The organism is Amycolatopsis sp. NPDC104587 (assembly GCF_055583645.1).
In genome coordinates this window covers 114,378-168,417 of record NZ_JBVJNO010000014.1, presented here as the reverse complement: position 1 = coordinate 168,417, position 54,040 = coordinate 114,378, and the positions used below count along the sequence as shown (strand labels likewise).

The window sequence follows — 54,040 nt, the reverse complement described above, 5'->3', positions numbered from 1 at the left end:
AACGCGCGGCACCTGCCGTTCGGCTTCGCGATCGGCGACGTGCTGGGCGGGCGCTGGCCGGCCCGGCTGCTGGGCAGCCACCTGATGAGCGACGAGACGGTGGCGTTCGCCATGGCCCAGGACGAGGTCAAGCGCCGTCGCGCAGCCTACTGGGCCTGCGGGCTGGGGATCTTCGTCTTCTGGAACTGCGGTGTGCTGGCCGGCGCCTACGCCGGGTCGGCGATCAGCGACACCGACGTGTTCGGCCTGGACGCCGCGTTCCCGGCGGTGCTGCTCGCGCTCGTCCTGCCGTCCCTGCGCGACCGGGCGGCCCGGCTGCCGGTGCTGGTCGGGGTGGTCGTCGCGCTGGTCGCGACGCCGTTCCTGCCCGCCGGGCTGCCGGTGCTGCTGGCGCTGGCCGGGGTGCTGGTGGGAGTCACGGCGAAGGAACCCGAACTGGCGGAGGCCCGCTGATGGACGGCGTCGAACTGCTGATCGGCACGGCCGTGCTGGCCGTGGGGACGTTCGCCTTCCGGTTGGCCGGGCCGGTGCTGCGCAGCCGGCTGAAGCCGTCCCCGAAGGCGGAACGGCTGATGGCGCTGGCGGCGGTGGTGCTGCTGGCCGCGCTGGTCGCGGTCAGCGCGTTGACGGAAGGGCACGGGTTCGCGGGGTTCGCACGGCCGGCCGGGGTGCTGGTGGCCGGGGTGCTGGCCTGGCGGAAGGCCCCGTTCGCGCTGGTGGTGGTGGCCGCCGCGGCGACGGCGGCGCTGCTCCGGCTGGCCGGCGTGCCCTGAGCCAAGGCGTCAGACGCACCGAAGGCCGCCTTGGGTCGCTCGGGTGCGGCGGCCGGGCTGACCTGCCGGTCCGCTCGGCACGCCGAGCGTCTAGGCTGGTGGGAAGGGTCTTTCGGGAGGTCGGGTGTCGTCAGAGCCGGTCATCGGTGTGCTTGCCATGCAGGGTGCCGTGCGGGAGCACGTCGCCATGCTGGAAGAAGCGGGCGCGCGGGCGAAGCCGGTGCGGCGGGCCACTGAGTTGTCCGAAGTGGACGGTCTGGTGCTGCCCGGTGGCGAGTCCACCACGATGTCGCGGCTGCTCGAGACGTTCGAACTGCTCGAGCCGCTGCGCGCGCGGATCGCCGACGGGCTGCCCGCCTTCGGGTCGTGCGCCGGGATGATCCTGCTGGCGCGGCAGACCCTCGACGGGCGGCCCGACCAGCAGCAGCTCGGCGGGCTCGACGTCGTCGTCCGGCGCAACGCCTTCGGCAGGCAGGTCGACTCCTTCGAGGCCGACCTCGACTTCACCGGGGTCGACGGCGGCGGGGTGCGCGCGGTGTTCATCCGCGCGCCCTGGGTCGAGAAGGCCGGTGACGGCGTCGAGGTGCTGGCCACGGTCAGCGGCGTGCCCGGCGTGGCGGACGACACCGCTAGGATCGTCGCGGTCCGGCAGGGGGCGGTGCTGGCGACCGCGTTCCACCCGGAGCTGACACCCGACGTGCGGGTGCACCGGCTCTTCGTCGGCCTCGTACGGCAGGCTGCCTGAAACGCGGTGCCCGGGCCGGGTACGGAACAGATGGAGGAGAGATGAGCGGCCACTCCAAGTGGGCCACCACGAAGCACAAGAAGGCCAACCTCGACGCGAAGCGCGGCAAGCTCTTCGCGCGGTTGATCAAGAACATCGAGGTGGCCGCGCGGACCGGCACCGGTGGTGGCGACCCGGATGGCAACCCCACGCTCTACGACGCCATCCAGAAGGCGAAGAAGAACTCGGTCCCGCAGGACAACATCGAGCGCGCCCGCAAGCGCGGCGCCGGTGAAGAGGCGGGCGGCGCCGACTGGCAGAACATCACGTACGAGGGCTACGGCCCCAACGGCGTGGCGGTGCTGATCGAGTGCCTCACCGACAACAAGAACCGCGCCGCGATGGAGGTCCGCACCGCGCTCACGCGCAACAACGGCTCCCTCGCCGACCCGGGTTCGGTCGCGTACATGTTCACCCGCAAGGGTGTCGTGCTGATGCCGAAGGGTGACGCCTCGGAGGACGACGTCCTCATGGCGGTCCTCGACGCCGGCGCCGAAGAGGTCAACGACCTCGACGAGAGCTTCGAGATCGTCTCCGAAGGCGGCGACCTGGTGCCGGTGCGCAAGGCGCTGCAGGAGGCCGGGTTCGAGTACGAGTCGGCGGAGCTGACGTTCCTCCCGTCGGTCAGCGTCCCCCTGGACGCGGACGGCGCGAAGAAGGTCTTCAAGCTGATCGACGCCCTCGAAGACTGCGACGACGTCCAGAACGTCTACGCGAACTTCGATGTTTCGGACGAGGTGCTCGCCGAAGTCGGCTGAGCCCGGCGCGGTTCGCGCTGCGAAGGCCGCCACGACGACCGAAGTCCTCGTGGCGGCCTTCGTTGCGTGCGGGACGTGCTCGCCGAAGTCGGCTGAGTTTTCCTTTGCCCCGCACGGGATCGCGGCCCGGGTCGGAAACTTTCCGGCCCGGGCCCTGTGCTCTCCCGGGCTCGTCAGGCAGAATGTGCGGCGTGACCTCGACGACCCCCGCCGCCTCCGCCGACATCACCGCCGAACTGTCCGCGGACGAACTGCGCCTCATCGAATGGATCGAGACGCAGGCGAAGGAACGCGGCAACGCCGTCGTTTCGGTCGCCGGGGACGCCGAGGGCGCCGGCTACTGCTTCACCGCCTGTGCGTGGGCGCTGCACCACGTGCCCGAGGCCGTCGTCGTCGGGCTGCCGGAGCAGATGGGCCAGGTGCTGCTCGACGCCTACGTCGACCGCGCGGCCAACGGCGAGATCTTCGAGGTCGGCAAGCGCTACGACAACTTCTTCGAAGGCGTCCCGGTCGTCCTCGAGCGGGTCAACAAGGGGCACTACCCGGAGTACTTCGGCAGCGCGTTCCTCATCTACCCGGACGGCGACTTCCCGGCGCTGCAGCTGATCGTCGCCACGCCGGAGGGCAAGTTCCCGTGGCACCCGGACGCGCCCGAGGGCTTCGCCCGGTGGCAACTGGTCCTGACCGAGAGCGGCGACCCGGAAAGCTGGACCCCCGGCGTCGACGGTCCCTAGAACTTCCGCAGGTCCGCGGCCGCTTCCGGGTAGCGCTCGGCCAGCTCCGACGCGGCCGCGAACTCGACGCAGTCGTCCGTGTAGGGCGGCACGACGACCGTGCCCAGCAGGCTCCACGCGCCGCGCGTGACCGTCGCCTGCCAGGTCCCGGCGGGCACCACGACCTGGGGCCGCTCGCCGGCGGCGACGTCCGTGCCGAGCACCGGCCGGGAGACCGAGCCGTCCGGGTGCAGCAGCAGCATCGCGGCCGGCGCGCCCGCGTGGTGGACGTACACCTCGACGCGGTCCAGCCGGTGCGGCGCCGAGAACTCGGGCGCGACGAGCAGGTAGTAGATCGCGGACCCGGTCGGCGAGCGCCAGCTCTGCGCCCACCGCCCGCCCTCGACCGGCAGGGGCTCAAGACCCAGGTGGGTGACGAAATCCGACGGCTCCGGCATGTCACCCATCCTGCCGCAGACGCGGCCAGTAGCCTGCAAGCTCGAACTGGTGTTCGCGGCGAGAGGGAGAACGGGTGCGGGTGCTCGGGGTCGACCCCGGTCTGACCAGGTGCGGCCTGGGGGTGGTCGACGGCGGCAAGGGCCGGGCCGTCCGCTGCGTCGCCGTCGACGTCGTGCGGACGCCGGCCGACGCCGACCTGGCGCACCGGCTGCTCGGCATCTCCGACGAGGTCGAACGCTGGATGGACAAGTACAAGCCGACCGCCGTCGCGGTCGAGCGGGTCTTCGCCCAGCACAACGTCCGCACGGCCATGGGCACCGCGCAGGCCGGCGGTGTCGTCGCGCTCGCCGCCGCGCGCCGGGGACTGCCGGTCGTGTTCCACACGCCGAGCGAGGTCAAGGCCGCCGTCAGCGGGTCGGGCCGGGCCGACAAGGCGCAGGTCACGGCCATGGTGATGCGCCTGCTCAACCTCGAGGTCGCGCCGCACCCCGCCGACGCCGCGGACGCGCTCGCCCTCGCCATCTGCCACCTCTGGCGGGAGCCGATGCGGGCCCGGCTCGCCGAGGCCGAAGCCCGGGCGGCCGAGATGGCCCGCACCCACAAGGCCCGCCTCGCCGCGGCGGCGAAACAAGCCAAGAACCCTGGAGCAGCACGATGATCTCGTCGGTACGCGGAGAAGTCCTGTCGGTCGCCTTGGACCACGTCGTGGTCGAGGTCGGCGGAGTGGGCTTCGCCGTGCAGGCCACCCCGGCGACGCTGGCCACCCTGCGCCGCGGCGAGGAGGCGCGGCTGCACACCGCGCTCGTCGTGCGTGAGGACTCGCTGACGCTGTTCGGGTTCGCCGACGCCGACGCGCGGGAGCTGTTCGGGCTGCTGCAGACGGTGTCCGGGATCGGGCCGCGGCTCGCGCTGGCCACCCTCGCCGTGCTCGACCCCGACAAGCTGCGCGGCGCGCTCGTCGAAGGCAACATCACCGTGCTCACCTCGGTGCCCGGCATCGGCCGCAAGGGCGCCGAACGGCTCACCCTGGAGCTGCGCGACAAGGTCACCGCGCTCGGCTCCGGCGAAGCGCCGGCCCTCACCGCGCCCGGCGCGCTGCGGGCCGAGGTCGTCGAAGCACTGGCCGGGCTCGGGTTCCCGGCCAAGCAGGCCGAGACGGCCGTGGACAAGGTCCTCGCCGACGGCGACGGCCACACCACGGCCAGCGTGCTGCGCGCGTCGCTGGCCACCCTCGGCCGGAAGCGGTAGGCGCGGCCGTGGAGTATGAAGCCGTGGAGGAAGACGAAGCCCTCTCGGCGTGGGCGCAGACCGGCGAGGAGACCGTCGAAGGCACGCTGCGGCCCCGCAAGCTCGACGAGTTCGTCGGCCAGCCGCGGGTGCGCGAGCAGCTGGAGCTGGTGCTGGAGAGCGCGCGCCGCCGCGGCGTGCCGCCCGACCACGTCCTGCTGTCCGGCCCGCCCGGGCTGGGCAAGACGTCGATGGCGATGATCGTCGCGGCCGAGCTGGGCGCGGCCATCCGGATCACCTCCGGCCCGGCCCTCGAGCGCGCCGGCGACCTCGCCGCGATGCTGTCCAACCTCGCGCCCGGCGACGTCCTGTTCATCGACGAGATCCACCGAATCGCCCGGCCCGCCGAAGAGATGCTCTACCTGGCGATGGAGGACTTCCGGGTCGACGTGGTGGTCGGCAAGGGCCCGGGCGCCACCAGCATCCCGCTGGAGATCGCGCCGTTCACGCTGGTCGGGGCGACGACGCGGTCCGGCTCGCTGACCGGCCCGCTGCGCGACCGCTTCGGCTTCACCGGGCAGATGGAGTTCTACACCGACACCGAGTTGGAGCTGGTCGTCCGGCGCGCCGCGACGATCCTCGACATCCCGATCGACCGCGACGGCTGCCAGGAGATCGCCGGCCGTTCGCGCGGCACACCCCGGATCGCGAACCGGCTGCTGCGGCGCGTCCGCGACTACGCCGAGGTCCGCGCCGACGGCAAGGTGACCCTCGAGGTCGCCCGGGCCGCGCTGGCCGTCTACGACGTCGACGAGCTGGGCCTCGACCGGCTCGACCGGGCCGTGCTCACCGCGCTGACCAGGTCGTTCGGCGGCGGGCCGGTCGGCATCTCGACGCTGGCGGTGGCCGTGGGGGAGGAGGCGACCACGGTGGAAGAGGTCTGCGAGCCCTACCTGGTGCGCGCCGGTATGCTCGCCCGCACCCCGCGTGGCCGGGTGGCGACCGCGGCCGCCTGGGAGCACCTCGGGCTGGTGCCGCCCGCCGACCACCCGGGGCGCCCCGACCCGGGCGGGCTCTCGCCGTTCGAGCAGGACTGAGCGGCCGGAACCGGCGGGTGGGTGCTGGCGTCCGCGCTGGTACCTGGCACACTTGACAGGAGCACATACCCAAAAACCGGACATTTCGGCTGGGCCCGGTGTCCGTCGAACGGAGAATCATGCAACAGCTATTGCTGCCCCTGCTGCTCGTGCTCGTCCTCGCCGTGCCGCTGGTGATGAGCTCGCGGAAGCAGAAGAAGCAGCAGGCCGCGCAGCAGGACCTGCAGAGCAGCCTGGCGCCCGGTGACCGCGTGATGACCACCTCGGGTCTCTACGGCACCGTCGCCGACACGTCCGGCGACACCACGATCGACATCGAGATCGCCCCCGGCGTCGTCACCACCTGGCTGCGGCTCGCGGTCCGCGAGAAGGTGCAGCCGGTCGTCGAGACCGACGAGGACTCGGCCGACGAGGTGGAGGCGGCTCCCGCGGAGGAGTCGATCATCGAGTCGAGCGCCGGCATCAAGAGCGACGACGAGACGCCGACCACCGCGCAGGTGGCGCCGCCGCTGGAGCACGGCAAGAAGTAAGGCCCCCGCGGTACCCCTGGGCGGAGGCGGAAAGCTCCCGACGAAAGTCGGTGCGGCCGCAACGCCGGGCTCACGCAGCACCGAGTAGTGTCTCGGTGCTGCGTGCGTGTCCGCCGTCATACCCGTGCCCGGGAGTGAATCGCACACAGTCCGGCCCGGTAACCCTCCGGGCGGGCACCAGACCGTTGGGGCAACCCAGTCCGAGGAGACCGAAGCACCGTGGCATCATCGGCCGGGCATCTCCGCCCGGGACGCTATCTCGCCTTCTTCGCCCTGATCGTGATCGTGCTGTACGCGCTGGTGTTCCTCACCGGCAACCACAAGCCGACCCCGAAGCTGGGCATCGACCTGCAAGGCGGCACCCGGGTCACGCTCACCGCCCGCACCCCGGACGGTGGCCAGCCCACCCGGGAGTCCCTGAACCAGGCGCGCCAGATCATCGAGCGCCGGGTCAACGGGATCGGCGTCGGTGGCACCGAGGTCCTCCTCGACGGCAACAACGTCGTCATCACCGTCCCCGGCGAGCAGGGCGACCAGGCGAAGAACCTGGGCAAGACCGCGAAGCTGGGCTTCCGCAAGGTCGTCGCGAACGCGACGCAGCCGGTGGTGCCCCCGCAGCCGCAGCCGTCCACCCCGCCGTCCTCGGGCGCCCCGAGCACTCCGCCGTCTTCGGGCGCGCCGTCCTCCGGTGCGCCGACTGCCAGCTCCAGCGCGCCGCCGTCCAGCCCGGCCGCCGGTGGTGGCGGCGCTCCCGCCGCCGCGCCCGCGCAGCAGCAGAGCACCACGCCGGCTCCGCCGAGCAGCAGCACCACGCCGCCGCCCGCGTCGAGCCAGGCCCCGGCCCCCGCGGACGGCTCGGTCGACGCCGACACCGCCAAGGAGATCCAGGCCGCGAAGGCGGTCCGGCAGAACCCGAAGCTGATCGGCGCCGACGGCACCCCGGACCAGAACCTCGTGGCCCAGGCGATGGCGTCGCTCACCTGCGCGCCGAACGCCAAGGACCCGCTCGAGGGCAACGACGACCCCAAGCTGCCGCTGGTCGCCTGCGGTGACAAGGACACGTACAAGTACCTGCTGGAGCCGGAGTTCCTGCCGGGCACCGAGATCGCGGACTCGACGTCGGGCTACGACCAGCAGCGCGGCCAGTGGGTGGTGAACCTCAGCTTCAAGAGCGAGGGCACCAAGATCTGGGCCGACTTCACGACCAAGAACCAGGGCCAGCAGGCCGCGTTCGTGCTCGACACGCAGGTCGTGTCCGCGCCGAACATCCAGGTCGCGATCGTCGACGGCAACACCCAGATCACCGGCAAGTTCACCCAGACCGACGCGAAGAACCTGTCGGACATCCTGAAGTACGGCTCGCTGCCGCTGTCGTTCGCCTCCTCGGACGCGACCACGGTGTCGGCCACGCTCGGCTTCGCGTCGCTGCAGGCCGGGCTCATCGCCGGCGGCATCGGCCTGCTGGTCGTGTTCATCTACTGCCTGTTCTACTACCGGCTCCTCGGCGTGCTGACGATCCTGTCGCTGGCGTTGTCGTTCTCACTGGTGTTCGCGGTGCTGGTGCTGCTCGGCCGCTGGATCGGCTACACGCTGGACCTCGCGGGCATCGCCGGCCTGATCATCGCGATCGGCATCACGGCGGACTCGTTCGTCATCTACTTCGAACGAATAAAGGACGAGATCCGGGAGGGCCGGACGTTCCGGTCCGCGGTGCCGCGCGGGTGGACCCGCGCCCAGCGCACCATCCTGGCCTCGGACGCGGTGAGCTTCCTGGCCGCGGCGATCCTGTACATCATCGCCGTCGGCGACGTCCAGGGCTTCGCGTTCACACTCGGCATGTCCACCGTGCTCGACCTGGTGATCGTCTACCTGGTGACCCACCCGCTGGTGGCCATCGCGTCGACGTCGAAGTCGAAGTTCCTGTCCAACCCGAAGTACCTGGGGCTGGGCGCCGTGCAGCAAGTGGGTTCGCACCGCAAGTCGACGGGCGTCGGCCGCGCGAACGTGAAGGAGGCCTGACGTGGGCGTCGAGGAACTGGGCACGGACGCCGACGGCGACAAGAAGGTCGCGGCGAAGCCGGGCAGGCGGGAAAGCTTCTTCCACCGGCTCTACGTGGGCACGGGCGCGTTCGACGTCGTCGGCAAGCGCAAGCGCTGGTACCTGTTCTTCGGGACGCTGGTGCTGGTCTGCCTGCTGTCGATGATCTTCCGCGGCTTCAACATCGGCATCGAGTTCGAGGGCGGCACGCAGATCCAGATGCCGGCCAACGGCATCCACGGCGTCATCACCGAGGACCAGGCCAAGGAGTCGTTCCAGAAGGCGCTGGGCAAGCCGGCCGCGGAGACCCAGAAGGTCGGCACGGGCGCCGCGTCGACCATCCAGATCCGCACCGACACGCTGGACGCGGCCGATGTCGCCAAGGTCAAGCAGACGCTGTTCCAGGACCTGGGCCCGAAGGGCTCCAACGGCCAGCCGAGCGTCCAGGCGATCAGTGACAGCGCGGTCAGCGCGTCCTGGGGTGGCGAGATCTCGCAAAAGGCGCTGATCGCCCTCGCGGTGTTCCTCGTCGCGGTCGTCATCTTCCTGGCGATCTACTTCGACCTGCGGATGGCCTCGGCGGCGCTCGTCTCGCTGCTGCACGACATCTTCGTGACGGCCGGCGTGTACTCGCTGGTCGGGTTCGAGGTCACGCCGGCGACGGTGATCGGTCTGCTGACGATCCTCGGGTTCTCGCTGTACGACACGGTGGTGGTGTTCGACAAGGTCCGCGAGAACACGCGCGGCCTGCTCGGGCTGACCCGCCGCACGTTCGGCGAAGCCGCGAACCTGGCGCTGAACCAGACCCTGATGCGGTCGTTCAACACGGCGTTCATCGCGCTGCTGCCGATCCTCGGCCTGCTGATCGTCGGGTACATCCTGCTCGGCTCCGGCACGCTGCAGGACCTGGCGCTCGTGCAGCTCACGGGTACGGTCGTCGGCGTGCTGTCGTCGGTCGCGCTCGCGACGCCGCTGCTGGTCGACTTCAAGATGCGCGACCCGAAGTACCGGCAGCAGGCCGAGCGCGTCCACGCCCGCCGGGCCAACGCGGAGCGCAAGGCCGCGGGCGACGACTTCGACGCCTCGGACGACGACGCCCTGGCGAAGGAGCTGCGCAAGGAGAAGGCGTACGCGGCCGCGGCCAGCGTCCCCGCCCGGATCCAGAAGCAGCGCCCGTCCGGCAAGCCCGCGAACAAGCGCAAGCGCTGACGTGGACCTGGACGACGCCCTCGGCCTGATCGCCGAGGTGCCGGACTTCCCCGAGCCCGGCGTGCTGTTCCGCGACCTGAGCCCGCTCTTCGCGGACGCGGGCGCGTTCAAGGCCGTGGCCGACGCGCTGGCGGGCACCCTCGACCCGCAGGTCGAGGCGCTCGCCGGCGTGGAGGCCCGCGGGTTCCTCCTCGCCGCGGCCGTGGGGTACGCCCGCGGCCTCGGCGTGGTGCTGATCCGCAAGCCCGGCAAGCTCCCGCAGGTGGCGGGCCGGGTGGACTACGCGCTGGAGTACGGCACGGCCACGGTCGAGCTCCCGGTCGGCGTGGTCCGGCCGGGCCAGCGGATCGCGATCCTGGACGACGTGCTGGCCACGGGCGGCACGGTGGCGGCGACGGGCAAGCTCCTGGAGGACGCGGGAGCCGTGGTCGACAGCGTGTCGGTGGTGCTGGAGCTGGCGGCGCTGGGCGGCCGTGACGTGCTGGCGAACCGGAAGATCCACGCCCTGCAGGTCTGCTGAAACCCGTATCTCGCGTGATTGAGGCCGGATCTCGCGTGATTGGGTCCGTAACTCGCGAGTTCCGGCCCTGATCACGCGAGTGACGGGTCCGATCACGCGAGTTACGGGTTTCGTCACGGCGAACCTGCTGGTCGGAGCGGTGGCCTCCCCCTGAACGGGCGTACCCGACAGGGCCACGAGGCGCAGCGGCTACCCTGGTGGTTCGAAGGCCGCACGAGCAGCAGGAGGTGCGGGTGAGCCAGGAGCTCGACGCCGCGGTGCCCGCGCAGGAGGGCGCCCCGCAGAACGGGCAGGCGGCGGCACAGCCCGCGCCGCCGAAGCCGAACGGCGCGGCCCCGAACCCGTCCGCCACCCGGCGGGTGCGCGCCCGCCTCGCCCGGCGCATCACCGCTCAGCGCGCCGCCCCGGTCAAGCAGGTCCTCGAGCCCCTTGCCGTCATCCACCGCGAGCTGCACCCGAACGCCGACCTGGGCCTCCTGCAGCGCGCCTACGACGTCGCCGAGGAGCTGCACCGGAACCAGCGGCGCAAGTCCGGCGACCCCTACATCACCCACCCGCTCGCCGTCGCGACCATCCTCGCCGAGCTGGGCATGGACACCACGACACTCGTCGCGGCGCTGCTGCACGACACCGTCGAGGACACCGGCTACGCCGTCGAAAGCCTGAAGGCCGACTTCGGCGAGAAGGTCGCCGAGCTGGTCGACGGCGTCACCAAGCTGGACAAGGTCAAGCTCGGCACGTCCGCCGAGGCCGAGACCATCCGCAAGATGGTCATCGCGATGGCCAAGGACCCCCGCGTCCTGGTCATCAAGCTCGCCGACCGGCTGCACAACATGCGCACCATGCGTTTCCTGCCGCCGGAGAAGCAGGCCCGCAAGGCCCGCGAGACGCTCGAAGTCCTCGCCCCGCTCGCGCACCGGCTCGGCATGGCCACGGTGAAGTGGGAGCTGGAAGACCTCGCGTTCGCGATCCTGCAGCCGAAGAAGTACGACGAGATCGTGCGCCTGGTCGCCGACCGCGCGCCGTCGCGCGACATCTACCTGCGTTCGGTCATCACCGACCTGACCAGCAACCTCGTCTCGTCGCGGATCACCGCGAAGGTCGAGGGCCGGCCGAAGCACTACTACTCGATCCACCAGAAGATGATCGTCCGCGGCCGCGACCTGGACGACATCCACGACCTCGTCGGCGTCCGGATCCTCGTCGAGGACGTCCGCGACTGCTACGCCGCGATGGGTGTCGTCCACGCGCTGTGGCAGCCGGTGCCCGGCCGGTTCAAGGACTACATCGCGCAGCCGCGGTTCGGCGTCTACCAGTCGTTGCACACCACGGTGATCGGCCCGGACGGCAAGCCGCTCGAGGTGCAGATCCGCACCTACGAGATGCACCGCACCGCCGAGTACGGCATCGCCGCGCACTGGCGGTACAAGGAAACCAAGGGCACGCACAACGGCAACGCGATGGACGTCGACGAGATGGCGTGGATGCGCCAGCTCCTCGACTGGCAGCGGGAAGCGGCGGACCCGGGCGACTTCCTCGAGTCGCTGCGCTACGAGCTGGCCTCGCGCGAGATCTTCGTCTTCACGCCCAAGGGCGACGTGATCACGCTGCCGGTGGACTCCACGCCGGTCGACTTCGCCTACGCCGTGCACACCGAGGTCGGGCACCGCTGCATCGGCGCCCGGGTCAACGGCCGCTTGGTCGCACTCGAGCGGAAGCTGGAGAACGGCGAGTCCGTCGAGATCTTCACGTCGAAGGCGGAGAACGCCGGGCCGTCGCGGGACTGGCTGCAGTTCGCCGGCTCGCCGAAAGCGCGCGCGAAGATCCGGCAGTGGTTCGCCAAAGAACGCCGCGACGAGGCGATCGAAGGCGGCAAGGAAGCCATCACGAAGGAGATCCGCAAGGTCGGCCTGCCGATCCAGCGGCTGGTCTCCGCGGAGTCGATGGGCGCGGTCGCCACCGAGCTGCGCCACGCCGACATCTCGTCGCTGTACGCGGCGGTCGGGGAAGGCCACACCAGCGCGAAGCACGTCGTGCAGCGGCTGGTCGCCCTCATCGGCGGGGTCGACGCGGCGGAGGAGGAGCTCGCCGAGCGCGCGACGCCGTCCACGGTCACCCGCCGCCGCGGCTCCAACGACGTCGGCGTGGTCGTCAAGGGCGCGAGCGACGTCTGGGCCAAGCTCGCCCGCTGCTGCACCCCGGTGCCGGGCGACGAGATCCTCGGGTTCGTCACCCGCGGCGGCGGTGTTTCGGTGCACCGCACCGACTGCACCAACGCCGGCGACCTGCAGTCCCAGCCCGAGCGGCTGGTCGAGGTCGAGTGGGCGCCGTCGGCGTCTTCGGTGTTCCTGGTGGCCATCCAGGTCGAGGCGCTCGACCGGCACCGCCTCCTCTCGGACGTGACGAAGGTGCTGGCCGACGAGAAGGTCAACATCCTCTCGGCGTCGGTGACCACGTCCCGCGACCGGGTCGCGGTCAGCCGCTTCTCGTTCGAGATGGGCGACCCGAAGCACCTCGGCCACGTCCTCAAGGTGGTCCGCGGCGTGGAAGGCGTCTACGACGTCTACCGCGTGACCTCGGCTTCCTAGGGCGACCACGATCCGTCGACCGCGATCCCGGCGGCCGCGGCGATCCGGTCGCGCGATTCCAGCAGCCGGTCGCGCAAGGCCGGCAGGTCGACGCCGAGCAGCTTCCCGTCGCGCTTGACCGCCTTCCCGGCGACGAAGACGCTGTCCACGAGGCCCGGGTGGCCCGCGGCGACGATCGTGCCGCACGCGTCGCCCACCGGGAAGACCGAGAGGTCCTCGGCGTCGAGCAGGACGAGGTCGGCGTCCTTGCCGACGGTGATGCTGCCGGTCCGGGCCGCGCGGCCGAGAGCCCGCGCCCCGTCGATCGTGGCGAACGCGAGAAGGTCCCGGCTCGTGACGCGGCCCCGCTCGGCGGCCATCGCGGTGCGCAGGGCGCCGAACATGTCGCCACCGGCGGACGGGCAGTCGTCGATCGAGAGTGACGGGCGGAGCCCGGCGGCCAGTGCCCGGCCGGTGATCAGCGGCTCGAAGCCCATTTTCAGCTCGACGTCCGGGCTGATCGACACCGAGCCGCCCGCGTCGGCGAGCATCACCAGCTGGTCGTCGGAGAGGCCGTTGCCGTGCACGACGGTCGTGCGGTCGTCGAGCAGCCCGCGCTCGGCCATCGCGGCGATCGGCCGGTCGCCGTGCCCCCAGCCGCCGGTGCCGTGGACGTGCATGCTCACCGGGAGCCCGAGCTCCCGGGCCAGCGCGACGTCCACGGCTGTTTCGTCCATTGTGGACATGACCGGGCCGCGCAGGCCGAGCGCCATGTCTTCGCCGGGCAGCACTTCCCGCACTCGCCGGATCTCCGGCTCGATGTCCGGCCCCGCGGCGCCGTAGCAGAAGATCGAGTGGCCGGGCGCCTCGCGCAGGGCCGCGATCGCGGCGTCGGCGTTCTCCGGGCGGTCGGCGCAGTGGAACCAGTCGAGCATGGTCGTGACGCCGCTCGACAGCGCATCGAGGCGCCCGAGGAGGTTGCCCAGGTGGACGTCTTCGGGCCGGTAGTGGGGCTTGAGCGTGCCGTGCATCGCGACGCGGTACTGGTCGAACGTCCAGTCGGCGCCGAGGCCGCGGAACGCCGTCTGCCAGGTGTGCCGGTGCGTGTCCACAAAACCGGGCAGCACGATCTTGCCTGCGGCCTCGACGACCTCGGCCTCGGCCGCGTCGAGGCCCGAGCCGACCGCGGCGATCCGGCCGTCCTCGATGAGCACGTCACCGCGGGGGAGCGTCCCCACAGCGGGATCCACGCTGACCACCACGGCGCCCTGAACGAGTGTCTTCATCCGTGTCCTTCCCCAAGAGTTGATGCATCAACTCTAGCGTAGGCTGTCGCCATGGCGGAGATGAGCACCGAGGACTGGGCGTTCTGGAACACCTGGATGCGCGCGCACCGGCTGCTCGTCGAGGAGCTCGACCGCGGGCTGCAGCGCGACTGCGGCATCTCGAAGGCCGAGTTCAGCGTGCTGCGGACTCTGGTCGGGCCGATGCGCGTCGGGGAACTGGCCGACGCGCTCGACTGGGAGAAGAGCCGGGTCGCGCACCTGCTGACGCGGATGGAGAGCCGGGGCCTGGTGACCAGGACCGAGGCCGGCGCCACCGGCCGCCGGACAGGCGTCGAGCTGACCGCCGAGGGGCGTCGGACGGCGGAGGCGGCCACCCGGGCCCACGGCGCCAATGTCCGGAGGCTCGTCCTCGACGGGCTCACGCCTGAGCAGGCCGAGGCGATCCGGGCATGGAGCGAGCAGGTGGTCGAGCCCGGATAGACCAGGACGACCAGGGGAAATGTCCGGCACCCGGGCCGTTCGGTCCACTTCGGACGTCGCGACCAGCTGACCGCGAAGCTGCTGTCGTAGGCGTCCCGGCGGCATTGCCCGAAATGCCGTCACCTGTCCCGGTTGCGCATGCTACTTTCTGCAAATTGCAGGTCCCCGTTCCGGAAAACGCGAGGGAGCGAGCATGTCCCCTGGCTCGGCCGACGACACCACGCGCTACCTCTGCGCGGCGTCCTACCTCGACCCCGGTTACAGCAAACGGGCGATCACCGAGTTCCTCGTCGAGCCCACCCGGCCGGTGCCGCCGTCGCCGGGGCTCGACGCCGGCCGCGTGCTCACCGAAGCGGTGCGGGCGCGCGCCCGCCGGAAGAACTACGACGGCCTTCTGGTGGCGCTCATGGCCGTCGTCATCGGGCTGTCGTGGGACAACCCGCTGCTCTACGGCTGGATCGTGCTGTCGGTGGTGCTCGTGGTCGCGCAGCCGGGGAAGACGGCGTTCGCGTCGCAGCGGTCGGTGAACCCGAAAACGGTGGCCCTGCTCGGGGTCGTCGTGGTCGCCGGGATCCTGGTGTTCGTCTACTCGGACGAGATCTTCGGCGGCGGCCGGTACGTCTCGGACTACCCCTACGACGACTACTACGACGCCTCGGCGGGCAGCGACACCGCCCGGACCGTCATCGGCGTCGTGCTGGCCCTGGTGGTGCTGGTGGTCGTCACGATCGAGCGCTGGTCCCTGTGGAACCTGCTGACGACGCGCTTCAAGCGCAACGCCGCGCCGTCGGCGGGCGGCACCCTCACCGGTCTGTTCACCGAGGACTTCCGCGGGCAGCTCGAGCGGTACCAGCGCGGGGACGAGTTCGCCGGGACCCCCGGCGCGCCGCTGGTGGTCTACCGCGGGTACAACCCGTTCGTGGGCGCCGGGTTCCGCCGCGCCGCGTGGTCGATGGCGATTCCGCTGGAACGGCTGGAAGACGACGAAACCGACCCGGAAACGCGGCCGGAGCTCACCACCGAAACGTTGTACGGCGGGATCCGCGAGGCGATCGCGCACCTGCGCGAATCGGCTTCGCTGTCGCCGGACCGGCGGCTGGGCGCGCTGACGGTGACCGAGGCGGTGTTCACCCCGGCCGCCGAGCTCATCGACCACCTCGGGGAACCGGACGCCGCGGCCTGCCTGCCGGACGTCGGGCACCCGCCGCACACCCGGCTGACCGAAGCCGGTGTCGACCGGATCCGGCTGGAGCCCCGGGAATGGGCGCGCTACTACCTGTGCTTCCAGGTCGAGACCTGGGACCGGGACCTGGTGCTCACGACGTTCCTGCACGCCGCCGTGGACGACACGACGCTGTACGTCGAGTGGACGCCGTTCATGCTGCCGCCGATCCGCGCGGACTACCGCGTGGTCGACAAGATGCGGCCGGACTCGCTGCGCCCGCTCGGCCAGGGACTGCTGGCCTGGCTGGAGATGCCGGCCGGCCTGCCGGGCCGGATCGCGAACCTCGCGTCGTGGATCCGGCAGCCGAAGCGCGAACCCGGTGTCCTCGACCCGGACCGCTACGGCGCGTCGAGCACCCTGCGCGAGCTCGCGTCGGTGAACCTGTTCACCGACTACTTCCAGCTCGTCGACATCGAACGGTACGAGAAGATCATCGAAAGCCGGCTCCTGCCGGCCATCGGCAAGCTGCTGGGCGACGCCGGGTTCTCGACGGCGAAGTTCGACGAGCAGGCGGCGGTCGTGATCACCAACGACATCACCATCGGCGGCGACAACCGCGCCCCGATCACCCAGACCGGGCAGCGCGGCCCGCGCCCGCCCCGGGCGCCCGGCCGCCTGGCCAGGACGGAGGCCTGATGGGACACCGGATCACGAACAAGGTGAGCATCGGCGGGGACAACTCGGGCCGGATCACCCAGACCGGCATCGAGGGCGGCGCCGCCGAGGCCACCGTCTCGTCCCTGCTGGAGCTGGTCGAGCGGCTGAGCGCCGAGGTGCGCGGCAAGGACCTCGCGAAGCAGGAGGTGCTGGAGGACACGCTGACCGACCTCTCGGCCGACCTGCGCGCGGGCGACACCGCCGAGCCGGCCGTGGTGCGCAGCCGCTGGGACAAGGTCAAGGGCCTGCTGGGCGGGCTGGCGCAGTTCTCCGAGCTGGTCGCGAAGATCTCCGACCAGGTGCAGAAGATCTTCAGCTGAGCACCTTGCGCAGCAGGGTGGTGACCTCGTCCGGGCGTTCCATCGACGGCAGGTGACCGGTGTCGGGCAGCTCGACGAGCTCGGCGTTCGGCAGTGACTCCGCCAGGTGCTCCGACAGCTCCACCAGCCCGCGCGCGTCCGCCGTCCCGATCACGACCGTGGCGGGCGTCGTGATCTCGGCCAGCCGGTGGCGGGTGTCCGGGATCCGCTCCGTCCACTGTGGAGTGGTCCAGTCGTGCCGGTACACCTGCTCGCACATTTCCCTTACCAGGGCGAGCATCTCGGCGGGCAGCACGGACACGTCCCGCCCCGGGCCGGCCACCAGGTAGCGGATGTTCGCCTCCGCCATGGCCCGCACGTCCGCCGGGTCGACGTCACCCTCGCGCGCGGCGTACCGGGCCAGGCGGTCGGCCGGGACGGCCTCGGCCGTCAGCCGGGTGATGTCGGCCTGCATGTGGTCCGGCCAGGTGTGCCCGGTGAGGCCGGAGCCGAGCAGCACGAGCCGGGTGATCCGCTCCGGTGCGGCGAGCGCGGCGTCCAGCGAGCACGCCCCGCCCATCGACGCCCCGACCAGCGTCGCCTGCTCGATCCCCCGGGCATCGAGCAGCGCCAGCAGGTCTTCGTAGTGGGCGTGTTCGCCGACCCCGGCCGTCTCGCCGAAGCCGCGGCGGTCGTAGCGGATCACCCGGTGGGTGGCGGCGAGCGCGGTGAACTGGGCCTCCCACATCCGGCGGTCGCCGATCGCGGCGTGCAGCAGGACGACCGCGGGCCCCTCACCCGCTTCGTCGTAGCCGAACGCCGTCCCGTTCACATCGATCGTCGCCATGGTCCCAAGCTAGCCACACGACCGGGTCACACAGTACGGTTTTCGCTCAGGGCGAGAAGCTAAGGTGCCGGACATGACCGACGGATTCGACCTGACGCGCGACGGCGAAGTCGCCCGGCTCACGCTGAACCGGCCCGAGAAGATGAACGCGATCACCTACGGCATGTGGTCGGCGATCCCGGACGTCGCGGCCGAGGTGGAGGCCGACCCGGCACTCAAGGTGCTGGTGATCGCGGGCGCCGGCAAGCACTTCTCGGCCGGCGCGGACATCAGCGAGTTCGGCGAGCTGCGCACCACGGCGGACGGCGCGGCGCGCTACGACAAGGCGGTCGAGGGCGCGGTCGCCGCGTTGACCGCGATGCGGAAGCCGTCGGTCGCGATGATCCAGGGCAACTGCATCGGCGGCGGCTGCCAGGTCTCGGTCGCCTGCGACTTCCGGTTCGCCGCCGAGGACGCGCGCTTCGGCATCACCCCGGCGAAGCTCGGCATCGTCTACCACTTCGACTCGACGCGCCAGCTGGTCTCGCTGGTCGGGCCGGCGCACGCCAAGTACTTCCTGCTCTCCGGCGAGCTGATCACCGCCGCCCGGGCGCGCGAGATCGGCCTGCTCAACGACGTCTTCCGGGCTGCCTCGCTGGAATCCTCGACATCGGAGTTCGTCTCGACGTTGTGCTCGCGTTCGCAGGCGTCGATCCGCGGGATGAACCGGATCATCGAGAAGATCGTCGCCGGCCAGGAGACACCGGACGCCGAGGTCGAGGAGATCCGGTCCGAGGCCCTGCACGGCGAGGACTACGCGGAGGGCGTCGCGGCCTTCCTCGCGCGGCGCCCGCCGCGGTTCACCTACCGCTGACCGTCGCCGCGACCGTCCGTCCACATCGGACTCGGTCGGCGGCGTCGAGAGCCGCGGAAGCGGTGTCCCTCACCGTCCTCAGACATCCAGGTACTCGCGGAAGTGCTCGGCGACGACGTCGGTCACGCCGGCGGGGTCGAGCCGGCCGTCGATCTCGAGGACGCGGATGCCGAGCTCCCGCGCCGACCGGACGACCTGGGCGGCGAGCATCCGGTCGCGGGTCAGCCGGGTCCGCTGGGCCGGGATCTCGGGCTCCTCCGGCCGGTGCCGCAGCTGGTGCTGGCGGAACAGCTCGGTCGGCACGAGCACCACCATCCGGCGCGGCGAGTCCACGAGCGGCGCGACCAGCTCCGGCCGCAGCCCCCGGCCCTCGGCGACGATCGGCCGCGGCGACGTCAGCGCGCCCAGCTCGTCGAGCGCCCAGCCGAAGCGGCGCCGGAACTCGGTCACCATCGCGGTCAGCTGGTCGCCGGCCGGGACGTCGGACGGCGGTGCGTCCGCGGGCCGGGTCCGCTGGTCGTGGTGGTAGATCGTCAGCCCGTGCCGCTCGGCCAGCAGCCGGGCCACGGTGGACTTCCCGGTCCACGGGGCGCCGCCGATCCACAGCGTCTTCCGCAGAGTGCCGTACGGATCCGAGGTCATCAGACGACTATCGCGAAACCGGCCGCCCGATGGCCAGTGTTCCGGCCCCGGTTGATCCGTTCAGCGCAGGGTGACGCCGCACGCACGCCGCGCGGTCACGATCTGTCGCTCTCGTTGTCGACGACCAGCACGGTCGAGGCGTCCGCGAAACCCGGCTCCCGGTCGAGCCGGAACCGGAACTGCGAGCCCGGCCGGACCGCGGCGACCACCTGGGTCTCGGCCGTGTCGAGCACGATGATCGCGTGCTCGGCGGTGATCGGCTCCTCGCGCAGCACGAAGTCCGGGCGCGGCTGGGGGACCACGACCGGCATGGGGAGCGTGCCGCTGACCGAGCCGGACCCGTCGTCGTCTTCGTGGTGCTCGACCGGCTCGAACGGCGGCGGTGGGACGAGCCGCGGGCGGCGCCGCCACCAGAGCCCGGCGATCAGGCCGGTCAGCAGGCCGCCGGTGCCGCTGACGGCCGACGCCAGCCCGATCCCGAGGCCGTCGGACGTTTCCGCGGACGGCGGCGCCACCGGGGCGGCGACGGGCGGCATCGGCGGCAGGGGACCGAACTGCACGGCGGGGTCCTTGGCGTCCTCGGGCAGCTGGAGCACCTGGCCGGGTTCGATCGCCGTGGCGTCGGTGAACGGCGTGCCGTCGGGCCGCGGACGGCCCTGGTTGAGCCGGAAGATCTCGGGGAACCGCCGCCCGTCGCCGAGCGCGCGTTCGGCGATCTTGAACAGCGTGATGTCGTCGGGGTTGTCGGCGTGCGGGACGACGTAGTACTTGACCGACGGCGGTGGCGCGGCCGGCGTGGTCTGCGCGAGGGCGGGGCCGCCGGCGAACACGGCGACGAGCACCCCGGCACAGCCGGCCTGCGCGGCCCGCCCGAACGCGCGGCGCACCCCGGGAACCCGGTTTTCGACCATCGTCGGCACCCTCTCCCCGGTGACCCCGGCGGGTCCCGGTGTAACCCCTCTAACACGGGGCGGGCGCGGGCGCGGTTCAGGTCACGGCGGGCGGGACGGGTCAGATCCGGTCCCAGGCCACCGTTTCGTAGGCCTCCGCGAGCAGCTTCACGGCGCGGTCCGCGGGCGGCAGCACGAAGCCGTCCACCGAAGCGACCGCGCGGCCCGGGGTCTCGGAGTTCGTCAGGACCATCGCGTCGAACCCGGGCAGGTCGGCGGGCCGGACCTCACGGGTCTCCTGCGGGACGCCGAGGCGGCGCAGGGCTTCCTGCTGCACGAGCATCGTGATGCCGGGCAGGACTTCGGCGTCCGGCCAGACGACCGTGTCGCCGGCCAGGAACACCGCGTTCCACACCGAAGCCTCGCTGATCCGGCCTTCGGGGTCGACGAACAGCGCGTCGTCGTACCCGGCGAGCTGGGCCTGCCGCGAGTGGTGGATCAGGCCGAACGTGCCGAGGTGCTTCACCCGCGGCAGATCCCGCTGGTACCGCACGGTCCGCAGGCGCAGCGGCGCCGGCTCGACCGGGTGCGGCGGCAGGGTGCGGACCAGGACCTCCGGGGTCATCGGCTCGTCGAACGACCGCGTGAGCACCAGGACCCGGACCGAAAGCGCCGGCTCGTCCGCGATCGCCTGGCGGACGTAGGAGCGCACCCGCTCGACGTCGAGCTCCGCGCCGAACAGCAGGCGCGTGCTCGTGGTCAGCCGGTCGAGGTGGTGGGCGAGCCCGCGGACCCGCCCGTCCCGGACCTGCATCGCGGTGAAGTGACCGTAGGAGGTCATCGCCGCGACGGCAGCGTCCGGGCCGAGCGGGACCCCGTTCAGCTCGGAGCGGACCGCCACTACTGGACGGTGACGCCCGTGAACTTCACCTGCTTGGTCGGCGCCCCGGTCCCGTCCTGCGGGTTCGGGTTCGCGATGCCGGCCTTGGCCACCGCGTCGAGCACCTTGAGGCCCTCGTCGCTGATGCTGCCGAACACCGAGTAGTCCGCCGGGAGGCCTTCGGCGCTGCCGTAGACCATGAAGAACTGGCTGCCGCCGGAGTTCGGGGCCTGCGTCTTCGCCATCGCGAGGATGCCGCGGCCGTACTTGATCTCCGGGAAGGCCTCGTCCGGCATCGTGTAGCCGGGGCCGCCCTGCCCGTCCTGGGTCGGGTCGCCGGTGGCCGACGGGTCACCGCACTGCAGCATCTGCAGGCCTTCGGTGCCGAGCCGGTGGCACATGGTGTCGTTGTAGAAGTTCTGCTTCGCGAGGCTGACGAAGCTCTGCACCGCGCACGGCGCGAGCGCCCGGTCGAGCGTCAGCGGGATGTCGCCCGCCGTGCTCTTCAGCGTCACGTTCACCGTGCCGGTCGACGCGACGTTCTTGCCGTCGGGCAGGTTCACCTTCTTCGGCGCCTTGCCCGTCGTGTCGGCCTTGAAGTCGCACGTCGTCGGGTTCGGCAGCGCCGCGGACCGCTTCGGCAGCGCGGTGCGCTGCGTCGGGATCTGGACTTCGGTCGGCGGCGGGGCGGCCGAGGACGACGCGGCGGTGTCGGTGTTCTCGCCGCCGTTCGCGCTCACGATCCACACCACGACACCCGCGACGACGAGGACGGCCACACCGACCACACCAGCGCCGATCCTCCTGCGTCGCTTCTGCTGCTCCAATCGGCGCTCGAGCTGCCGCTCGAGTTTGCGCTTCGCAGCTTCGCGGCGCTGCTGGTTGGTCGCCACCCCGTACCCTCCAGGTTTCCGCTCGTGTCACACGTCTGAGGTAGCGGCAGTGTATGGGCACAGCCTGTGAGGACCATGTACAGGGCCCGCTAGTCTCAACCCGATCGTGATCGGCGCCATCCGGCGCGGAAGTCCGGGAGGCGTTCGGTGCTCGTCGTCGGGTTCGGCAGCGGCCCGCTGCAGGCCAACTGCTACCTGCTGGCGGAGGCCGCCGGCGGGCCTTGTGTGGTCGTGGATCCCGGGCCGGACGTCGCGGCTCCGCTGGCCGCCGCGCTCGCCGAGCACCGGCTGGTCCCGGCGGCGCTCGTGGCCACCCACGGGCACCCCGACCACGTGGCCTCGGCCGCCGCGCTGTCGGCCGACCACGGCGTCCCGCTGCACCTGCACCCCCTCGACGCCGAGCTCTACGACGGCGAGAGCGTCCCGCTCGAGACGGGCGGCTTCGCCGGGCTCGACGTCGACGTCCGGCACGTCCCCGGGCACACGCCCGGCTCGGTCGTGCTGAGCCTGGCGACGGCCGAAGGCGGCCGGCTCGCGCTGACCGGCGACACGCTGTTCGCGGGGTCGGTCGGCCGCGGCGCCGACCCGGAGGCGGTGCGGGACCTGCTGGCGAGCTTCCCGGACGACACGGTGGTGCTGCCGGGCCACGGCCCGGCGACGACGATCGGCCGGGAGCGCGCGGGCAACCCGTTCCTGGCCGGGACGGGGGCGTGAGCATGGCCGAAGAGACGTCCGAGCGGCTGGCGCTGTTCGAGGAGGACCCGCGCGGCCGCCGTCGCCGGGGGATCTCGGGGCTGATCGGCGCGGTGATCGTCGCCGCCGCGTTCGGCGGGATCGCGGGCCTGATCGGCGGCACGGTGACCGGGCTGGTCGTCGCGCTGGTGATCGCCCTGCCGCTGCTGTACGTGATGGCGGTCAGCATCCGGCGCCGCGTCTGGCTGGAGGGCTCGACGCTGCTCGTGCGCACCTGGGGGCTGCGCCGGGTCGACCTGGTCGCCGCGACCCGCCTCGACCTCGTCGTCGGCGACGTCCGGGGCTCGCGCACGGTCAGCCTGCTCGTCAACGCCGGGCAGCGGGGCAAGGTGGCGAAGGTGGACCTCGCGGTGTTCTCCGGGACCGGCGGGCGTGAGCTGGGCATCCTGCAGCTGCGGAAGCTGGCGAACGCGCTGATGAACAACACCGAGGCGAACGGCCTCGTGTTCGGGGAGCTGCTGGTCGCCGAGCTCAAGGCGGAGGCGCGCGGCACCGGCGTGGCCGACCGGCCGCTCTACCGGCTGGCGTCGGTGGCGCCGTCCGGCAAGTACGTGCAGCGCTTCACGATGGAGGCCGTCAGCCGGTTCGTGGCGACTCTCGACTGAGCTCGTCGTTCTCCTTGCGGAGCTGTTCGAGCTGGTAGGCGAGCTCGGGGAGCTCCTGGGCGATGTAGCCGGCGAGGCGTTCGACGTGCTGCACGGTGGCGCGGATGTCTTCGAGGGCGGCCGCGATCCGCGGCAGGGACTCGACGGCCTGGACGGTGGCGGTGACCAGCCGCAGCGTCCCGCGCACGAGCCGGCGCGGGCCGATCAGCACGAACATGGCGTCTCCCCGGGTCGGCTGCCGCCTTCCTACCGGGTTCTCGCTGGTCCGGCGCGGTCGGGGTGCGCTCGTGTTACGGGTGGGACGGAACGGCCTTCGTGGTGCTGCTGAGGTACGTCGCCGGCTCTCGTGAGGCGATCAGCGCGGACAGGACGGTCGTCACCGGGACGGCCGCCACGATGCCGACGCTGCCCGCGAGCGTCCGGATGATCTCCTGCGCGATCTCTTCGCTGCCGAGCAGCGCGCCCAGCCCGACCCCGGAGATCGACGAGTACAGCAGCACCGGCAGCGCGGCCCCGGCGTAGGCCATGACGAGCGTGTTGACCGCCGAGCCGACGTGGTCGCGGCCGATCCGCAGCCCCGACCGGTACAGCTCCTGCCAGCTCAGGTCCGGGTTGGCGCGCCGGAGCTCCCAGACGGCGCTGGTCTGGGTGACGGTGACGTCGTCGAGCACGCCCAGCGCGCCGATGACGACGCCGGCGAGGAGCAGGCCGCGCGCGTCGATGCCGTGGCCGAGCGAGCCGATCAGCGTCGACGTGCTGTCGTCGAGCCCGGTCAGCGACGCGGCGGCCGAGAAGCTCGCCGACAGCACCCCGATGAGCGCGAGGCTGACGAGCGTGCCGAGCACGGCCGCGGACGTTCTCGCCGACAGCCCGTGCGTCAGGTAAAGGGCGATGAACATGATCGCGCCCGCGCCGGCGATGGCCACGACCAGCGGGTTTTCCCCGGCGAGGATGGCCGGGAGGATGAAGAGGGCGATCACGACGAAGGACAGGCCCAGCGCGGCCAGCGCGGCCAGGCCCTGCCAGCGGCCGAGCACCAGCACGGCGACCGCGAAGAGCGCGGCCAGCACCAGCAGCGGGGTGCCGCGCTGGAAGTCGACCAGCTGGAAGCTCGCCGGGTCGGCCGCGTTCCCGCCGTTGTAGGCGAGCACCACGGCGTCCCCGGCGGTGAAGCGCGGGGTGCTGGGCTCGATCGGGACGGTCAGCTTCAGCTGCTTCCCGTTCGCCGGGCCGTCGGTCATCGTGAGGTCGACGGTCAGGCAGGGTTTGGCGTTCGGGTCCGTCTGGTCGCCGACCTGGACCTGGCCCTGGGCGAGGCAGGGACCGGTGGTGGTGGCGGTGATGTTCGCGGCGACCGGCGTGCCCTGCGGGACGACGCTCGTCGGGTCGGCCTTGCCCCAGGGGTAGAGCACGATCATGCCGACGACCGTGGCGAGGGCGAGCGGGGCGAGCAGCCAGATCAGCAGCAGCCGGACGCGGCGGGACGCCGGGGCGGCGGGGCCGTGTCCGTGACCGTGGCCGTGCCCGTGCCCGGTTTCCGTGGCGGGCGCGGGTTTCCGAGCGGTGGGCTCGGCCTGCTTCGCGGTGCGAGGCCGGGCTCCGGCGGCTCGCTGCGGCCCGGTGTCTCCACGCCGTGCGGCGCGCTGGGGGCCGGTGTCGCCGTGGCCGTCTTCGGGAAGCCGCCGGGCGCCGTTCTCGGCTCGCTTTGCGCCGGTGGGAACCCGCTGCGGCCCGGTGTCGGCCCGACGCGGGGTGCCGGCCGCGCGGCGGGTGCCTTCCGGCGGTGTCCGGCGGGCCGGTTTCCGGGGCGTACCCGGCGTTCCGGACGTCCCGCGGGCCGCGGAAGGGGACACCTCGTCGGTGACCCGGCGAATCGGGCCGGTTTCGTCGTCGTCGAGGTCGGGGCGGTCCACCCGCACATCCTGACAGCGGGACCGCGCGCCTCACGCAAGGGGCCGCCGACGGCCCGGTTCGTCCGGATGCGCCGTGTCGTCCGTACCCGAGTGGACGACACGGGGGTCAGCCGTAGGCCTGCCGGACGTGGACGCGGCGGTAGGCCGACGGCGGGGTGTCGAAGTGGTCGAGGAAAGCCTGCCGGAGGGTTTCGGTCGAGCCGAAGCCGCAGCGGCGGGCGATCGTCGCCAGCGGCAGGTCGGTGCCGGACAGCAGGCGGGCCGCGTGCTCGGTGCGGATCGTGCGGACGTACCGGCCGGGTGTCGTGCCCAGGTGGGCGTCGAACAGGCGGGTCAGCTGGCGGGCGCTGATCCCCGCGCGGGTGGCGAGCGCCGGCGTGCCGAGGTCGTGGTCGAGGTGCTCGGCGATGTACGCCGTGAGGTCGCGGACCTCGCGGTGCTCCGGCGGCGGGCCGGCCAGGAACAGGCTGACCTGGGCCTGGTTCCCCGGCCGCTGCAGGTAGGTCACGAGCGAACGGGCCACCTCGCGCGCCAGCGTCGGCCCGTGGTCGGCCTCCACCAGCGCCAGCGTCAGGTCGAGGCCGCTGGTCACGCCGGCCGCCGTGTAGACGTTGCCGTGCCGGACGTACAGCGGCACCGGGTCCACCGTCACCGCCGGGTAGTCCTCCGCCAGCTTCGCCGCCCAGCGCCAGTGGGTCGTCGCGCGGCGGCCGTTGAGCAGGCCCGCCGCGGCCAGCACCTCGGCGCCGGTGCAAACCGACGCCACCCGCCGGCTGGTCCGCGCGAGCCGCCGGACGTGGGCGAGCACGCGCTCGTCGGCCGCCGCCGACGTGCTGCCCCAGCCGCCCGCGACGACCAGCGTGTCCAGGTCGCCCGCCACCTGGTCGAGCCGCAGGTGCGGTTGCAGGACCAGCCCGGAGCCGCTGCGGATGCCCTGGCCGTCGAGGTTGGCGAGCCGGATCTCGTACGGCGGGCGCGCGCCGTGGCGGTTGGCGGCGTCGAGCACGTCCGCCGGGCAGGCGATGTCCAGCAGCTCGACGTCGGGGAAGCCGACGATCGTGACCCGTCTGGGTGAACCTGCCATGATCGCACGCTAGCAGCCGGACCGGCGCTCGGACGCGGTTCGCAGGTTTTCGGACATCCGCGTGCCACCAGGTCGCGCGAGCCGCCAAGGTCGGGGCATGACCGATGAGCAGAAGACCATCGCCTTCGTCGTGTACCCGGGGCTGACGCCGCTCGACCTGGTGGGCCCGCTGCAGGTGCTCAGCGCGCTGGCCCAGATCGACCCCGCTTACCGGACCGTCGTGGTGGGGGCCACGAAGGACGCCGTCGACACCGACACACCGCTGCGGATCGCCCCGAGCCACACGTTCGACGAGGTTCCGTCGCCGTTCGCGGTCCTGGTGCCCGGCGGCACCGTGCCGACCCTGCGCGCGATGGCCGACGAGGCTCTCCTCGCCTGGCTGCGCACCGCGGCCGCGGGCGCCGAGCTGGTGACGTCGGTCTGCACCGGCTCGCTGGTCCTCGGCGCGGCCGGGCTCCTCGACGGGAAGGAGGCGACCACGCACTGGATGTTCCGCGAGGTCCTCGCCGGGCTGGGTGCGACGCCGGTCGCGCGGCGCTGGGTCGAAGACGGCCGCGTGATCACCGCGGCGGGCGTCTCCGCGGGCATCGACCTGGCGCTGCACCTGGTGGAACGGCTGGCCGGCCGGGAGGTCGCGACCACCGTCCAGTTCGTCATCGAGTACGACCCGGAGCCGCCGCAGGGCGCCCTGGACTGGGCCAACCGGCCGTACGGCGATCTCAAGCCCCTGCGCGAGCACACGCTGCGCGCGGGCCTGGCCGACCACCCGGAGCTGCTGGCGAAGCTGATCGCCCACGCGTGAGCCCAACGGCGTCGGCCATCCGGGTGATCGGGGGACGGACCGCGCACCCGGCGGTTAGATTCAGCTCGCTCGATCAGGTGATCTCGCGGGTGGGGTGTAGCCGTGCGGTTCCAGGTCCTCGGTCCGATGACGGCCACCGCCGAACTGCCGTCGGCGGCCCAGCCGCGGCGGCTGCTCGCCGTCCTGCTCGCGCGCGCCGGTCAGTTCGTCGGCCGCGACACGCTGGTCGACGAGCTGTGGCCGGACGGCGCGCCGTCGAGCGCCGCGGCGATCGTGCAGGTCACCGTGTCGAAGCTGCGCAAGACGCTCTCGCCCGGTCTCGGCGCGGCCGAGGCCGGGCAGCGCCTGCGGTCCGGGCCGCGGGGCTACGCGCTGACGGTCGAGCCCGGTGAGCTGGACGCGGACGACTTCCTGACGCTGCTGGCCTCGGGCGCCGACGACCGGGCGCAGCGCCGCCGCGCGCTCGAACGGGCTCTGGCGTGCTGGCGCGGGGACGCGTTCGCCGACGTCGCCGGCGGCCCGCTGCTGGAGGCGCACAAGCTGTGGCTGGAGGACCGGCGCTCGGCCGCGCTGCTGCAGCTGGTCGAGCTGGAGCTCGCCGACGGCGACGGCCGGGCCGTGGTCGAGCGGCTCGACCCGGTCGTCGCCGCACGGCCCGCGGACGAACGCTTCGCCGCGCGGCTGGCGTCCGCCCTCGGCACCGTCGGCCGCCGCGACTCGGCGCTCGAGGTCCTTCGCCGGACGCGCCGGGCGCTGTGGGAAGAGGCCGGCGTGTGGCCGGGGGCCGACCTCGTCGCGGTGTACCGCCGGATCGCCGGCACCGAGTGGACCACGCCGGGCCCGCCCGCCCAGCTGCCGCCCGCGGTGCCCGACTTCACCGGCCGTGCGGCCGAGCTGGCCGACCTCGGACGGGCTCTGCGCGGCCCGGCGCCGGTCGTGCTGCACGGCGCTGCCGGAGCCGGGAAGTCCGCGCTGGCCGTCCAGGCCGCCTGGCGGGCCCGCCGCCGCTTCCCCGACGGGCAGCTGACCGCGTCGCTGAGCGCGTCGGCCGATCCGGCGGCGGTGCTGACCGGGTTCCTGCGCCTGCTCGGCGCCACCCCCGCGGAACTGGCCGACCGCGAAGGCCTGACGGGGCTCTGGCGCAGCTACACCGCCGACCGGCGGCTGCTGGTGCTGCTGGAGGACGCCGGTTCCGAGGCTCAGGTGCGGGCGTTGCTGCCGGCCGGACCCGGCTGCGCCACCCTCGTCACGGCGCGCCGGGAGCTGCCCGGCCTCTGCGGCGCCCACGCGGTTGCGGTGCCGGATCTGTCCACAAAGGACGCCTGGGCGCTGCTGGCGGCGATCGCGGGGGAGTCCCGGCTGCGCGCGGAACCCGAAGCGGCACAACGGCTTCTCGGCCACTGCGCCGGGCTCGCGCTCGCCGTCCGGATCGCCGGGGTGAAGCTGGCCGCGCGGCCGAACCAGAGCGTCGGCGAGCTCGCCGCGCGGCTCGCCGACGAACGCCGCCGGCTCGACGAGCTGACCACCGGTGATCTCGGCGTCCGCGCCGCGGTGACGTCGGCGGTGCGGGAACGCCCCGCGCACGACGTCGTCCTGCTGCGGCTGCTCGCGGTTTTCGACGGCACGATCCCGGACTGGTGGGCCGCGGCGCTCCTGGACCGCCGGCCGGCCGAGGCCCGCGACCGGCTCGACGCGCTGGCCGAGGCGCACCTGTTGGACCCGGTGGGGGCGCGGTGGGCGGTGCCGCCGTTCGTCCGGCTGGTCGTGACGGAAGGACCGGCGCCGGAGGGCGACCGGACGGCGTTGCTGCGCGCGTGCGAGGTCACGCTGGCACTCGCCGAGCACGCGCGGGGACGGCGGGCGCGGAAGCCGGCGGCACGGCCGGATCCGGGAGTGCTGCGCCGGATCGCGGCCGACCCAGTGGGCTGGGCCGCGGAAGAGACCGCTCTCATCGCCGCCGCCGTGCGGCTGGCCGGCGCCCACGGCCGGCACGAGCTCACCGAGCGGCTCGCCGACGCCTGCACCGCTCTGGCCGGCACCCCGTGGCTCGGCCACGACGCTCGCGCCGTGTCGGTGCTCGGCCTCGTCGCGGCCCGGCGCCGGCAGGACCCGCGGGCGGAGGCCGAAAAGCTGTACCACCTCGGCTCGGTGCACTGGCAGCACGGCCGCGGCCGCCAGGCGCGGAACTACTTCGTCATGGCCGAGACGCGCTTCCGGCAGCTCGACGACCCGCGCGGCACCGGCGTGGTGCTGGCCGCGCTCGCCGACGTCCACCTCGACGGCGGCGACCCGCGTGCCGCCGAGACCGAGCTGCGGGAGGCCCTCGGCCTGCTGCGGGACTGCGGCGACCGGCGCGGGCAGGCGGCCGCGGCGGCTCAGCTGGGTTCGCTGGCCGAGGACGTCGGTGACGTGCGCCGCGCGGTCGAGAGCTTCGAGGTGAGCATGCTGCTCGCCCGGGAATGCGACGACGGCCGCCGGCTCGACCAGGCCGCCAAGCGCTACGCCGACGTCCTGCGCCGGCACGGTGGCTGCGACCAGGCGGCCGACCTGCTCACCGGCGCGCTCGGCGGCGCCGTCCGCACGCAGGAGCGGCACTGGGAGGCGCACGTCCTGCGCAGCCTCGGCGACTTGCACACCGAGGCCGGGGAGGTGGCGGACGGGGAGCGCTGCCTGACGCGGTCGCTGGCGCTGTTCGAGCAGATCGGGCACCGGCACGCGGCCGCCTACACCCACCGCAGCCTCGCCGAGGCCCGCCGCCGCGCGGGCGACCCGGCCGGCGCCCGGTGGCACGTGCGGGTCGCGATGGGCGTGTTCCGGGAGCTGCGGGACCGCCGGGGAGCGGGGTACGCCCTGCTCAGCCTCGGCCGGGCCCAGGCCGACGACGGCGCCGGGGCCGAGGCCGCGCGGAACCTGCGGACCTCGGCCGAGCTGTTCCGCGGGCTCGGGTTCCCGCTGTGGGAGCTGCGGGCGCTGGGGGAGCTCACCGCCGTCACCGGTGAATCCCCGGCGCGGGAGCGAACCCGTGAAGTCTTGACGAAGATCAGGACCTGACCCGGCCCGCACCCCTGCTCCCGGCCGCGGTGTTTGGCGAAGTTATGGGACCGCGGATTTGGCTGCCGCTCGTCGATCGTCGCAGACATCAGGAGGCAAGCCATGCCGGGACAACGGATGCTGGCGCGGGTGGCCGTGGGGCTGACCGCTTCGGCCGCGACGGTGGTGTTCGCCACCATCGGGACCGCGTCCGCGAGTGTCGAGGTCACCAAGCTCTCGCAGGCGCAGGCCGCGTCGCAGCTGTCCGCCGCCGGGGTCACGCACTCCTCCAGCGGGGGCTGCACCACGCGGTCGAACTCGACCTGCACGTCCTACGAGCAGATCAACCAGACCACGGTCACCGGCGTGATCACGCTGAAGCGGGCGAGCGGCTGCGCGGTCAACATCACCGGCGGCACCGAGGTCGGGCACGCGTCGGGCACCTACAGCCACTACAACGGCTACAAGGTGGACATCGCGCACAACAGCTGCATCGACAGCTACATCAAGAACTCCTTCGCCTACATCGGCCTCCGCGGCGACGGCTACCCGCAGTGGAAGGCCGGGTCCGGCAACCTCTACTGCGACGAAGGAAACCATTGGGACATCACGTACTACACCTGCGGCTGCTGAGTTTTCCCGGCCGGGACCTGCCCGTCTCGAGGGCTGCGGGCAGGCCCCGGTTACGCACGGCGACGAACGGGTACCTCTGCGGGTGGAGGTGAGGGGATGACTTCACACACCACCCGGGCCCGCACCGCTGTGCTCGGCGCCGCGGCGGGGTTCGTGCTCCTGGCCGGTCTCTACCTCGTGCTCGCCCCGTGGGTCACCGGCTTCGGCGGTGCGGGCGTGCTCGCGCTGAGCAACACCTTGGTGGGCCTGGTCCTCGTCGCGCTCGCCATCACCCGGACCGCCACGCGGCGGTTGTCGCTGATCGGCTGGGTCGTCCCGGTCCTCGGCGTGTGGGCGGCGCTCTCGCCGTGGCTGCTGCGGCAGGTGGGGGAGACCCCGCCGTCGACGGCCGCCCTGACCGGCAACATCGTGGCCGGCGCGGTGGTCGCCGTCGCGGGTGTGGCGCTCGCTAGTTCTTGACCAGCAGCCAGCCGTCTTCGCCCGGCCGGTACGGCGCGTCCGCGCGCTTGGCGACGATGCCGGGCAGGCCGTGCTGGCGGCTCGCGCCGGAGACGGCTTCGCCGCCGCCCGCGAAGTAGCGCGGCACCTGCCAGTGGCGGTCGGTCACGACCAGGCCGTCCAGCAGCTCGCGGCGCTCGGTGTAGGGCAGCTCGAGCGTCCGCTTGCCGTCGAAGTGCAGGACGTCGGAGGCGAAGTAGAAGACCGGGCAGCTGGTCTTGAGCCGTTTCGCGGCGGCGCCGTCGGCGCGACGGCGTTGTTCGAGGCCGTCGGGGTGGGGCTTGCCGTCCTTGACCACCACGACTTCGCCGTCCAGCAGCACTTCCGTCGAGCCGAACTCCTCGCCGAGCTTGTGCAGGTCGGGGTAGCGGCTCGTGACGTCGGCGCCGGTGTCGTCGTGGAGGGTGACGCGGCCGCCGGAGACCTGCATCATCGTGCGCAGGCCGCCCCACGCGAACTCGTACGCCCAGGCGTCGTCGTCGGCGGGCAGGTCGCCCGGGGCCGCGGTCATCGGCTCGAGGAACTCCGGCGCGTCCTCGTGCCCCGGCTCGGCCGGGTCGAGGCGCCGCAGCGTCCAGTCCCGGTTGTCCTCCTCGTGGCGGTTGGCGAAGACGTACTTGCCGCGCGTGCGCTCGCCGTGGAAGACGACCTCGACCTTGTGGTCGTTCCAGTGCAGCGTTTCGTACGTCCCGGTGTCCCAGATGGTCATCGTGCCGCCGCCGTACTCGCCGGCGGGGATCTCGCCGGAGAACGTGAGGTACTCCATCGGATGGTCTTCGGTGTGCACGGCGAGCCGGTTCACGCCCGGGGTCAGCGGCAGGCCCTTCGGCACCGCCCACGACACGAGCACGCCGTCGCGCTCCAGCCGGAAGTCCCAGTGCAGCCGGGTGGCGTGGTGCTCCTGGATGACGAAGAGGTCGTCGTCCCCGGGGACGGGCGGGCCCTCCGGCCAGGGTTCGGGGGTGCGGTCCTTGCCACGCTTGCCGCGGTACTCGGTGAGTTTGTCCGCCATCGCCGGCCCGGCACCCCTTCCGCTCGGAGAAGCGTCCAGGGTACCGGGGCGACGAGGTCAGTCCGTCTCGGCCATCGCTTCGGCGAACTGAGCCGCGTACAGCCGGGCGTAGGCGCCGCCGCTGTGCAGCAGCGTTTCGTGGTCGCCCTGCTCGACGATCTGCCCGTGCTCCATCACCAGGATGACGTCGGCGTCGCGGATCGTCGACAGCCGGTGCGCGATGACGAAGCTGGTCCGCCCGCTGCGCAACGAGTTCATCGCCCGCTGGATGAGCACCTCGGTGCGGGTGTCGACCGAGCTGGTCGCCTCGTCGAGGATGAGGATGACCGGCTTGGCGAGGAACGCCCGCGCCACCGTGATCAGCTGCTTCTCACCCGCGCTGACCGTGCCGCCCTCGTCGTCGAGCACGGTCTCGTAGCCGTCCGGCAGCGTCCGCACAAAGCGGTCGACGTGGGTGGCCTTCGCCGCTTCGATGATCTCGTCCCGGCTCGGGTCGTCCGCGCCGTAGGCGATGTTCTCCGCGATCGTGCCGCCGAACAGCCACGCGTCCTGCAGCACCATGCCGGTCTGGTCGCGCAGCTCCTCGCGGTTCATCTTCGCGATGTCGACGCCGTCGAGCGTGATCCGCCCGCGGTCGAGCTCGTAGAACCGCATGAGCAGGTTGACCAGCGTCGTCTTCCCGGCCCCGGTCGGGCCGACGATCGCGACCGTCTGACCGGGTTCCACGGTCAGCGACAGGTCTTCGATCAGCGGCTTGTCCGCCAGGTACCGGAACGAGACGTCCTGGAACTCGACGCGCCCGCTGACCACCGCCGGCCGCTCCGGGTGCTCCGGCTCCGGTGCCTGCTCCTCGGCGTCGAGCAGCGCGAACACCCGCTCGGCCGAGGCGACCCCGGACTGCAGCAGGTTCGCCATGCTGGCGATCTGCGTCACCGGCTGGCTGAACTGGCGCGAGTACTGGATGAACGCCTGGACCTCGCCGAGCGTCAAGCTGCCCGAAGCGACGCGCAGCGCGCCGATCACGGCCACCAGCACGTAGCTCAGGTTGCCGATGAACATCATCGCCGGCTGGATCATCCCGGAGATGAACTGCGCCCGGAAGCTCGCCTCGTAGAGCGTTTCGTTCTGCTTGTCGAAGAGCGCGGCGGCCTCCTCGCGGCGGCCGAACACCTTGACCAGCGAGTGGCCGGTGTACATCTCCTCGACGTGCGCGTTGAGCTTGCCGGTGGTCGACCACTGCTTGATGAAGTTCGGCTGCGCCCGCTTGCCGATCTTCGCCGCCACGACCGCCGACAGCGGCACCGTGAGCAACGCGATCAGCGCCAGCAGCGGCGAGATCAGGAACATCATGATCAGCACGCCGATCACCGTCAGCAGCGACGAGACGATCTGCGACAGCGTCTGCTGCAGCGACATCGCCAGGTTGTCGATGTCGTTGGTGACCCGGGAAAGCACCTCGCCGCGCGGCTGGCGGTCGAAGTACTTCAGCGGCAGCCGCGCGAACTTGTCCTCGACGTCCTGACGCAGCCGGTACACCGCGTTCTGCACCAGCGTCGTGGTGAGCCGGGCCTGGATCAGCCCGAAGAACGACGCGATGACGAACAGGGCGAGCACGGTCAGCAGGATCTGGCCGACCTTGTCGAAGTCGATGCCGACGCCGGGCACGAGGTCGACCCGGCCGTAGATGTCGGCGAGCGTGCTGTCGCCCCGGGCCCGCAGCCCCGCGACGATCTGCTCCTTCGTGACCCCCGGCGGCACCTGCTTGCCGAGCACGCCGGCGAGGATCGCGTCGGTGGCCTGGCCGAGGATCTTCGGCCCGATCACCGTCAGCGCGACGCTCGCCGCGCCGAGCACCAGCACACCGATGAGCTGGAGCCGTTGCGGCGCCAGCATCTTCAGCAGGCGCTTGAGCGAGCCCTTGAAGTCGAGCGCCTTTTCCGGCGGCGCGCCGCCGGCCATCCAGCGCCCCGGCCCCGAGGTCGCGGCGCCGGTGTTCTTCTGCCGTTCCGCGGTGGGGCGTTCCCCGGCGTCGGTGACGGCGGTTTCATCCGTGGTGCTCACGCCGCCTCCTCGCTGGCGCTCAGCGGCGTCGCGAGCGACGCTGCTGTGTTGAATGGTGATCTCGCAAGCTCGATCACGCCGCCTCCTGTTCGGTCAGCTGGGACAGCACGATCTCGCGGTAGGTTTCGTTGCCGTCGAAGAGCTCGTGGTGGGTGCCGGTGCCGACGACGCGGCCCTCGTCGAGGACGATGATCCGGTCGGCACCCCGGATCGTGCTGACCCGCTGCGCGACGATGACCACCGTGGCGTCGGCGGTTTCCGGCACCAGCGCGCGGCGCAGGGCCGCGTCGGTCGCGTAGTCGAGCGCGGAGAACGAGTCGTCGAAGAGGTAGATCCCCGGCTTGTGCACCAGCATCCGGGCGATCGCGAGCCGCTGCCGCTGCCCGCCCGAGACGTTCGTGCCGCCCTGGGCGATCGGCGACTCCAGGCCCTCGGCCATCGCCTGGACGAAGTCCTTGCCCTGCGCCACTTCCAGCGCGTGCCACAGCTCTTCGTCGGTGGCGTCCGGGTTGCCGTACCGCAGGTTGCTCGCCACCGTGCCGGCGAACAGGTAAGGCTTCTGCGGCACCAGCCCGACCGCGCGCGCGAGCACGGCCGGGTCGAGGTCGCGGACGTCGACGCCGTCCACCTTGACCGTGCCCTGCGTGGCGTCCATCAGCCGCGGGATCAGGTTGAGCAGCGTGGTCTTCCCGGTGCCAGTCGACCCGATGACCGCGGTGGTCTCACCCGGCCGCCCGATCAGCGAGATGTCGCACAGCACCGGCTTTTCCGCGCCGGGGTAGCGGAACTCGACGCCGGAGAGCTCGAGGTGCCCGTGCACCGTGCCGGGCCGGATCGGCGTCACCGGCGGGCGGACGCTGGACTCGGTGTCCAGCACCTCGGTGATCCGCTCGGCGCTGACCTCCGCGCGCGGCACCATCATGAACATGAAGGTGGCCATCATGACCGACATCAGGATCTGCAGCAGGTAGGACAGGAACGCCGTCATGGCGCCGATCTGCATGCTGCCGGAGTCGATGCGCTGCCCGCCGAACCACAGCACCGCGACGCTGGAGGCGTTCATCACCAGCATCACGATCGGGAACATCAGCGCCATCAGCCGCCCGACCCGCAGCGACACGGTGAGCAGCGCGTCGTTGGCGACGTCGAAGCGCTCACGCTCATGCTTGTCGCGGACGAACGCGCGGATGACGCGGATGCCCATGATCTGCTCGCGCAGGATCTGGTTGATCTTGTCGATCCGCTCCTGCATCAGCCGGAAGGCCGGGCGCATCTTGGTGATGATCGTGCCGACGGCCACCGCCAGCACCGGCACGATCACCAGAAGCAGCGAGGAGAGCGGCACGTCGAGGTTCAGCGCCAGGATGATGCCGCCGACGCACATGATCGGCGCCGACACCATGAGCGTCAGCGTCATCAGCACCAGCATCTGGATCTGCTGGACGTCGTTGGTGGTGCGGGTGATCAGCGACGGCGTGCCGAACTGGCCGACCTCGCGCGCGGAGAAGTCCTGCACCCGGTGGAAGACGCCGGCGCGGATGTCGCGGCCGATCGCCATCGCCGTGCGCGCGCCGAAGTACACCGCGCCGATCGAGCCGGCGATCTGGGCGAGCGTGATGGCCAGCATCATCGCGCCGACGCGCAGGATGTAGTCCATGTCGCCCTTGATCAGCCCGTTGTCGACGATGTCGGCGTTCAGCGTCGGCAGGTAGAGCATGGCGACCGTCTGCACGAGCTGCAGGACGACGATCACCCACAACGTCGCTTTGTACGGGCGCAGGTGACTGCGCAGGAGCTTCACTAGCACAACGGTTCCCCCAGTGCGGTGGTGGTGTTCGGTCCGGGATTCGGTGCGGTGCCGCCGGTCAGGGTGGGCATCCCCGTGGCCAGCTCGTCGAGCAGCCGTTCCAGGGTGGGCAGGAACGGCTCGCCTTCGGTCATGAACCAGTTGACGAAGGCGACGCGGACGGCGCTTTCCACCGAGGAGGCCATCAGCCGGCACAGCAGGTGGTCCGCCCCGCCCGCCCGCTTCGCGATGGTCTCGGCGAGGACGCGTTCGACCGCCGCGTGGGCGTTCAGGAACTCGCCGCGCAGCATCAGCTGGCCCATCAGCTCCCGGATACGCGCAACATACGCGCGATCCGGCTCGCCCTCACGCGAATATTGCTCGATCACGGCCTGCTTGACGGACTCCCAGAGCGGCTCGCCCTCGGGCCGGGCGAGCAGGGCTTCGCGCATCCCCTCGTGGCGGTCGACGACCATCGAGCAGACCGCCTGCTCCTTGCTGGAGAAGTAGTTGTTGAATGTGCGGGGCGAGACGCCGACCTCGGTGGCGATGTCCTCGACCCGCACGTTCTCCATCCCGCGGTCCAGTGCGAGCCGCAACGCGGCCTGCGCCAGCGCGCGGCGGGCTTCGCGCTTCTTGCGCTCCCGCAGCGTGAGCTTCGGGGGTCCGTCCGGCGACATGCACGCAGTGTAGCGAAAAACTTGCGTGCCACGCAAAAAGTTGCGTGCCCCGCAAGTTTGGGACGAACCGGACACGGCCGGGATTCCGGCGTGCGAACCCCCGTCAGCTGCGATATCGGCCGCCGTGTGCGCTCCGTTGTGACCCGCAACTTGCAAAATTGGTCCGATTGGCCTAGTCCGCTGCGCTCACCAGCGGCGACGCTCCGAAATCACGCTCACAGCCCGCGTTCGCGCGGGAACCGGCTGTGGACATCTGTCGAAGCTTTCTGCTTCCATGTCCGGCATCGCCGCCCGGGGGTCGGCGCAGTGCACCGTTTCCGCACCTGAGCAAGGAAGAAGTGGGACCACATGGCCAGCCGGGCCCGGGAGCTCCTGGATCGATCACGCGTCCTGCTGGACCGCTCGCGGGTCGCCGCGGCGCAGTACCTCACCGCGCCGCCGAAGCACCCGGGGCACCCGCCCGTGGCGGGCCCGGCGATCACCGCGCTGCCGCCCGTCGAGGCGGTCGCGGCGCCGGCCGACGAGGCCGTGCTGGCCGAGATCTGCGCCAGCGTCGCCCTGCGTGACCTCAACCTGCTCGACCAGCTCCTGGCCCGGCTGGAGGAGCTCGAACAGGGCGAGGAGGACCACCACCGCCTCGCCGAGCTCTACCAGCTCGACCACCTCGCCACCCGGCTGCGCCGCAACGCCGAGAACCTGCGCGTGCTGGCCGGGCAGGACACCGCCGACGACGCCGCCCGCGCCACCTCGGTGCTCGACCTGATGCGCGAGGCGATGTCCTCGATCGACCACTACGCGCGGATCACCATCGGCCGGGTCGTCAACCTCGGCATCGTCGGCTTCGCCGCGGAAGACCTCGGCCGGGTGCTGGCGGAGCTGTTCGACAACGCCGCCAACCAGTCGTCGCCGAGCTCGCCGGTGAACGTCAGCGCGCACCTGACCGAACAGGGCAGCGTGCTCGTCCGGATCGAGGACGAGGGCATCGGCATCCCCGCCGACCGCGTCGAAGGCCTCAACGCGCGGCTGGCCGCCGGGGGCGACCTCGACGACGCCGCCGCGCGGCACATGGGCCTCGCCGTGGTCGCCCGGCTCGCCGGCCGCCACGGGGTCACCGTGCGGCTCGACCGGCGCAGCCCGCACGGCACGGTGGCGACCGTGCTGCTGCCCACCGGCATCGTCACCGAGCTCGCCGAACACGCGTGGTCGGGCACCCGCACCGTCACCGCCGAACCGGCCGAGCCCGGCGCGAACGGCGAGCCGGTCGCCGTCGGCACGCTGCCGCGCCGCCGTCCGGGCGCCTTCCCCCGGGAGGAGCCGGCCCCGGCGCCGCGCAAGCCCACCCCGCGACCCCGGCCGGTCGAGCAGGTCTCCGGCGGGATGACCGCCAACGGCCTGCCGCGCCGGGTGCCGGGCAGCATCCGCGGCGCCGCGCCCGAGCCGCCACCGCCCGCGGCGCCGGCCGCCTCGGGCCACGAGCAGCTGCTCGCCGACCTCGGCGCGTTCGCCGACGGCGAGCAGGCGGCGCTCGCCGAGAACAACCGCACCCGGCAGGACGAGACGCCCGGAGGAACCGCCTCGTGAGCGCCCCCCACCCCTCGGCCCCGGCGAACTTCGCCTGGCTGCTCGACGACTTCGTCCGCAAGGTCCACGGCGTCAGCCACGCGCTGATCATGAGCGTGGACGGCTTCCCGCTCACCGCGTCCGACTCGGTCGCCGAAGCCGAGGCCGAGCAGCTCGCGGCCATTGCCAGCGGCCTGCTGTCGCTGGCCGGCAACAGCGCCGCGCTGTTCGGCAAGGGCGCGTGCGAGCAGATCATCATCCGGCTCACCCACGGCTACTTCCTCTTCATGGGCATCGGGTCCGGCGCCGGGCTCGCGGTGCTCACCTCGGGTGAGGCGGACATGAAGGTGGTCGCCTACGAGATGACCCAGTTCATCACCAACGCCGGTCACGCGCTCACCCCCGAGGTGCGCGCCGAACTGCGCCAGGTGCTCACCGCGCGCCGGCCGAAGGTGTGATCAGCGTGCCCGACAAGGATGTGGTTCCCGTGTCCGAGAAGGACACCGCCTTGCCGCGGCGCAGCCGCCGGATCCGGGCGTACGCGCTCACCGGTGGCCGCACCAGCACCCGCCACCAGCTGCTGGTGGAGACGCTCGTGTCGGTCCCGCGGTACGACCCGGCGCTGAGCGACACGCTCATGCCCGAGTCGCGCTCGCTCTACGAACGCGCCCGGACCCGGTGCTCGATCGCCGAGCTGTCGGTCGGGCTGGACCTGCCGCTGGGTGTGGTGCGGGTGCTCATCGGCGACCTCGCCTCGCAGGGCGCGGTGTTCGTCCACCCCACCGCGCACGCCTACCACCACGACACCAACGTGCTCGAGAGGATCCTTGATGGGCTCAAGCGGCTCCCCGCCTGAGGGCGATCTGCTGACGATCTCCGCGAAGATCGTCGTCGCCGGGGGCTTCGGTGTCGGCAAGACCACGTTCGTCGGCGCGGTGTCGGAAGTGCCGCCGATGAGCAACGAGGCGTGGATGACCGAAGCCGGGGAAGGGGTCGACGACATCCCGCCCGGCGGCAAGTCGACGACGACCGTCGCGATGGACTTCGGCCGGATCACGCTGCGCCCGGACCTGCTGCTGTACCTGTTCGGCACGCCGGGGCAGGCGCGGTTCTGGTTCCTCTGGGACGACCTGAGCCGCGGCGCGCTCGGCGCCGTGGTGCTGGTCGACACCAGCCGGATCGACGAGTCGTTCGCGGCGATCAACTACTTCGAGAACGACTCCGAGCTGCCGTTCGTCGTCGCGGTCAACCAGTTCGAGGGCAAGCCGGTGCACGACCTCGACGAGGTGCGCGACGCGCTCGCCCTCGACCCGGCCGTCCCGCTGGTGACCTGCGACGCGCGCGACCGCGCGTCGACGATCGCCACCCTGACCGAGCTGGTCGGCCACACGCTGTCGCTCGCCGTGCTGTCGGGCCCGCGCGAGCTCGCCGGCAGCGCCCCGCACGCCTGAACAGAGGAGAACGAGCTTCATGCGCAGGGTTCTGATCGTCGGCGCCGGGCAGTCCGGGCTGCAGCTGGCCCTCGGGCTGCTGGCGAAGGACTTCGACGTCACCGTGATGTCCGCGCGGACGCCGGAGGAGATCCGGCACGGGCGCGTGATGTCGACGCAGTGCATGTTCCACGACGCGCTGCAGCACGAGCGGGACCTCGGGATCAACCTGTGGGAGTCCGAGACCGTCGACGTCGAGGGCCTCGGCGTCTCGGTGGCCGCGCCCGACGGCGGCCGCGCGCTCGACTGGTTCGCCGAGCTGGACGAGATCGCGCAGTCGGTCGACCAGCGCGTCAAGATGGCGGGCTGGCTGGAGCTGTTCGAAGACCGCGGCGGCAAGCTCGTCATCCACGGCGTGATGACCTCCGAGCTGGACGCGCTGGCCCGGCTGTACGACCTGGTGATCATCTCGGCCGGCAAGGGCGAGCTGGTCCAGCTGTTCGACCGCGTGCCCGAGCGGTCGCCGTACACGAAGCCGATGCGCGCGCTCTCGCTCGCCTACGCCCACGGCGTGCGCCCGCGGCCGGAGCACCCGGACAAGCAGGCGGTGCGGTTCAACATCGTGCCCGGGGTCGGCGAGCTGTTCATGATCCCCGCGCACACGCTCAGCGGGAACTGCGACATCCTCTTCTTCGAGGGGGTGCCCGGCGGCCCGCTCGACTGCTTCGACGACCGCCCGGCCCCGGCCGAGCACTTCACGCGCATCCTCGACCTGATGCGGCAGTTCGTGCCGTGGGAGTACGAGCGCTGCCGCGACGCCGAGCTGACCGACCCGAAGGCGACGCTCGCGGGCGGCTACACGCCGGTGGTGCGCCGGCCGGTCGGCACCCTGCCCGGCGGGGCGATCGTGCTGGGCATGGCCGACGTCGTCGTGGCGAACGACCCGATCACCGGCCAGGGCTCGAACAACGCGAGCCACTGCGCGGCGACCTACCTGGACGCGATCGTGGAGCGCGGTGACCGGCCGTTCGACGCGGAGTGGATGGACGCGACTTTCGAGCGCTACTGGGAGTACGCCCGGCACGTCACCGAATGGACGAACGCGTTGCTCCTGCCGCCGCCCCCGCACGTGCTCCAGATCCTCGGCGTCGCCGGTCAGAACCCCGCGGTCGCGAAGCGGTTCGCCAACGGTTTCACGGATCCCACGGACTTCCAACACTGGTTCCTGGATCCGGCACTTTGGGAGAAGTACCTGGCAGAGGTCTAGATCGCCGGTGCGGTGCACTGTCGCCGGGGGACGATTCGGGCTACGGTAACTACGTAGCGTGAAGGCGATCTCGGAGGTGCGGGGCATGCGGGCGATGTGGAAGGGCTCGGTGTCGTTCGGGCTGGTGTCCATCCCGATCCAGATGTACGCGGCCACCGAGAACAAGAACGTCTCGCTCCGGCAGGTGCACGAGGCCGACGGCGGGCGGATCCAGTACAAGCGGTTCTGCACGATCGACGGCCAGGAAGTGCCGTACGCCGAGATCGCCAAGGGCTACGAGCTGCCCGACGGCGAGATGGTGGTGATCACCGACGCCGAGATGGCCGAGCTGCCGCTGTCCTCGCAGCGCACGATCGACGTCCTGGAGTTCGTGCCGCTGGAGTCGATCGACCCGATCCAGTACGACCGCACGTACTACCTGGAGCCGCAGAAGAACGCGGTGAAGCCGTACATCGTGCTGCGCGACGCGCTGCACAAGGCCGGTCAGGTGGCCGTCGCGAAGGTCGCCGTCCGGCAGCGGGAGAGCATGGCGGTGCTGCGGGTGCACTCCGACGTGCTGGTGATGACCACGATGCTGTGGCCGGACGAGGTCCGCGAACCGGACTTCCCGTTCCTGCGGGACGACCCGCCGCAGATCCGGCCGCAGGAGCTGTCGATGGCGGGCTCGCTGATCGACTCGCTGGCCGAGCCGGTGTTCGAGTCGGACAAGTACCGCGACCACTACCGCGAGGCCCTCGAGGAGATGATCGAGGCGAAGGTCGCGGGGGAGGAGACGACCAAGCCAGCGGCGGTCACCGCCAAGGCCGACGTCGTCGACCTGATGGCCGCGCTGCAGGCCAGTGTGGACGCGGCGAAGAAGTCCCGCGAGCCGGCGAAGGCCGCGGCCAAGACGACCGCCAAGGCCACATCGGACACCGCCGGGGACGAGTCCGATGAGGACGAGAAGCCGGCGAAAAAGAAGCCGGCGGCTCGCAAGCGGGCGCCGAAGTCCGCCTGAACCACTGTCGCGATCCCGGTCGGGTGGTTGTGCCGACACGCCGTCCCGATGCCGGGCCCGTCCGCTTCCCGGTGGTACCAAGAGGTGCGAGCACACCGATCGCGGAAAGGCGGGCCGGTCATGGAGTGCGCCTCTTGTGACGCGGGGATCGACCACTGCCACGGGACGCTGGTGGTCCACCCGGAAGGCGGATTCACCGAATGCGCGGATCCGGCCTGCGGGGACCCCGACCGCGTCCGGCACGGGCTGATCGTCGACTGCCACACCGTCGGCGGCGGCTGCGCGTGCGCGGCCGCGCCGGAAGAACCCTTGCTGCGCCAGGTTTCCTGAGCCTCCCGCCAGGATCCGTGAAGGCCTTCCCGCCGGGCTTTGCCGTCCGCCGGGGAGGTCTTCACGGTGTCAGGAAGGCGTCAGGAACGTAACCCGATCGTGTATGCAGCTGTGTACACGGGCTTGGCGATGTGCTAACACTAACGAGGTCCTTCGGCTCTCCCTCCCCCTCGGAGCCGGAGGACCCTTTATTTTCCACAGCGGTTTTCACCTCCGCCCCGGAAACGCCGAAAGGCCCGGCCCGGTCAGCGGAAGCGCTGACCGGGCCGGGCCGGGGGTCACGGGATCAGTACCAGTGCGCGCGGCCGCCGATCTTGCGGCCGGTGCCGCCGAGAATGGCCAGCGCAACGCCGGCCACCGCGAGCACGATGCCGATGGTGTACAGCACCGGGATACCGACGATGAACCCGATGACCAGCAGAATCACACCGAGGACGATCACTTGACACTCTCCTTCGCACGAGACCCGGCCCGGCTCCGTGCCGTCCGGGCGGATGCGCTCTCGTTCGGAGGATGGCCAGTTTCGCGGGATGCCAAACTGCGGCAAATGGAGCAACTTCCGCTCAGTACCGGTAGTGGTCGAGCTTGTACGGGCCTTCGACGTCCACGCCGATGTACTCCGCCTGGGCCTTCGACAGCTTGGTGAGTTTCACACCGAGGGCGTCGAGGTGCAGGCGGGCGACCTTTTCGTCGAGGTGCTTGGGCAGCCGGTGGACGTCGGTGGCGTACTCGCCGGGCTTGGCGAACAGCTCGATCTGCGCGATCGCCTGGTTGGTGAAGGAGTTCGACATCACGAACGACGGGTGGCCGGTCGCGTTGCCGAGGTTCATCAAGCGGCCCTCGGAGAGCACGATGATCGCGTGGCCGTCCGGGAACGTCCACTCGTGCACCTGCGGCTTGATCTCGTTCTTCACGACGCCGGGCAGCTTCGCGAGCCCCGCCATGTCGATCTCGTTGTCGAAGTGCCCGACGTTCGCGACGATCGCGTTGTGCTTCATGCGGCGCATCTGGTCCGCGGAGATGATGCCGAAGTTCCCGGTCGTGGTGATGAAGATGTCGGACGTGGCGACGACGTCTTCGAGCTCGACGACGTCGAGGCCGTCCATCGCCGCCTGCAGCGCGCAGATCGGGTCGATCTCGGTGACCGCGACGCGGGCGCCCTGGCCGCGCAGCGCCTCGACCGCGCCCTTGCCGACGTCGCCGTACCCGCAGACGAGGACCCGCTTGCCGCCGATCATCACGTCGGTGGCCCGGTTGATCCCGTCCACCAGGGAGTGCCGGATGCCGTACTTGTTGTCGAACTTGGACTTCGTCACCGAGTCGTTGACGTTCATCGCCGGGAAGAGCAGCTCGCCGTCCTTGGCGAGCTTGTAGAGCCGCTTGACGCCGTTGGTCGTCTCCTCGGTGACCCCGCGGATCTCCTTGGCCATCCGGGTGAAGCGGTCACCGTCGGCGGCCAGGCTGGCACGCAGGGTCTCCAGGACGATCCGGTACTCCTCCGGGTCCTCTTCGGACGGTTGCGGCACCGCGCCGGCCGCCTCGAACTCGACTCCCTTGTGGACGAGCAGGGTGGCGTCGCCGCCGTCGTCGAGGATCATGTTCGGCGCCTGGCCGCCGGAGAACGCGAAGAGCTGGTCGGTGCACCACCAGTACTCTTCGAGCGTCTCGCCCTTCCACGCGAACACCGGCGTGCCGGCCGGGGCGTCGACGGTGCCCTCCGGGCCGACGACGACCGCGGCGGCGGCCTCGTCCTGGGTGGAGAAGATGTTGCACGACACCCAGCGCACCTCGGCGCCGAGCGCGACCAGGGTCTCGATGAGCACGGCGGTCTGGACGGTCATGTGCAGCGACCCGGCGACGCGGGCGCCCTTCAGCGGCTGCGTCGCGGCGTACTCGCGGCGGATCGCCATCAGGCCGGGCATCTCGTGCTCGGCCAGCCGCAGCTGCGTGCGGCCGGCGTCGGCCAGCGCGAGGTCGGCGACGGCGAAGTCGAGGCCGTTGCGGTTCTGCAGTTTCTCGCTCATTCTTCGGTCACTCCGGAATCGGCGTTTCGGGATGGAAAAAACGGAAAAGGGCAGCACTGATCGCGGCACGCTGGTGCCGGGACGGGTGCGGGGCTGGAGCTAGGCGTGGCCGCCGAGGGCTGTGGGCCTGAGTCCGCGCAACAAAAAAGAGCACCTCCCGTGAAGGAGGCGCCCTTGGGTCGTGGTCCGGGCCGAGCGTGGCGGAAAGGATTCCGTCGCAGCGCCTCTCGGCCCGCGACCAGGATGGCAAAACCGCCGGGAAGCTGTCAAGCGAGCACGCACGCCATGAGAACGTCGTCGACGTCCTCGCCGTCGACGTGGAATTCCGCGCGCAACACCCCTTCGACGGTGAACCCGCAGCGCTCGTAGAGCCGGCGTGCGGCGGTGTTGTGGCCGAGCACGCGCAGCGTCAGCTTCCGGGCGCCCCGCCGGCGGGCCTCGGCCACGGCGGCGTCGACGAGCCGGCGCGCGATGCCGAGCCGGCGCCGGTCCGGGTCGACGGCGAGCCCGCCGACCACCAGCACGTGCCGGTGGGCGGCGATGGGGAAGCCCGCGTCGAGCCGGACGTACCCGGCGACCGCGCCGTCGTGCTCGGCGACGAGGACGTTCTCCGGCCGGGTGCCGTCGCCGAAGAACGGCGTGCCGGGCGGCGGCGGGGGAGCGGGGGACACCGCCGTCGTCCAGGTGCGCTCGTCGAGCTTCGCGAGCACGGCCTCGTCGTCGGCGCGGGCGAGTCGCACGGTCGTCATGCGCTGAGCTCTTGCCATGCCTGCTCGACGACCCCGGCCGGCTCCCGTGGGTCGTGGTTGCCTTCGGTGGCCAGGCTCCGCACGGTGACGGTCAGGCCGGGGCCGGTGCGCTGGCAGCTCAGCACGAACGAGCGGTCCGGGTCCGGGGTGGAGCCGGGCGCGGCCGGGTCGTTGTGCACCAGGCACCCGACGTCGCCGATCCTCACCAGCTCGGTGCTCGGCTTGGCCACCCCGAGGGCCTGGACGTCCTCGAACGGGGCGAACAGCTCCGGCGAGGAGGCACGCACGGCGATCAGCTGGAACGACCGCAGCAGCCGGTCGTCCTGATACTGCTGCACCACGGCGCCCGCGCCGTCGTAGGCCGCCGACACGCGGTTGCCCGTCTCGCGGTCGGTCTTGCCGACGCGGTCGATCTGGGCCTGACCCCGGACCTTGTCGACCTTCGCGATCGCGTCCTGCGCGCGGGTCAGCCCGCCGAGGGTGGCGGGCGCGGTCAGCTCCCGGGCGTTCGGCTCGTCCCCGAAGAGGCTGAGCACCAGCCAGGGCACCCCGACCAGGAACGCGCCGGCGAGGACCCCGATCAGGCCGGTGGCGACCGGGCGGGCGAGCAGCGGGCGGCGCGGGGGAACCGCCGGTCCGAGCGGGGTTTCTTCGGTCACCCGGCAATAGTGGCGGACCCGGTCCGCCGGTGGGACGGGATTTTTCCGGTTGGCTCTCAGACGAGGTGCGCGCGCCGCCAGATGCCTTCGGAGCGGCCGCCGATCAGCCCCGTCTCGCGCAGGAACGGCACGATCTTCGCGGCCATCCAGCGCCGTGTCTCGTGGAAGTGCGGGTTCGCCAGCGCTGCCGCCCGGCCCTCGCGCGCGGGGATCCCGACGCTCCGGTAGACCCGCGGGTCGACCATGCTGTCGATGACGCCGTAGGCGACGAGCGCGGTCCGCAGCCGATGGCGTTGCAGGGCCGCCTTCGACAGGTTCGGCGTCTCCCGCAGCACTTCTTCCTTGGCGAACCGGACGTGCCGAGCCTCCTCGACGACGTGGATACGGTTGACCGACCGGATCAGTGGCTGGATCCCGTCGTCGTCCATCATCGAGCGCTGCAGCCGGTCGGTGGTCTCCTCGGCGACCAGCACGCTGGCGAACATCGACGGCCCGGCGGCGGTCGCGCCGAACACCTTCGCCGCGCGGTGCACGACCTGCGGGACGCCGTAGCGCGGGACGCCGAGCCGGTCGGCGGTGCGAGCGAACATCACCGAGTGCCGGGTCTCGTCGCCGATCTCGGTCATGGCGTACTGAGCGTGCTCGGTGCGCGCGTCGAGGTCGAAGACGTACCGGGCGAGCAGCTGCATCAGCACGATCTCGAACCACAGGCCGACGCTCATGATGCTGGCGATCTCGTGCTTGGACAGCTCGATCCGCTGCTCGGGCGTCAGCTTCGCCCAGAGGTCGGTGCCGTAGAGGGAGACGCGCTCGAGCGGCATGTACGCCTTGCCCTCGGCGAGCGGGGCGGCCCAGTCGATGTCGACGTACGGGTCGTAGGAGTTCTTCGCGGAGCTCTTCAGCAGGCGGGCCGCGGTGACGTCCCGGTCCTGGGCCTCGACGCCCATGGCGGCCTCCGAAAGTAGGGGGTACGCGGTGTACTAGCTACTTCGGCAGCGTACACCGCCCGGCGCGCCGTGAGTAGGCTTCCGCCGTGACCAAGGTCGACGGACGGGCGGCGCGCTGGGCCGGGCAGCAGGAACGGCGGCGCGTGGAGTTCGTCGACGCCGCGCTCGCGGCCATCGCCGAGCACGGCCCGGACGTCTCGACCGAGCAGATCGCCGAGCGCGCCGGCGTCGCCCGCACCCGCCTGTACCGGCATTTCGACGGCGCGGCCGACCTCCAGCGCGCGATCGCCGAACGGGCCGCGGAGCTGGTCACGGCGGAGCTCCGGCCGCTCTGGCACCCCGAAGGGTCGCCCAACGGGATGATCTCCACGGTGATCTCGACGCACCTGCGCTGGCTGACCGAGCACGCCCACCTGCACCGCTACCTGGCCCGCACGCTGCCCGGCGCGCCGGTGACCGCCACCGACGTCCGCGGCACGATCGCGCGGCACCTGAGCCGCCTGTTCACCGGCTACCTGGCGGCGTTCGGCCTGGACCCGGCGCCGGCGGACACGATCGCGTTCGGCCTGGTGGGCTACGTCGAGTCGGCGACGACCCGCTGGCTCGACCACCCGGGCGCGCTCAGCCTGGCCCAGCTGACCGACCAGCTGACCGGCACGATCTGGGCGATGCTCGACCACACGCTGCGGGCGGGCGGGGTGGAGCTGGACCCGGACCGGCCGCTGCCGCTCCCGGACGAGCTCTAGTCTTCGCGCGGGAACTCGGCCCGGACACCCAGCAGCCGCACCGCCCGGGTCAGCTCGAACATCCCGAGCACCTCGCGCGCGGCCCGGTCGATCTCGGTGGCGTCCGACGTCGGCTCGGGCAGGGTGATGCTGTGCGTGTGTGTCATGAACGGCGCGAACCGGACCTTCACCGCAACCCGCGCCGCCGGCCGGCCCTCCTCGAGGACGTCCTGCGTGACGCGCTTCGCCAGTACCGACACCTCCGCCGCCATCTCGGCCGGGTCCGTCAGGTCGCGCTGGAAGGTCGTCTCGCGGCTGCGTGAGCGGGCCACGTACGGTGTCGCGCTGACCTCGGCGTCGCTGATGCCGCCGCCGAGCAGGCGCAGCCACGGACCGGTCTTCGGGCCGAACCGCGCGGCCAGCGCCGCCGCCTCGGCGCCGGCCAGGTCGAGCACCGTCGTGATGCCCAGCTCGGCGAGCTTCTTCGCCGTCTTGCCGCCGATGCCCCACAGCGCGTCGGTCGGGCGCTCGGCCATCACGTCCCACCAGCTCTCCCGCGTCAGCCGAAAGATCCCGCCCGGCTTGCCGAACCCGGTGGCGAGCTTGGCCCGCAGCTTGTTGTCCCCGATGCCGACCGCGCAGGACAGCCCGGTCTCGGCGGCCACCGCCTCCTTGAGCGCGGCCGCGAGCGCCTCCGGGTCGTCGGTCTCGGCGCCGACGAACGCCTCGTCCCAGCCCAGCACCTCGAGGACGACCGGGAACTCCCGCAGCGCCGCCATCACGCGCTCCGACACCTCGAGGTAGGCGGGCGGGTCGCTCGGCAGGAAAACGGCGTCGGGACAGCGTTTCGCCGCGATCCGCAGCGGCATGCCCGACTGGATCCCGAACGCGCGCGCCTCGTACGACGCGGTCGCGACGACGGCGCGTTCGGTGGGGTCCCCGGCGCCGCCGACGACCACGGGCTTCCCGCGCAGCTCGGGGCGGCGGGCGATCTCGACCGCGGCGATGAACTGGTCGAGGTCGACGTGCAGGACCCACTTCACGGGCCCAGTCTCGCCTCAGACGCGGTGGCGCGCCACGTGGGTCCAGACGGCGCCGGTGAGGGCGAGGATCCCGCACAGCGTGACCCCGGGGTCGGGCAGGATCAGCCCGACGACGAGGAACGTCACGGCGATGACGTCGAGGGCGATCAGCAGGGCGGTGCGGAGGGCGCGCGGCTTCCGGCGCCGCCTGCCCTCACGCAGGGCGGTGGCCAGGTCGGGGTCGCTGAATTCGAGACTGCGCTCGATCTTCTCGAGCTCGGTGCGTTCGTGGTGACTGAGCATCGGGGTACTCCTTCGGCGCCGAACCCGCCGTATCGCCAGAGCGAATACCCAATCGTCGCGCGGACGAACCGCCGAATGCCTTCTCATTTTATGCTTTTCACTGCGCCGTACGGGTGATCTGCGCTCCGTAACCGGTACCGGACACGTTACGTTGCCCCCTGAACGTGGCCGGTCGAGGCCCGGACGACGGAGGGGACGTCCCGTGGGGGGCGGCCGTTGGGGACGGGTGGCCGGCTCCTGCTTCGCGCCCGGGGGACCGGTCAGGACCTTCGAGCAGCTGGAGGACTTGATGACCCTGCCCACCGAGCCGATCGGCAGCATTCCCCGCCCCGACTACCTCGTCGCGGGCCTCGGCGAGTTCGCCGCCGGGCGGATCGACGCCGCCGCGCTCGCGGACCTCGAAAGCCGCGCGCTGGCCGACACGATCACCCGGCTCGAGGAAACCGGCTCGCCGGTGCTGACCGACGGCGAGCAGGGCAAGCCGAGCTTCGCGACGTACCCGCTGGCCGGCTTGACCGCGCTGGCGCCCGACGGGGTCGTGATCCCGTTCGCCGACGGCCACACCCGGCAGCTGCCGCGGCTGACCGCGGGCCCGTTCCGCTACGCCACCCACGCGGACGAGTACCTGAGCCGTGCGAAAGCGCTCACCGGCAAGCCGGTCAAGCAGGCCGTGATCGCCGCTTCGGCGGTCTCGCTGATCTACCCGGCCGACGGCATCGACGGCTACACCCAGGAGCAGTTCGTCGCCGACCTCGTGAACGAGGCCGAGGCGGACATCCGGCGCAGCCTCGACGCCGGCGCGGACAGTGTGCAGATCGACTTCACCGAGGGCCGGCTCTCGCTGAAGCTGGACCCGTCGGGCGGGCTGCTGCGGCAGTTCGTCGACCTCAACAACGCGGTGCTCGACCGCTTCACGGCGGAGGAGCGCGCGAAGATCGGCGTCCACACCTGCCCGGGTGGCGACCAGGACTCCGTGCACAGCCTCGACGTCGACTACGCGGACCTGCTCCCGACGCTGTTCGACCTGAAGGCCGGGCGCTTCTTCGTCCAGCTGGCCAGCGAGGCCGAGCCGGAGCGCGCGCTGCGGGTCATCGCGGACAACCTGAAGGCCGACCAGCGGGTGTTCGTCGGCGTGATCGACCCGATCGACCCGCGGGTGGAGACCCCGGAGGAGGTCCGCGACCGCGTCCTCACGGCGGCGAAGTTCCTCCCGGCCGAGCGCCTGGGCACCTGCGACGACTGCGGGTTCTCCCCGTTCGCCGACGACACGTCGACCTCGCGCGACATCGCGTTCGCGAAGATCAAGGCACGCGTCGAGGGCACCCGCCTGGCGGCGGAAAAGCTGGGCTGACGGTGAGTGAGGGCCCGTTCCGGCGGGCCCTCACGCCGTTTCGGCGGCGACTTTGACCCCGAGCGCGACGAGAACGCTGCCGAGCACGGCGTCGAGCCCCCGCCGGACGCGCCCGTCGGCGAAGAACCGCTTGAGCGCCCCGACGACGAGGGCGAGGGTGGCGAACCAGAGCACGGTGCCGGCGGTGGCGATGACGGCGAGCTCGAGCGTCTGCAGGGTGGAGCCGTCGGCAGGTAGGAACTGGGGGAGCAGCGCGAGGAAGTAGACGGCGACCTTGGGGTTGAGCAGGTTGGTCAACAACCCCTGCCGGAAGGCGGCGACGGCGTTGAGCGAGGTGGTCGGTTTGTCGCTTCGCAGATCCCGGTACTCCCCGCGGCGCACGGCGAGCCAGGCTTTGACGCCGAGGTACACGAGGTAGGCGGCCCCGACCAGCTTCACGACGCTGAAGGCGACGGCCGAAGCGGTGAGCACGGCGGCAACACCGAGCGCGATGGCGACGACCCAGGCGAAGACCCCGAGCGCGATCCCGGCCCCGGCGGCGATCCCGGCCCGGCGGCCGCCGGTGAGGGAGGTCCGGGTCACGACGACGAAGTCGGGTCCGGGGGACATCGCGCCGAGGACTACGACCAGCAGGAACGAAGCGGCGGTGGCACCGGGGATCATGGCCGAAGGATACGACCCGCGCCGGATTTCGTGACCTCCCGCTCAACCCGGGAAGATCCACCGGCCACCCCGTGTTGGCCCCAATGACGTGCGACCCGACCCGAAAGTTCGACGCTCAACTTCCGGTAGGGTCGATCTTGTGGGCGAGACCAGGGGTGCGGGCATGGTGGCTGAGGTGCGGACGCGGGTGCGGATCCCGCTCCGGTTCGACGGCGGCCTCGCGGTCGACGCCGAGGCCGTCACCTTCCGGGGGCTGGCCGACGATGGTGAGCACCTCGCCTTCGTCCTGGGGACGCCTGGGGACGTGCCGCTCGTGCGGCCGCACTCCGAGTGCCTGACCGGGGACGTCTTCGGGTCCGCGCGCTGTGACTGCGGGCCGCAGCTGGCGGAGGCTGTCGAGAAGATCTCCGAGGTCGGGGGTTACCTGCTCTACCTGCGGCAGGAAGGCCGGGGGATCGGGCTCTACAACAAGCTCGACGCTTACGCGCTCCAGGACGGCGGGCTCGACACCTACGCCGCGAACGCCGCGCTCGGACTGCCCGAAGACGCTCGCGACTACACCGTCGCCGCGCAGATGCTCGACGCTCTCGGTGTGCGGGAAATCGACCTGCTGTCGAACAACCCCGACAAGGCCGCGCAGCTCAAGGCCGCCGGGATTCTGGTGCGTGGTCAGGTGGCGACCGGGGTTTTCGCCACCGAGAACAACGTGCGGTACCTCCGGGCGAAGGCCGAGCAGACCGGGCACACCCTGCCCGGGCTGGCCAGCTAAGCGAGTCGCTGAGCCGCCGCGGCCGCCGGGCCCGTGGTCAGTTTCTCCAGCAGTCCGATCAGGACCGTCTGCTCCGACGGCGTGAGTGACGCCGCCCAGGCTTGCTCTCGCTCGTTATGGGCCTGGTAAGCGTCGGTCACCGCCGTGTGGCCCGTTTCCGTCAGCGCCAGCTCGACCGCCCGGCGGTCGGTCGGCACCTGGGTGCGGGTCACCATTCCATCGCGCTCCAGGGTCTTGACCAGCGCCGACACCGCCGCGCGGCTCATGCCGGCCAGTCGCGCCGCGTGGCGGGACTCGAGCGGGCCCGCCAGCCAGAGCACGAACAGCACCCGGAACCCGCCCCAGCTCAGGCCGCGCGGGCGGTGCACCGTCGACTCCCAGTCGTAGACCAGCGCGCCGGTCAGCCGGTGCAGCGTCAGGCCGAGGCGCATCGCCACCGGGTCGGTCGTGGGCAGCTCGGCCTGCGTCTTCCCGATCGCGTAGTCGACGAACGAGAGGTAGTCGAGGTCGGCCGGTCGGTCGGTCATGGGCTCAGGTTAGGGGACGAGGGGTTCCGCGCGGCCGTCCGGCGGGCTAGCCTGACGGGCAGATAGTCAAACCTTTGACGATCAAGGAGTGCTCGTCATGACGAAGAAAGCCTTCGCCTCTTCGGCCGACCTCGCGGAGAAGGCGCAGACCCTCGAGGTGCTCGCCGACGGCGTCTACGCGCTGACCGCGGAAGGTGATCCGAACATCGGCGCGATCGAGGGTGAGGACTTCCTTGTCTGCTTCGAGGCGCTCGCGACGCCGGTCGCCGCGCGCGAGTGGCTGGCGAAACTGCGTGAGCACACCGACAAACCCGTGCGCTACCTGGTGTTGAGCCACTACCACGCGGTGCGGGTGCTCGGCGCTTCGGCGTTCGACGCCGAGGTGATCGTCGCCCACGAGAACACCCGCGCCCTGGTCGCCGAGCGCGGCAAGGAGGACTGGGCCAGCGAGTTCGGCCGGATGCCGCGGCTGGCGAAGGCCGCCGAGTCGGTGCCGGGCCTGACCTGGCCGACGCTCACCTTCTCCGACCGGCTCACCATCGACCTCGGTGGCGACCGCGGCGACCTGGTGCTGCAGTACTGCGGGCGCGGCCACACCGAAGGCGACCTCGTGGCCTGGCTGCCCCGGCAGAAGATCCTCTACGCCGGCGACCTCGTCGAGGCCGAAGCCGCGCTCTACACCGGCGACGCGTTCCACCGCGAGTGGTCGTCGTCCACTTTGGACACTGTCGCGGCGTTCGGCGCCGAGGTGCTCATCGGCGGCCGCGGGGGTGTGAGCCGCGGCAAGGAAGCCGTCGACGCCGCGATCACGCAGACCCGGCACTTCCTGACCACGATGATCCGCGAGGTCGGCGCGGCCCGCGACGCCGGCGGCACACTCAAGGACGCTTTCGAGCGCACCCACGCGGCGCTGGTGGACCAGTACGGGCAGTGGCCGATCTTCGAGCACTGCCTGCCCTTCGACGTCTCCCGGCTGTGGGACGAGCTGTCCGGAGTGGAGCGTCCGGTGATCTGGACCGCCGAGCGCGACCGCGAAGTCTGGGACCAGCTGCAAGGATGACGGTCGCCGTCCTCGGCAGCGGCCCGGTCGGCCAGACGGCCGCGCTGCTGCTCGCGCGCTGGGGCGTGCCGGTGGTGCTCGTCGACGAGCACGAGGTGCGCGACCCTGTGGGGTCCAAGGCCATCTGCCAGCAACGGGACACTTTGGACGTCTGGGCGTCGCTCGGCGCGGGCTGCCTCGCCGAGGAGGGCCTCACCTGGACGACCGCGCGGACCTTCCACCGCGACCGGGAGCTGTTCTCGCTGAAGCTGCCGGACGGCGGCTCGGCGCTGCCGCCGTTCGTCAACCTCTCGCAGGCCCGGGTCGAGGAGGTCCTCGACGAGCTGATCGCCGCCCAGCCGCTGATCGACGTCCGCCGCGGCCACCGCGTCACCGGGCTGACCCAGCCGGGGAACGTCGTGATCGAGTGCGCGACGAAGGACGGGCCGCGCCGGATCGAGGCCGACTACGCGGTCGCCGCCACCGGCGCCCGCGGCGACGTCGTGCGGAAGGCCCTCGGGCTGCACCTCGACGGAATGTCCTTCCGGGACCTGTTCCTGATCTGCGACATCCGCGCCGACCTGCCGGGCTGGGCGGCGGAGCGCCGGTTCTGGTTCGACCCGCCGTGGAACCCCGGCCGCCAGGTGCTGATCCACCCGTGCCCCGGCTCGCAGTTCCGCATCGACTGGCAGGTGCCGGCGGACTACGACCTCGCCGCCGAGGAGACCGGCGGGGCGCTGGACCGGCGGATCCGGGCGATCCTCGGCGACCGGCCGTACGAGGTCGTCTGGCGCTCGGTGTACCGGTTCCACACGCGCCTGGTCGAGCGGATGCGCGCCGGGCGGGTCCTGCTGGCGGGGGACTGCGCCCACCTGGTCGCGCCGTTCGGGGCCCGGGGGCTCAACTCGGGGGTGGCCGACGCGGAGAACGCGGCGTGGAAGCTGGCCTGGGTCCTGCGCGGGCTGGCGGGGGAGGAGCTGCTGGAGAGCTACCACACCGAGCGGCACGCGGCCGCGGTGGAGAACGCCGAGGTGACCACGGCGACGATGGACTTCCTGGTGCCCCAGGACGAAGCGCGGCGCGCCCGCCGTGACCGGGTGCTGGCCGGGGGTGGGCACGCCGAGGTCGACTCGGGACGGCTCGCCGAACCGTTCTGGTACGCCGACTCCCCCCTGACCACACCGGACCCGTCGC

At 71.8% G+C, this 54,040-nt stretch carries 58 protein-coding genes and 1 riboswitch (2 of these 59 only partly in view); of the genes, 35 read left to right on the top strand and 23 right to left on the bottom strand.

Annotated elements, in window-relative coordinates:
• From ACZ61C_RS36710 to ACZ61C_RS36690, 5 genes are all read left to right on the top strand, one after another.
• Positions 1–453 carry the 3' portion of an AzlC family ABC transporter permease gene (locus ACZ61C_RS36710; RefSeq protein WP_465312506.1) on the top strand. It extends 240 nt beyond the left edge of the window, so only the last 453 of its 693 coding nucleotides appear in the window; its start codon lies beyond the left edge, outside the window; it ends in the stop codon at positions 451–453.
• On the top strand, positions 453–773 hold the full coding sequence (locus ACZ61C_RS36705) for an AzlD domain-containing protein (RefSeq protein ID WP_465312505.1): 321 nt from the start codon (positions 453–455) through the stop codon (positions 771–773). The genes ACZ61C_RS36710 and ACZ61C_RS36705 overlap by 1 nt, the downstream gene beginning before the upstream one ends.
• A gap of 124 nt (positions 774–897) precedes the next feature.
• Positions 898–1,518, top strand: coding sequence for a pyridoxal 5'-phosphate synthase glutaminase subunit PdxT (gene pdxT, locus ACZ61C_RS36700; RefSeq protein ID WP_465312504.1), 621 nt, complete (start codon positions 898–900; stop codon positions 1,516–1,518).
• A gap of 41 nt (positions 1,519–1,559) precedes the next feature.
• Positions 1,560–2,315, top strand: coding sequence for a YebC/PmpR family DNA-binding transcriptional regulator (locus tag ACZ61C_RS36695; RefSeq protein WP_465312503.1), 756 nt, complete (start codon positions 1,560–1,562; stop codon positions 2,313–2,315).
• A 182-nt stretch (positions 2,316–2,497) separates the two neighbouring features.
• Positions 2,498–3,049, top strand: a complete 552-nt coding sequence (locus ACZ61C_RS36690; RefSeq protein WP_465312502.1) for a DUF4262 domain-containing protein — start codon at positions 2,498–2,500, stop codon at positions 3,047–3,049.
• Here the strand turns inward: ACZ61C_RS36690 and ACZ61C_RS36685 are convergent.
• A complete protein-coding gene (locus tag ACZ61C_RS36685; protein ID WP_465312501.1) occupies positions 3,046–3,486 on the bottom strand; it encodes a cupin domain-containing protein in 441 nt (146 codons plus the stop codon). The two genes, ACZ61C_RS36690 and ACZ61C_RS36685, sit on opposite strands and share 4 nt — an antisense overlap.
• 74 nt (positions 3,487–3,560) lie before the next feature.
• Between ACZ61C_RS36685 and ruvC the strand changes: the two genes are divergently transcribed.
• From ruvC to ACZ61C_RS36645, 8 genes are all read left to right on the top strand, one after another.
• On the top strand, positions 3,561–4,145 hold the full coding sequence (gene ruvC / locus ACZ61C_RS36680) for a crossover junction endodeoxyribonuclease RuvC (protein ID WP_465312500.1): 585 nt from the start codon (positions 3,561–3,563) through the stop codon (positions 4,143–4,145).
• Positions 4,142–4,735, top strand: a complete 594-nt coding sequence (gene ruvA, locus ACZ61C_RS36675) for a Holliday junction branch migration protein RuvA (protein ID WP_465312499.1) — start codon at positions 4,142–4,144, stop codon at positions 4,733–4,735. Before ruvC ends, ruvA begins: the two co-directional genes overlap by 4 nt.
• A gap of 8 nt (positions 4,736–4,743) precedes the next feature.
• Positions 4,744–5,811, top strand: a complete 1,068-nt coding sequence (gene ruvB, locus ACZ61C_RS36670) for a Holliday junction branch migration DNA helicase RuvB (protein WP_465312498.1) — start codon at positions 4,744–4,746, stop codon at positions 5,809–5,811.
• A gap of 119 nt (positions 5,812–5,930) precedes the next feature.
• Complete coding sequence (gene yajC, locus ACZ61C_RS36665) at positions 5,931–6,341, top strand: preprotein translocase subunit YajC (RefSeq protein WP_465312497.1); 411 nt, start codon at positions 5,931–5,933, stop codon at positions 6,339–6,341.
• 219 nt (positions 6,342–6,560) lie between these two features.
• Positions 6,561–8,360, top strand: a complete 1,800-nt coding sequence (gene secD, locus ACZ61C_RS36660) for a protein translocase subunit SecD (RefSeq protein WP_465312496.1) — start codon at positions 6,561–6,563, stop codon at positions 8,358–8,360.
• Between the two features lies 1 nt (position 8,361).
• The gene (gene secF / locus ACZ61C_RS36655; protein WP_465312495.1) at positions 8,362–9,588 is read left to right on the top strand and encodes a protein translocase subunit SecF; all 1,227 of its coding nucleotides are present in this window, start codon (positions 8,362–8,364) and stop codon (positions 9,586–9,588) included.
• A gap of 1 nt (position 9,589) precedes the next feature.
• A complete protein-coding gene (locus ACZ61C_RS36650; protein WP_465312494.1) occupies positions 9,590–10,108 on the top strand; it encodes an adenine phosphoribosyltransferase in 519 nt (172 codons plus the stop codon).
• A gap of 233 nt (positions 10,109–10,341) precedes the next feature.
• Positions 10,342–12,696: a RelA/SpoT family protein gene (locus ACZ61C_RS36645; RefSeq protein ID WP_465312493.1), complete on the top strand. Its 2,355-nt coding sequence runs from the start codon at positions 10,342–10,344 to the stop codon at positions 12,694–12,696.
• On the opposite strand, the gene ACZ61C_RS36640 is transcribed toward ACZ61C_RS36645, so the two are convergent.
• A complete protein-coding gene (locus ACZ61C_RS36640) occupies positions 12,693–13,961 on the bottom strand; it encodes an amidohydrolase family protein (protein ID WP_465312492.1) in 1,269 nt (422 codons plus the stop codon). The genes ACZ61C_RS36645 and ACZ61C_RS36640 overlap by 4 nt on opposite strands.
• A 51-nt stretch (positions 13,962–14,012) precedes the next feature.
• On the opposite strand from ACZ61C_RS36640, the gene ACZ61C_RS36635 reads away from it, so the two are divergent.
• The 3 genes from ACZ61C_RS36635 to ACZ61C_RS36625 all read left to right on the top strand — a co-directional run bounded on the left by ACZ61C_RS36635 (position 14,013) and on the right by ACZ61C_RS36625 (position 16,643).
• Positions 14,013–14,441: a MarR family winged helix-turn-helix transcriptional regulator gene (locus ACZ61C_RS36635; protein ID WP_465312491.1), complete on the top strand. Its 429-nt coding sequence runs from the start codon at positions 14,013–14,015 to the stop codon at positions 14,439–14,441.
• Between the two features lie 193 nt (positions 14,442–14,634).
• Complete coding sequence (locus tag ACZ61C_RS36630; protein ID WP_465312490.1) at positions 14,635–16,302, top strand: hypothetical protein; 1,668 nt, start codon at positions 14,635–14,637, stop codon at positions 16,300–16,302.
• On the top strand, positions 16,302–16,643 hold the full coding sequence (locus ACZ61C_RS36625; protein ID WP_465312489.1) for a hypothetical protein: 342 nt from the start codon (positions 16,302–16,304) through the stop codon (positions 16,641–16,643). Before ACZ61C_RS36630 ends, ACZ61C_RS36625 begins: the two co-directional genes overlap by 1 nt.
• Here ACZ61C_RS36625 and ACZ61C_RS36620 read toward each other — a convergent pair.
• Positions 16,636–17,469: an alpha/beta fold hydrolase gene (locus tag ACZ61C_RS36620; RefSeq protein ID WP_465312488.1), complete on the bottom strand. Its 834-nt coding sequence runs from the start codon at positions 17,467–17,469 to the stop codon at positions 16,636–16,638. The genes ACZ61C_RS36625 and ACZ61C_RS36620 overlap by 8 nt on opposite strands.
• A gap of 73 nt (positions 17,470–17,542) precedes the next feature.
• On the opposite strand from ACZ61C_RS36620, the gene ACZ61C_RS36615 reads away from it, so the two are divergent.
• The gene (locus ACZ61C_RS36615; protein WP_465312487.1) at positions 17,543–18,322 is read left to right on the top strand and encodes an enoyl-CoA hydratase/isomerase family protein; all 780 of its coding nucleotides are present in this window, start codon (positions 17,543–17,545) and stop codon (positions 18,320–18,322) included.
• A 78-nt stretch (positions 18,323–18,400) separates the two neighbouring features.
• Here the strand turns inward: ACZ61C_RS36615 and ACZ61C_RS36610 are convergent, their stop codons facing one another.
• The 4 genes from ACZ61C_RS36610 to ACZ61C_RS36595 form a co-directional block, all read right to left on the bottom strand.
• Entirely contained in the window at positions 18,401–18,964 is a 564-nt protein-coding gene (locus ACZ61C_RS36610) for a hypothetical protein (protein ID WP_465312486.1), read from the bottom strand.
• A 95-nt stretch (positions 18,965–19,059) separates the two neighbouring features.
• A complete protein-coding gene (locus tag ACZ61C_RS36605; protein ID WP_465312485.1) occupies positions 19,060–19,875 on the bottom strand; it encodes a LysM peptidoglycan-binding domain-containing protein in 816 nt (271 codons plus the stop codon).
• Between the two features lie 100 nt (positions 19,876–19,975).
• Positions 19,976–20,755: an aminotransferase class IV gene (locus ACZ61C_RS36600; RefSeq protein WP_465312484.1), complete on the bottom strand. Its 780-nt coding sequence runs from the start codon at positions 20,753–20,755 to the stop codon at positions 19,976–19,978.
• A complete protein-coding gene (locus tag ACZ61C_RS36595; protein ID WP_465312483.1) occupies positions 20,755–21,627 on the bottom strand; it encodes a peptidylprolyl isomerase in 873 nt (290 codons plus the stop codon). Before ACZ61C_RS36595 ends, ACZ61C_RS36600 begins: the two co-directional genes overlap by 1 nt.
• A 147-nt stretch (positions 21,628–21,774) precedes the next feature.
• Between ACZ61C_RS36595 and ACZ61C_RS36590 the strand changes: the two genes are divergently transcribed.
• Complete coding sequence (locus tag ACZ61C_RS36590; protein WP_465312482.1) at positions 21,775–22,341, top strand: MBL fold metallo-hydrolase; 567 nt, start codon at positions 21,775–21,777, stop codon at positions 22,339–22,341.
• A gap of 2 nt (positions 22,342–22,343) precedes the next feature.
• Positions 22,344–22,985, top strand: coding sequence for a hypothetical protein (locus ACZ61C_RS36585; protein WP_465312612.1), 642 nt, complete (start codon positions 22,344–22,346; stop codon positions 22,983–22,985).
• On the opposite strand, the gene ACZ61C_RS36580 is transcribed toward ACZ61C_RS36585, so the two are convergent.
• The 3 genes from ACZ61C_RS36580 to ACZ61C_RS36570 all read right to left on the bottom strand — a co-directional run bounded on the left by ACZ61C_RS36580 (position 22,957) and on the right by ACZ61C_RS36570 (position 25,982).
• Positions 22,957–23,202, bottom strand: coding sequence for a hypothetical protein (locus ACZ61C_RS36580; protein ID WP_465312481.1), 246 nt, complete (start codon positions 23,200–23,202; stop codon positions 22,957–22,959). The genes ACZ61C_RS36585 and ACZ61C_RS36580 overlap by 29 nt on opposite strands.
• A 73-nt stretch (positions 23,203–23,275) precedes the next feature.
• Positions 23,276–24,898, bottom strand: coding sequence for a YibE/F family protein (locus tag ACZ61C_RS36575; protein ID WP_465312480.1), 1,623 nt, complete (start codon positions 24,896–24,898; stop codon positions 23,276–23,278).
• Between the two features lie 106 nt (positions 24,899–25,004).
• Positions 25,005–25,982 (bottom strand): GlxA family transcriptional regulator, encoded by a 978-nt coding sequence (locus tag ACZ61C_RS36570; RefSeq protein WP_465312479.1) that lies wholly within the window; start codon positions 25,980–25,982, stop codon positions 25,005–25,007.
• A 97-nt stretch (positions 25,983–26,079) separates the two neighbouring features.
• On the opposite strand from ACZ61C_RS36570, the gene ACZ61C_RS36565 reads away from it, so the two are divergent.
• From ACZ61C_RS36565 to ACZ61C_RS36550, 4 genes are all read left to right on the top strand, one after another.
• Complete coding sequence (locus ACZ61C_RS36565) at positions 26,080–26,784, top strand: DJ-1/PfpI family protein (protein ID WP_465312478.1); 705 nt, start codon at positions 26,080–26,082, stop codon at positions 26,782–26,784.
• 102 nt (positions 26,785–26,886) lie between these two features.
• Positions 26,887–29,835 (top strand): AfsR/SARP family transcriptional regulator, encoded by a 2,949-nt coding sequence (locus ACZ61C_RS36560; protein WP_465312477.1) that lies wholly within the window; start codon positions 26,887–26,889, stop codon positions 29,833–29,835.
• Between the two features lie 102 nt (positions 29,836–29,937).
• Positions 29,938–30,447 (top strand): hypothetical protein, encoded by a 510-nt coding sequence (locus ACZ61C_RS36555; protein WP_465312476.1) that lies wholly within the window; start codon positions 29,938–29,940, stop codon positions 30,445–30,447.
• Between the two features lie 96 nt (positions 30,448–30,543).
• Positions 30,544–30,906: an SPW repeat protein gene (locus ACZ61C_RS36550; RefSeq protein ID WP_465312475.1), complete on the top strand. Its 363-nt coding sequence runs from the start codon at positions 30,544–30,546 to the stop codon at positions 30,904–30,906.
• On the opposite strand, the gene ACZ61C_RS36545 is transcribed toward ACZ61C_RS36550, so the two are convergent.
• The 4 genes from ACZ61C_RS36545 to ACZ61C_RS36530 all read right to left on the bottom strand — a co-directional run bounded on the left by ACZ61C_RS36545 (position 30,896) and on the right by ACZ61C_RS36530 (position 36,484).
• The gene (locus tag ACZ61C_RS36545; protein WP_465312474.1) at positions 30,896–31,957 is read right to left on the bottom strand and encodes a DNA polymerase ligase N-terminal domain-containing protein; all 1,062 of its coding nucleotides are present in this window, start codon (positions 31,955–31,957) and stop codon (positions 30,896–30,898) included. The genes ACZ61C_RS36550 and ACZ61C_RS36545 overlap by 11 nt on opposite strands.
• Before the next feature lie 57 nt (positions 31,958–32,014).
• Positions 32,015–34,018 (bottom strand): ABC transporter ATP-binding protein, encoded by a 2,004-nt coding sequence (locus ACZ61C_RS36540; protein ID WP_465312473.1) that lies wholly within the window; start codon positions 34,016–34,018, stop codon positions 32,015–32,017.
• 73 nt (positions 34,019–34,091) lie between these two features.
• Positions 34,092–35,825, bottom strand: a complete 1,734-nt coding sequence (locus ACZ61C_RS36535; protein WP_465312472.1) for an ABC transporter ATP-binding protein — start codon at positions 35,823–35,825, stop codon at positions 34,092–34,094.
• Positions 35,819–36,484, bottom strand: a complete 666-nt coding sequence (locus ACZ61C_RS36530) for a TetR/AcrR family transcriptional regulator (protein WP_465312471.1) — start codon at positions 36,482–36,484, stop codon at positions 35,819–35,821. The genes ACZ61C_RS36535 and ACZ61C_RS36530 overlap by 7 nt, the downstream gene beginning before the upstream one ends.
• Positions 36,485–36,832: 348 nt before the next feature.
• On the opposite strand from ACZ61C_RS36530, the gene ACZ61C_RS36525 reads away from it, so the two are divergent.
• The 7 genes from ACZ61C_RS36525 (at position 36,833) to ACZ61C_RS36495 (ending at position 42,068) form a co-directional block, all read left to right on the top strand.
• Positions 36,833–38,065, top strand: a complete 1,233-nt coding sequence (locus ACZ61C_RS36525; protein WP_465312470.1) for a sensor histidine kinase — start codon at positions 36,833–36,835, stop codon at positions 38,063–38,065.
• A complete protein-coding gene (locus ACZ61C_RS36520) occupies positions 38,062–38,502 on the top strand; it encodes a roadblock/LC7 domain-containing protein (protein WP_465312469.1) in 441 nt (146 codons plus the stop codon). Before ACZ61C_RS36525 ends, ACZ61C_RS36520 begins: the two co-directional genes overlap by 4 nt.
• A 29-nt stretch (positions 38,503–38,531) precedes the next feature.
• Positions 38,532–38,900 (top strand): DUF742 domain-containing protein, encoded by a 369-nt coding sequence (locus ACZ61C_RS36515; RefSeq protein WP_465312611.1) that lies wholly within the window; start codon positions 38,532–38,534, stop codon positions 38,898–38,900.
• Complete coding sequence (locus tag ACZ61C_RS36510; RefSeq protein WP_465312468.1) at positions 38,875–39,495, top strand: GTP-binding protein; 621 nt, start codon at positions 38,875–38,877, stop codon at positions 39,493–39,495. Before ACZ61C_RS36515 ends, ACZ61C_RS36510 begins: the two co-directional genes overlap by 26 nt.
• Positions 39,496–39,514: 19 nt before the next feature.
• Entirely contained in the window at positions 39,515–40,741 is a 1,227-nt protein-coding gene (locus ACZ61C_RS36505) for a styrene monooxygenase/indole monooxygenase family protein (protein WP_465312467.1), read from the top strand.
• An 85-nt stretch (positions 40,742–40,826) separates the two neighbouring features.
• Positions 40,827–41,738 (top strand): non-homologous end joining protein Ku, encoded by a 912-nt coding sequence (ku, locus tag ACZ61C_RS36500; RefSeq protein WP_465312610.1) that lies wholly within the window; start codon positions 40,827–40,829, stop codon positions 41,736–41,738.
• 120 nt (positions 41,739–41,858) lie between these two features.
• Complete coding sequence (locus ACZ61C_RS36495; RefSeq protein ID WP_465312466.1) at positions 41,859–42,068, top strand: hypothetical protein; 210 nt, start codon at positions 41,859–41,861, stop codon at positions 42,066–42,068.
• Between the two features lie 286 nt (positions 42,069–42,354).
• On the opposite strand, the gene ACZ61C_RS36490 is transcribed toward ACZ61C_RS36495, so the two are convergent.
• The 5 genes from ACZ61C_RS36490 to ACZ61C_RS36470 all read right to left on the bottom strand — a co-directional run bounded on the left by ACZ61C_RS36490 (position 42,355) and on the right by ACZ61C_RS36470 (position 46,447).
• Entirely contained in the window at positions 42,355–42,510 is a 156-nt protein-coding gene (locus ACZ61C_RS36490) for a hypothetical protein (RefSeq protein WP_247052228.1), read from the bottom strand.
• Between the two features lie 121 nt (positions 42,511–42,631).
• The gene (gene ahcY, locus ACZ61C_RS36485; RefSeq protein ID WP_465312465.1) at positions 42,632–44,092 is read right to left on the bottom strand and encodes an adenosylhomocysteinase; all 1,461 of its coding nucleotides are present in this window, start codon (positions 44,090–44,092) and stop codon (positions 42,632–42,634) included.
• A 159-nt stretch (positions 44,093–44,251) separates the two neighbouring features.
• Positions 44,252–44,327: riboswitch (S-adenosyl-L-homocysteine riboswitch) on the bottom strand.
• Between the two features lie 31 nt (positions 44,328–44,358).
• The gene (locus tag ACZ61C_RS36480) at positions 44,359–44,841 is read right to left on the bottom strand and encodes a GNAT family N-acetyltransferase (protein WP_465312464.1); all 483 of its coding nucleotides are present in this window, start codon (positions 44,839–44,841) and stop codon (positions 44,359–44,361) included.
• Complete coding sequence (locus ACZ61C_RS36475; RefSeq protein WP_465312463.1) at positions 44,838–45,500, bottom strand: hypothetical protein; 663 nt, start codon at positions 45,498–45,500, stop codon at positions 44,838–44,840. Before ACZ61C_RS36475 ends, ACZ61C_RS36480 begins: the two co-directional genes overlap by 4 nt.
• A gap of 56 nt (positions 45,501–45,556) precedes the next feature.
• Complete coding sequence (locus ACZ61C_RS36470) at positions 45,557–46,447, bottom strand: AurF N-oxygenase family protein (protein WP_465312462.1); 891 nt, start codon at positions 46,445–46,447, stop codon at positions 45,557–45,559.
• An 86-nt stretch (positions 46,448–46,533) separates the two neighbouring features.
• Here ACZ61C_RS36470 and ACZ61C_RS36465 point away from each other — a divergent pair, with 86 nt between their 5' ends.
• A complete protein-coding gene (locus tag ACZ61C_RS36465) occupies positions 46,534–47,193 on the top strand; it encodes a TetR/AcrR family transcriptional regulator (protein ID WP_465312461.1) in 660 nt (219 codons plus the stop codon).
• On the opposite strand, the gene ACZ61C_RS36460 is transcribed toward ACZ61C_RS36465, so the two are convergent.
• Together ACZ61C_RS36460 and ACZ61C_RS36455 are read right to left on the bottom strand one after the other, a co-directional pair.
• The gene (locus ACZ61C_RS36460) at positions 47,190–48,215 is read right to left on the bottom strand and encodes a DNA polymerase IV (RefSeq protein ID WP_465312460.1); all 1,026 of its coding nucleotides are present in this window, start codon (positions 48,213–48,215) and stop codon (positions 47,190–47,192) included. The genes ACZ61C_RS36465 and ACZ61C_RS36460 overlap by 4 nt on opposite strands.
• A gap of 15 nt (positions 48,216–48,230) precedes the next feature.
• Positions 48,231–48,497, bottom strand: a complete 267-nt coding sequence (locus ACZ61C_RS36455; RefSeq protein WP_465312459.1) for a DUF3040 domain-containing protein — start codon at positions 48,495–48,497, stop codon at positions 48,231–48,233.
• A gap of 289 nt (positions 48,498–48,786) precedes the next feature.
• Here ACZ61C_RS36455 and ACZ61C_RS36450 point away from each other — a divergent pair, with 289 nt between their 5' ends.
• The gene (locus ACZ61C_RS36450; RefSeq protein WP_465312458.1) at positions 48,787–49,848 is read left to right on the top strand and encodes a cobalamin-independent methionine synthase II family protein; all 1,062 of its coding nucleotides are present in this window, start codon (positions 48,787–48,789) and stop codon (positions 49,846–49,848) included.
• A 30-nt stretch (positions 49,849–49,878) separates the two neighbouring features.
• Here the strand turns inward: ACZ61C_RS36450 and ACZ61C_RS36445 are convergent, their stop codons facing one another.
• Positions 49,879–50,511, bottom strand: coding sequence for a LysE family translocator (locus ACZ61C_RS36445; RefSeq protein ID WP_465312457.1), 633 nt, complete (start codon positions 50,509–50,511; stop codon positions 49,879–49,881).
• Positions 50,512–50,674: 163 nt separating this feature from the next.
• Between ACZ61C_RS36445 and ACZ61C_RS36440 the strand changes: the two genes are divergently transcribed.
• The gene (locus ACZ61C_RS36440; protein WP_465312456.1) at positions 50,675–51,280 is read left to right on the top strand and encodes a GTP cyclohydrolase II; all 606 of its coding nucleotides are present in this window, start codon (positions 50,675–50,677) and stop codon (positions 51,278–51,280) included.
• Here the strand turns inward: ACZ61C_RS36440 and ACZ61C_RS36435 are convergent.
• The gene (locus tag ACZ61C_RS36435) at positions 51,277–51,807 is read right to left on the bottom strand and encodes a MarR family winged helix-turn-helix transcriptional regulator (RefSeq protein WP_465312455.1); all 531 of its coding nucleotides are present in this window, start codon (positions 51,805–51,807) and stop codon (positions 51,277–51,279) included. The genes ACZ61C_RS36440 and ACZ61C_RS36435 overlap by 4 nt on opposite strands.
• A gap of 97 nt (positions 51,808–51,904) precedes the next feature.
• On the opposite strand from ACZ61C_RS36435, the gene ACZ61C_RS36430 reads away from it, so the two are divergent.
• Positions 51,905–52,867, top strand: coding sequence for an MBL fold metallo-hydrolase (locus ACZ61C_RS36430; protein ID WP_465312454.1), 963 nt, complete (start codon positions 51,905–51,907; stop codon positions 52,865–52,867).
• Positions 52,864–54,040, top strand: partial view of an FAD-dependent monooxygenase gene (locus ACZ61C_RS36425; RefSeq protein ID WP_465312453.1) — the 5' portion only. The gene runs 344 nt beyond the window's last position; the window shows 1,177 of its 1,521 coding nt (coding positions 1–1,177); it begins with the start codon at positions 52,864–52,866; its stop codon lies off the right edge, out of view. Before ACZ61C_RS36430 ends, ACZ61C_RS36425 begins: the two co-directional genes overlap by 4 nt.

What these genes read in the sequence shown, in the direction of transcription:
- ACZ61C_RS36585 (WP_465312612.1), top strand. Translation starts at nt 22,344, where the DNA reads ATGGCCGAAGAGACGTCCGAGCGGCTGGCGCTGTTCGAGGAGGACCCG.
- ACZ61C_RS36565 (WP_465312478.1), top strand. Translation starts at nt 26,080, where the DNA reads ATGACCGATGAGCAGAAGACCATCGCCTTCGTCGTGTACCCGGGGCTG.
- ACZ61C_RS36455 (WP_465312459.1), bottom strand. Translation starts at nt 48,497, where the DNA reads ATGCTCAGTCACCACGAACGCACCGAGCTCGAGAAGATCGAGCGCAGT.
- ruvA (WP_465312499.1), top strand. Translation starts at nt 4,142, where the DNA reads ATGATCTCGTCGGTACGCGGAGAAGTCCTGTCGGTCGCCTTGGACCAC.
- ACZ61C_RS36525 (WP_465312470.1), top strand. Translation starts at nt 36,833, where the DNA reads ATGGCCAGCCGGGCCCGGGAGCTCCTGGATCGATCACGCGTCCTGCTG.
- ACZ61C_RS36450 (WP_465312458.1), top strand. Translation starts at nt 48,787, where the DNA reads ATGACCCTGCCCACCGAGCCGATCGGCAGCATTCCCCGCCCCGACTAC.
- ACZ61C_RS36635 (WP_465312491.1), top strand. Translation starts at nt 14,013, where the DNA reads ATGGCGGAGATGAGCACCGAGGACTGGGCGTTCTGGAACACCTGGATG.
- yajC (WP_465312497.1), top strand. Translation starts at nt 5,931, where the DNA reads ATGCAACAGCTATTGCTGCCCCTGCTGCTCGTGCTCGTCCTCGCCGTG.
- ACZ61C_RS36615 (WP_465312487.1), top strand. Translation starts at nt 17,543, where the DNA reads ATGACCGACGGATTCGACCTGACGCGCGACGGCGAAGTCGCCCGGCTC.
- ACZ61C_RS36625 (WP_465312489.1), top strand. Translation starts at nt 16,302, where the DNA reads ATGGGACACCGGATCACGAACAAGGTGAGCATCGGCGGGGACAACTCG.
- ACZ61C_RS36495 (WP_465312466.1), top strand. Translation starts at nt 41,859, where the DNA reads ATGGAGTGCGCCTCTTGTGACGCGGGGATCGACCACTGCCACGGGACG.
- ACZ61C_RS36570 (WP_465312479.1), bottom strand. Translation starts at nt 25,982, where the DNA reads ATGGCAGGTTCACCCAGACGGGTCACGATCGTCGGCTTCCCCGACGTC.
- ACZ61C_RS36550 (WP_465312475.1), top strand. Translation starts at nt 30,544, where the DNA reads ATGACTTCACACACCACCCGGGCCCGCACCGCTGTGCTCGGCGCCGCG.
- ACZ61C_RS36685 (WP_465312501.1), bottom strand. Translation starts at nt 3,486, where the DNA reads ATGCCGGAGCCGTCGGATTTCGTCACCCACCTGGGTCTTGAGCCCCTG.
- ACZ61C_RS36445 (WP_465312457.1), bottom strand. Translation starts at nt 50,511, where the DNA reads ATGATCCCCGGTGCCACCGCCGCTTCGTTCCTGCTGGTCGTAGTCCTC.
- ACZ61C_RS36580 (WP_465312481.1), bottom strand. Translation starts at nt 23,202, where the DNA reads ATGTTCGTGCTGATCGGCCCGCGCCGGCTCGTGCGCGGGACGCTGCGG.
- ACZ61C_RS36640 (WP_465312492.1), bottom strand. Translation starts at nt 13,961, where the DNA reads ATGAAGACACTCGTTCAGGGCGCCGTGGTGGTCAGCGTGGATCCCGCT.
- ku (WP_465312610.1), top strand. Translation starts at nt 40,827, where the DNA reads ATGCGGGCGATGTGGAAGGGCTCGGTGTCGTTCGGGCTGGTGTCCATC.
- ACZ61C_RS36530 (WP_465312471.1), bottom strand. Translation starts at nt 36,484, where the DNA reads ATGTCGCCGGACGGACCCCCGAAGCTCACGCTGCGGGAGCGCAAGAAG.
- ACZ61C_RS36545 (WP_465312474.1), bottom strand. Translation starts at nt 31,957, where the DNA reads ATGGCGGACAAACTCACCGAGTACCGCGGCAAGCGTGGCAAGGACCGC.
- ACZ61C_RS36470 (WP_465312462.1), bottom strand. Translation starts at nt 46,447, where the DNA reads ATGGGCGTCGAGGCCCAGGACCGGGACGTCACCGCGGCCCGCCTGCTG.
- ACZ61C_RS36630 (WP_465312490.1), top strand. Translation starts at nt 14,635, where the DNA reads ATGTCCCCTGGCTCGGCCGACGACACCACGCGCTACCTCTGCGCGGCG.
- ACZ61C_RS36555 (WP_465312476.1), top strand. Translation starts at nt 29,938, where the DNA reads ATGCCGGGACAACGGATGCTGGCGCGGGTGGCCGTGGGGCTGACCGCT.
- ACZ61C_RS36690 (WP_465312502.1), top strand. Translation starts at nt 2,498, where the DNA reads ATGTGCGGCGTGACCTCGACGACCCCCGCCGCCTCCGCCGACATCACC.
- ACZ61C_RS36610 (WP_465312486.1), bottom strand. Translation starts at nt 18,964, where the DNA reads ATGACCTCGGATCCGTACGGCACTCTGCGGAAGACGCTGTGGATCGGC.
- ACZ61C_RS36505 (WP_465312467.1), top strand. Translation starts at nt 39,515, where the DNA reads ATGCGCAGGGTTCTGATCGTCGGCGCCGGGCAGTCCGGGCTGCAGCTG.
- ACZ61C_RS36435 (WP_465312455.1), bottom strand. Translation starts at nt 51,807, where the DNA reads ATGACCGACCGACCGGCCGACCTCGACTACCTCTCGTTCGTCGACTAC.
- ACZ61C_RS36695 (WP_465312503.1), top strand. Translation starts at nt 1,560, where the DNA reads ATGAGCGGCCACTCCAAGTGGGCCACCACGAAGCACAAGAAGGCCAAC.
- ahcY (WP_465312465.1), bottom strand. Translation starts at nt 44,092, where the DNA reads ATGAGCGAGAAACTGCAGAACCGCAACGGCCTCGACTTCGCCGTCGCC.
- ACZ61C_RS36510 (WP_465312468.1), top strand. Translation starts at nt 38,875, where the DNA reads ATGGGCTCAAGCGGCTCCCCGCCTGAGGGCGATCTGCTGACGATCTCC.
- ACZ61C_RS36440 (WP_465312456.1), top strand. Translation starts at nt 50,675, where the DNA reads ATGGTGGCTGAGGTGCGGACGCGGGTGCGGATCCCGCTCCGGTTCGAC.
- ACZ61C_RS36430 (WP_465312454.1), top strand. Translation starts at nt 51,905, where the DNA reads ATGACGAAGAAAGCCTTCGCCTCTTCGGCCGACCTCGCGGAGAAGGCG.
- ACZ61C_RS36620 (WP_465312488.1), bottom strand. Translation starts at nt 17,469, where the DNA reads ATGGCGACGATCGATGTGAACGGGACGGCGTTCGGCTACGACGAAGCG.
- ACZ61C_RS36605 (WP_465312485.1), bottom strand. Translation starts at nt 19,875, where the DNA reads ATGGTCGAAAACCGGGTTCCCGGGGTGCGCCGCGCGTTCGGGCGGGCC.
- ACZ61C_RS36480 (WP_465312464.1), bottom strand. Translation starts at nt 44,841, where the DNA reads ATGACGACCGTGCGACTCGCCCGCGCCGACGACGAGGCCGTGCTCGCG.
- ACZ61C_RS36705 (WP_465312505.1), top strand. Translation starts at nt 453, where the DNA reads ATGGACGGCGTCGAACTGCTGATCGGCACGGCCGTGCTGGCCGTGGGG.